The organism is Aurantimonas marianensis, from assembly GCF_024195285.1.
In the GTDB taxonomy this organism is placed as follows: Bacteria; Pseudomonadota; Alphaproteobacteria; order Rhizobiales; family Rhizobiaceae; genus Aurantimonas; species Aurantimonas marianensis.
The window spans coordinates 1-55,133 of record NZ_JALHBS010000001.1; the positions used below are offsets into that span (position 1 = coordinate 1).

Annotated in this window: 56 protein-coding genes, 1 tRNA gene and 1 pseudogene (1 of these 58 running past the window's edge); 35 read left to right on the plus strand and 23 right to left on the minus strand. The window is 65.9% G+C overall.

From position 1 onward, the window contains the following. Positions 1-117: 117 nt before the first annotated feature. From MJ956_RS00005 to MJ956_RS00050, 10 genes are all read left to right on the plus strand, one after another. Complete coding sequence (locus tag MJ956_RS00005) at positions 118-417, plus strand: STAS domain-containing protein (protein ID WP_253962429.1); 300 nt, start codon at positions 118-120, stop codon at positions 415-417. After that, entirely contained in the window at positions 414-785 is a 372-nt protein-coding gene (locus MJ956_RS00010; RefSeq protein WP_253962430.1) for a response regulator, read from the plus strand. Before MJ956_RS00005 ends, MJ956_RS00010 begins: the two co-directional genes overlap by 4 nt. A gap of 84 nt (positions 786-869) precedes the next feature. After that, the gene (locus MJ956_RS00015; protein ID WP_253962431.1) at positions 870-3,122 is read left to right on the plus strand and encodes a chemotaxis protein CheA; all 2,253 of its coding nucleotides are present in this window, start codon (positions 870-872) and stop codon (positions 3,120-3,122) included. Between the two features lie 5 nt (positions 3,123-3,127). After that, positions 3,128-3,613 (plus strand): chemotaxis protein CheW, encoded by a 486-nt coding sequence (locus MJ956_RS00020; protein ID WP_253962432.1) that lies wholly within the window; start codon positions 3,128-3,130, stop codon positions 3,611-3,613. Positions 3,614-3,803: 190 nt separating this feature from the next. Next, positions 3,804-4,649 (plus strand): CheR family methyltransferase, encoded by an 846-nt coding sequence (locus MJ956_RS00025; RefSeq protein ID WP_253962433.1) that lies wholly within the window; start codon positions 3,804-3,806, stop codon positions 4,647-4,649. A 141-nt stretch (positions 4,650-4,790) separates the two neighbouring features. Then, positions 4,791-5,816: a protein-glutamate methylesterase/protein-glutamine glutaminase gene (locus tag MJ956_RS00030; protein ID WP_253962434.1), complete on the plus strand. Its 1,026-nt coding sequence runs from the start codon at positions 4,791-4,793 to the stop codon at positions 5,814-5,816. A gap of 94 nt (positions 5,817-5,910) precedes the next feature. Then, positions 5,911-6,300, plus strand: coding sequence for a response regulator (locus MJ956_RS00035; RefSeq protein WP_253962435.1), 390 nt, complete (start codon positions 5,911-5,913; stop codon positions 6,298-6,300). After that, complete coding sequence (locus MJ956_RS00040; RefSeq protein WP_253962436.1) at positions 6,300-6,839, plus strand: chemotaxis protein CheD; 540 nt, start codon at positions 6,300-6,302, stop codon at positions 6,837-6,839. The genes MJ956_RS00035 and MJ956_RS00040 overlap by 1 nt, the downstream gene beginning before the upstream one ends. Before the next feature lie 75 nt (positions 6,840-6,914). Continuing rightward, the gene (locus tag MJ956_RS00045; RefSeq protein ID WP_253962437.1) at positions 6,915-7,271 is read left to right on the plus strand and encodes a hypothetical protein; all 357 of its coding nucleotides are present in this window, start codon (positions 6,915-6,917) and stop codon (positions 7,269-7,271) included. A 222-nt stretch (positions 7,272-7,493) separates the two neighbouring features. Beyond that, positions 7,494-8,597, plus strand: coding sequence for a YeeE/YedE family protein (locus MJ956_RS00050; RefSeq protein WP_253962438.1), 1,104 nt, complete (start codon positions 7,494-7,496; stop codon positions 8,595-8,597). Between the two features lie 37 nt (positions 8,598-8,634). On the opposite strand, the gene MJ956_RS00055 is transcribed toward MJ956_RS00050, so the two are convergent. Continuing rightward, the gene (locus MJ956_RS00055) at positions 8,635-9,603 is read right to left on the minus strand and encodes an NADPH:quinone oxidoreductase family protein (protein WP_253962439.1); all 969 of its coding nucleotides are present in this window, start codon (positions 9,601-9,603) and stop codon (positions 8,635-8,637) included. Positions 9,604-9,735: 132 nt separating this feature from the next. On the opposite strand from MJ956_RS00055, the gene MJ956_RS18955 reads away from it, so the two are divergent. Beyond that, positions 9,736-9,987, plus strand: coding sequence for a DUF4258 domain-containing protein (locus tag MJ956_RS18955; RefSeq protein ID WP_206453199.1), 252 nt, complete (start codon positions 9,736-9,738; stop codon positions 9,985-9,987). Next, positions 9,984-10,178 (plus strand): DUF2283 domain-containing protein, encoded by a 195-nt coding sequence (locus MJ956_RS00060; RefSeq protein ID WP_206453198.1) that lies wholly within the window; start codon positions 9,984-9,986, stop codon positions 10,176-10,178. The genes MJ956_RS18955 and MJ956_RS00060 overlap by 4 nt, the downstream gene beginning before the upstream one ends. Before the next feature lie 34 nt (positions 10,179-10,212). Here the strand turns inward: MJ956_RS00060 and MJ956_RS00065 are convergent, their stop codons facing one another. Further along, positions 10,213-11,451 (minus strand): acyl-CoA dehydrogenase family protein, encoded by a 1,239-nt coding sequence (locus MJ956_RS00065; protein ID WP_253962440.1) that lies wholly within the window; start codon positions 11,449-11,451, stop codon positions 10,213-10,215. Next, on the minus strand, positions 11,448-12,209 hold the full coding sequence (locus tag MJ956_RS00070; protein ID WP_253962441.1) for a TetR/AcrR family transcriptional regulator: 762 nt from the start codon (positions 12,207-12,209) through the stop codon (positions 11,448-11,450). The genes MJ956_RS00065 and MJ956_RS00070 overlap by 4 nt, the downstream gene beginning before the upstream one ends. 103 nt (positions 12,210-12,312) lie before the next feature. Here MJ956_RS00070 and MJ956_RS00075 point away from each other — a divergent pair, with 103 nt between their 5' ends. From MJ956_RS00075 to MJ956_RS00110, 8 genes are all read left to right on the plus strand, one after another. Continuing rightward, complete coding sequence (locus MJ956_RS00075; RefSeq protein ID WP_279327031.1) at positions 12,313-13,137, plus strand: SDR family oxidoreductase; 825 nt, start codon at positions 12,313-12,315, stop codon at positions 13,135-13,137. Continuing rightward, positions 13,137-13,649, plus strand: a complete 513-nt coding sequence (locus MJ956_RS00080; RefSeq protein WP_253962442.1) for a MaoC family dehydratase — start codon at positions 13,137-13,139, stop codon at positions 13,647-13,649. The genes MJ956_RS00075 and MJ956_RS00080 overlap by 1 nt, the downstream gene beginning before the upstream one ends. 45 nt (positions 13,650-13,694) lie before the next feature. Then, the gene (locus tag MJ956_RS00085; RefSeq protein ID WP_253962443.1) at positions 13,695-14,897 is read left to right on the plus strand and encodes an acetyl-CoA C-acyltransferase; all 1,203 of its coding nucleotides are present in this window, start codon (positions 13,695-13,697) and stop codon (positions 14,895-14,897) included. 10 nt (positions 14,898-14,907) lie between these two features. Continuing rightward, positions 14,908-15,954: a phosphotransferase family protein gene (locus MJ956_RS00090; protein ID WP_253962444.1), complete on the plus strand. Its 1,047-nt coding sequence runs from the start codon at positions 14,908-14,910 to the stop codon at positions 15,952-15,954. A 4-nt stretch (positions 15,955-15,958) separates the two neighbouring features. Beyond that, entirely contained in the window at positions 15,959-16,729 is a 771-nt protein-coding gene (locus MJ956_RS00095; protein WP_253962445.1) for an SDR family NAD(P)-dependent oxidoreductase, read from the plus strand. 82 nt (positions 16,730-16,811) lie between these two features. Continuing rightward, on the plus strand, positions 16,812-17,369 hold the full coding sequence (locus MJ956_RS00100) for a thioredoxin family protein (protein ID WP_253962446.1): 558 nt from the start codon (positions 16,812-16,814) through the stop codon (positions 17,367-17,369). Beyond that, positions 17,369-18,064, plus strand: coding sequence for a phosphoglycolate phosphatase (gene gph, locus MJ956_RS00105; protein ID WP_253962447.1), 696 nt, complete (start codon positions 17,369-17,371; stop codon positions 18,062-18,064). The genes MJ956_RS00100 and gph overlap by 1 nt, the downstream gene beginning before the upstream one ends. A 421-nt stretch (positions 18,065-18,485) precedes the next feature. Further along, positions 18,486-18,836 (plus strand): DUF2934 domain-containing protein, encoded by a 351-nt coding sequence (locus MJ956_RS00110; protein ID WP_253962448.1) that lies wholly within the window; start codon positions 18,486-18,488, stop codon positions 18,834-18,836. Positions 18,837-18,917: 81 nt separating this feature from the next. On the opposite strand, the gene MJ956_RS00115 is transcribed toward MJ956_RS00110, so the two are convergent. The 5 genes from MJ956_RS00115 to MJ956_RS00135 all read right to left on the minus strand — a co-directional run bounded on the left by MJ956_RS00115 (position 18,918) and on the right by MJ956_RS00135 (position 22,206). Beyond that, a complete protein-coding gene (locus tag MJ956_RS00115; RefSeq protein WP_253962449.1) occupies positions 18,918-19,271 on the minus strand; it encodes a YkgJ family cysteine cluster protein in 354 nt (117 codons plus the stop codon). 97 nt (positions 19,272-19,368) lie between these two features. Beyond that, positions 19,369-19,734, minus strand: a complete 366-nt coding sequence (locus tag MJ956_RS00120; protein ID WP_253962450.1) for a DUF1622 domain-containing protein — start codon at positions 19,732-19,734, stop codon at positions 19,369-19,371. A gap of 159 nt (positions 19,735-19,893) precedes the next feature. Beyond that, positions 19,894-20,823, minus strand: a complete 930-nt coding sequence (locus MJ956_RS00125; protein ID WP_253962451.1) for a DUF5655 domain-containing protein — start codon at positions 20,821-20,823, stop codon at positions 19,894-19,896. A 164-nt stretch (positions 20,824-20,987) separates the two neighbouring features. Next, a tRNA-Thr gene (locus MJ956_RS00130) sits at positions 20,988-21,063 on the minus strand. 183 nt (positions 21,064-21,246) lie between these two features. Further along, on the minus strand, positions 21,247-22,206 hold the full coding sequence (locus MJ956_RS00135) for an NAD(P)H-dependent flavin oxidoreductase (RefSeq protein ID WP_253962452.1): 960 nt from the start codon (positions 22,204-22,206) through the stop codon (positions 21,247-21,249). Between the two features lie 188 nt (positions 22,207-22,394). On the opposite strand from MJ956_RS00135, the gene MJ956_RS00140 reads away from it, so the two are divergent. The 3 genes from MJ956_RS00140 to MJ956_RS00150 all read left to right on the plus strand — a co-directional run bounded on the left by MJ956_RS00140 (position 22,395) and on the right by MJ956_RS00150 (position 25,338). Further along, a complete protein-coding gene (locus MJ956_RS00140) occupies positions 22,395-23,198 on the plus strand; it encodes an exonuclease domain-containing protein (protein ID WP_253962453.1) in 804 nt (267 codons plus the stop codon). An 85-nt stretch (positions 23,199-23,283) separates the two neighbouring features. Continuing rightward, positions 23,284-24,963, plus strand: a complete 1,680-nt coding sequence (locus MJ956_RS00145; RefSeq protein WP_253962454.1) for a cisplatin damage response ATP-dependent DNA ligase — start codon at positions 23,284-23,286, stop codon at positions 24,961-24,963. A 117-nt stretch (positions 24,964-25,080) separates the two neighbouring features. Then, on the plus strand, positions 25,081-25,338 hold the full coding sequence (locus tag MJ956_RS00150) for a DUF6460 domain-containing protein (protein WP_253962455.1): 258 nt from the start codon (positions 25,081-25,083) through the stop codon (positions 25,336-25,338). A 4-nt stretch (positions 25,339-25,342) separates the two neighbouring features. Here the strand turns inward: MJ956_RS00150 and MJ956_RS00155 are convergent, their stop codons facing one another. Next, positions 25,343-26,245, minus strand: coding sequence for a histone deacetylase family protein (locus tag MJ956_RS00155; protein WP_253962456.1), 903 nt, complete (start codon positions 26,243-26,245; stop codon positions 25,343-25,345). 87 nt (positions 26,246-26,332) lie between these two features. On the opposite strand from MJ956_RS00155, the gene MJ956_RS00160 reads away from it, so the two are divergent. After that, positions 26,333-27,727: an MATE family efflux transporter gene (locus MJ956_RS00160; RefSeq protein ID WP_253962457.1), complete on the plus strand. Its 1,395-nt coding sequence runs from the start codon at positions 26,333-26,335 to the stop codon at positions 27,725-27,727. A 6-nt stretch (positions 27,728-27,733) separates the two neighbouring features. Here the strand turns inward: MJ956_RS00160 and MJ956_RS00165 are convergent, their stop codons facing one another. Beyond that, positions 27,734-28,834 (minus strand): quinone-dependent dihydroorotate dehydrogenase, encoded by a 1,101-nt coding sequence (locus MJ956_RS00165; RefSeq protein WP_253962458.1) that lies wholly within the window; start codon positions 28,832-28,834, stop codon positions 27,734-27,736. Beyond that, positions 28,831-29,178 (minus strand): DUF952 domain-containing protein, encoded by a 348-nt coding sequence (locus MJ956_RS00170; RefSeq protein WP_253962494.1) that lies wholly within the window; start codon positions 29,176-29,178, stop codon positions 28,831-28,833. Before MJ956_RS00170 ends, MJ956_RS00165 begins: the two co-directional genes overlap by 4 nt. A gap of 135 nt (positions 29,179-29,313) precedes the next feature. Between MJ956_RS00170 and MJ956_RS00175 the strand changes: the two genes are divergently transcribed. Next, positions 29,314-29,742 carry a hypothetical protein gene (locus tag MJ956_RS00175; RefSeq protein WP_253962459.1) on the plus strand — a complete coding sequence of 143 codons (429 nt, stop codon included), beginning with the start codon at positions 29,314-29,316 and terminating at the stop codon, positions 29,740-29,742. A gap of 12 nt (positions 29,743-29,754) precedes the next feature. Here MJ956_RS00175 and MJ956_RS00180 read toward each other — a convergent pair whose 3' ends face one another. Continuing rightward, entirely contained in the window at positions 29,755-30,753 is a 999-nt protein-coding gene (locus tag MJ956_RS00180; RefSeq protein ID WP_253962460.1) for an alpha/beta hydrolase, read from the minus strand. Positions 30,754-30,859: 106 nt separating this feature from the next. Here MJ956_RS00180 and MJ956_RS00185 point away from each other — a divergent pair, with 106 nt between their 5' ends. Both MJ956_RS00185 and MJ956_RS00190 read left to right on the plus strand, forming a co-directional pair. Continuing rightward, positions 30,860-31,294: a secondary thiamine-phosphate synthase enzyme YjbQ gene (locus MJ956_RS00185; protein WP_253962461.1), complete on the plus strand. Its 435-nt coding sequence runs from the start codon at positions 30,860-30,862 to the stop codon at positions 31,292-31,294. A 155-nt stretch (positions 31,295-31,449) separates the two neighbouring features. Further along, positions 31,450-32,106, plus strand: a complete 657-nt coding sequence (locus tag MJ956_RS00190; protein ID WP_253962462.1) for a response regulator — start codon at positions 31,450-31,452, stop codon at positions 32,104-32,106. 28 nt (positions 32,107-32,134) lie between these two features. Here the strand turns inward: MJ956_RS00190 and MJ956_RS00195 are convergent, their stop codons facing one another. Beyond that, on the minus strand, positions 32,135-35,596 hold the full coding sequence (locus MJ956_RS00195) for a hybrid sensor histidine kinase/response regulator (RefSeq protein ID WP_253962463.1): 3,462 nt from the start codon (positions 35,594-35,596) through the stop codon (positions 32,135-32,137). Positions 35,597-35,775: 179 nt separating this feature from the next. On the opposite strand from MJ956_RS00195, the gene mscL reads away from it, so the two are divergent. From mscL to MJ956_RS00210, 3 genes are all read left to right on the plus strand, one after another. Beyond that, positions 35,776-36,213, plus strand: coding sequence for a large conductance mechanosensitive channel protein MscL (gene mscL / locus MJ956_RS00200; RefSeq protein WP_253962464.1), 438 nt, complete (start codon positions 35,776-35,778; stop codon positions 36,211-36,213). A 114-nt stretch (positions 36,214-36,327) separates the two neighbouring features. After that, positions 36,328-37,497 carry a pyridoxal phosphate-dependent aminotransferase gene (locus MJ956_RS00205; protein WP_253962465.1) on the plus strand — a complete coding sequence of 390 codons (1,170 nt, stop codon included), beginning with the start codon at positions 36,328-36,330 and terminating at the stop codon, positions 37,495-37,497. Then, complete coding sequence (locus MJ956_RS00210) at positions 37,494-38,606, plus strand: AbrB family transcriptional regulator (RefSeq protein WP_253962466.1); 1,113 nt, start codon at positions 37,494-37,496, stop codon at positions 38,604-38,606. The genes MJ956_RS00205 and MJ956_RS00210 overlap by 4 nt, the downstream gene beginning before the upstream one ends. Here the strand turns inward: MJ956_RS00210 and MJ956_RS00215 are convergent. The 3 genes from MJ956_RS00215 to MJ956_RS00225 all read right to left on the minus strand — a co-directional run bounded on the left by MJ956_RS00215 (position 38,574) and on the right by MJ956_RS00225 (position 40,631). Beyond that, positions 38,574-38,951, minus strand: coding sequence for a cupin domain-containing protein (locus tag MJ956_RS00215; protein WP_253962467.1), 378 nt, complete (start codon positions 38,949-38,951; stop codon positions 38,574-38,576). The two genes, MJ956_RS00210 and MJ956_RS00215, sit on opposite strands and share 33 nt — an antisense overlap. A gap of 47 nt (positions 38,952-38,998) precedes the next feature. After that, positions 38,999-40,276: a 5-aminolevulinate synthase gene (hemA, locus tag MJ956_RS00220; protein ID WP_253962495.1), complete on the minus strand. Its 1,278-nt coding sequence runs from the start codon at positions 40,274-40,276 to the stop codon at positions 38,999-39,001. Between the two features lie 157 nt (positions 40,277-40,433). After that, positions 40,434-40,631: a hypothetical protein gene (locus MJ956_RS00225; RefSeq protein WP_253962468.1), complete on the minus strand. Its 198-nt coding sequence runs from the start codon at positions 40,629-40,631 to the stop codon at positions 40,434-40,436. A 251-nt stretch (positions 40,632-40,882) separates the two neighbouring features. Between MJ956_RS00225 and MJ956_RS00230 the strand changes: the two genes are divergently transcribed. Next, the gene (locus MJ956_RS00230; RefSeq protein ID WP_253962469.1) at positions 40,883-42,199 is read left to right on the plus strand and encodes an NAD(P)H-dependent oxidoreductase; all 1,317 of its coding nucleotides are present in this window, start codon (positions 40,883-40,885) and stop codon (positions 42,197-42,199) included. Between the two features lie 9 nt (positions 42,200-42,208). Here the strand turns inward: MJ956_RS00230 and MJ956_RS00235 are convergent, their stop codons facing one another. From MJ956_RS00235 to MJ956_RS00250, 4 genes are all read right to left on the minus strand, one after another. Further along, on the minus strand, positions 42,209-42,649 hold the full coding sequence (locus MJ956_RS00235) for a MarR family winged helix-turn-helix transcriptional regulator (RefSeq protein WP_253962470.1): 441 nt from the start codon (positions 42,647-42,649) through the stop codon (positions 42,209-42,211). 198 nt (positions 42,650-42,847) lie between these two features. After that, the gene (locus MJ956_RS00240) at positions 42,848-44,248 is read right to left on the minus strand and encodes an amidase (protein ID WP_253962471.1); all 1,401 of its coding nucleotides are present in this window, start codon (positions 44,246-44,248) and stop codon (positions 42,848-42,850) included. A gap of 168 nt (positions 44,249-44,416) precedes the next feature. Beyond that, positions 44,417-45,130 carry a class I SAM-dependent methyltransferase gene (locus MJ956_RS00245; RefSeq protein WP_253962472.1) on the minus strand — a complete coding sequence of 238 codons (714 nt, stop codon included), beginning with the start codon at positions 45,128-45,130 and terminating at the stop codon, positions 44,417-44,419. A gap of 96 nt (positions 45,131-45,226) precedes the next feature. Beyond that, a complete protein-coding gene (locus MJ956_RS00250; RefSeq protein ID WP_253962473.1) occupies positions 45,227-45,907 on the minus strand; it encodes a glutathione S-transferase family protein in 681 nt (226 codons plus the stop codon). A 342-nt stretch (positions 45,908-46,249) separates the two neighbouring features. On the opposite strand from MJ956_RS00250, the gene pncB reads away from it, so the two are divergent. Beyond that, positions 46,250-47,554: a nicotinate phosphoribosyltransferase gene (gene pncB / locus MJ956_RS00255; protein ID WP_253962474.1), complete on the plus strand. Its 1,305-nt coding sequence runs from the start codon at positions 46,250-46,252 to the stop codon at positions 47,552-47,554. Positions 47,555-47,566: 12 nt separating this feature from the next. On the opposite strand, the gene ggt is transcribed toward pncB, so the two are convergent. Continuing rightward, positions 47,567-49,330, minus strand: a complete 1,764-nt coding sequence (gene ggt / locus MJ956_RS00260; protein WP_253962475.1) for a gamma-glutamyltransferase — start codon at positions 49,328-49,330, stop codon at positions 47,567-47,569. A gap of 157 nt (positions 49,331-49,487) precedes the next feature. Between ggt and MJ956_RS00265 the strand changes: the two genes are divergently transcribed. After that, on the plus strand, positions 49,488-49,964 hold the full coding sequence (locus tag MJ956_RS00265) for a pyridoxamine 5'-phosphate oxidase family protein (RefSeq protein WP_253962476.1): 477 nt from the start codon (positions 49,488-49,490) through the stop codon (positions 49,962-49,964). 26 nt (positions 49,965-49,990) lie between these two features. On the opposite strand, the pseudogene MJ956_RS00270 reads toward MJ956_RS00265, so the two are convergent. Beyond that, positions 49,991-51,140 (minus strand): annotated as a pseudogene (locus MJ956_RS00270) (acyl-CoA dehydrogenase family protein). 55 nt (positions 51,141-51,195) lie between these two features. Continuing rightward, positions 51,196-52,398: a pimeloyl-CoA dehydrogenase large subunit gene (pimC, locus tag MJ956_RS00275; RefSeq protein WP_253962477.1), complete on the minus strand. Its 1,203-nt coding sequence runs from the start codon at positions 52,396-52,398 to the stop codon at positions 51,196-51,198. 193 nt (positions 52,399-52,591) lie between these two features. Here pimC and MJ956_RS00280 point away from each other — a divergent pair, with 193 nt between their 5' ends. Both MJ956_RS00280 and MJ956_RS00285 read left to right on the plus strand, forming a co-directional pair. After that, on the plus strand, positions 52,592-54,667 hold the full coding sequence (locus MJ956_RS00280; RefSeq protein WP_253962478.1) for a 3-hydroxyacyl-CoA dehydrogenase NAD-binding domain-containing protein: 2,076 nt from the start codon (positions 52,592-52,594) through the stop codon (positions 54,665-54,667). Between the two features lie 286 nt (positions 54,668-54,953). Continuing rightward, positions 54,954-55,133 carry the 5' portion of a hypothetical protein gene (locus MJ956_RS00285; RefSeq protein WP_253962496.1) on the plus strand. Its footprint extends 132 nt past the window's final position, so only the first 180 of its 312 coding nucleotides appear in the window; its start codon is at positions 54,954-54,956; its stop codon lies off the right edge, out of view.

Below are 55,133 nucleotides of genomic sequence, written 5' to 3' on the forward strand. Positions count from 1 at the left end.
GACCAAAACCAGCCGTCCCGCCGCCCCCTCGCGCGGCGTGGCGCAGATGAAGACCACCGGCCGCGGCGGCGCCGCCCAGGCCGAACAGACCAACGCCGATAGCTGGGAAGAGTTCTGATGGCGAAGAAAGCAACACGTGCGGTGGCTGCGGTTGAACTCGCTGGCATCCTCGATCTGAAGGCGGCTGGTCCGCTCTTCGACCAACTCCTGACGCTGCGGGGCAAGCCGGTCACGGTCGACGCCGCCGGCGTGGAGAAGGTGGGCGCGCAGTGCATCCAGATTCTTCATTCGGCCGCGGCGACGTGGCACGCGGACGAGGTCGCATTCACCATCGTCGAACCGTCGGAGACGTTCCGCTCCGGACTCGACCTTCTCGGTCTTTCCGAAACCTTCAGCCAAAAGGACATCGCGGCATGAGCAGGACAATTCTGACGATCGACGATTCGCGAACCATGCGCGAGATGCTGCGAGCGACGCTGACATCGTCCGGCTTCGTCGTGGTCCAGGCCGAGGACGGCGCCCACGGCATCGAGGTCTTGCAGGGGATGGAGGTCGAGCCCGACGTCATCATCACCGACATCAACATGCCGCGCAAAGACGGGTTTCAGTTCATCGAGGAAGTGCGTGTCGATCCCAGTCGCCGGGCGATTCCGATCCTTGTCCTGACCACCGAAAGCGACGCGGAAAAGAAACAGCGTGCACGCCTCGCCGGAGCGACCGGCTGGATCGTCAAGCCGTTCGATCCGGTCAAACTGCTCGACGCGATCAACCGCGTCGCGGCGTAATCATCATTCGGAAAGCGCCTGGCAAGCTTGAGGCCGTACCAAGGGCCCGACTTTCCGGTTCGAAGGCGAGAATAGGGTAGCACAATGGATGCGATGGCTGAAATCCGGCAGACCTTTTTCGAGGAATGCGCCGAGCAGCTTGCCGAACTCGAAGCGGGTCTGCTCGCGATCGAGAATGGCGAGGCGGACTCCGACACGGTCAACGCCGTTTTCCGCGCCGTGCACTCGATCAAGGGTGGGGCCGGCGCCTTCAGCCTGGATGACCTCGTCCGGTTCGCCCACATCTTCGAGACGACGCTGGACGAACTGCGCTCGGACCGGCTGGAAGCAAGCGATGTCGTGGTCAAGGTCATGCTGCGGGCCGCCGATGCCCTGGCCGATCTGGTGACGGTCGCCCGTGACGGCGGTACCGCCGATGCGTCCCGCAACGAGGGCCTGGCGGCCGAACTGAAGGATCTGGTGGCGGCCGCCAAGGGCGAGAGCCCGGCGGAAGCTGCCGCGGAGGCGCCAGAGGCAGAGGCGGAAGACACCGCCGTTGGCGAGGAGGACGACTTCGGGTTCGTTCCCATTGCCGTCGACCTCGACGAGCTGATCGGGGGCGATGGCGATCAAGCCTATCGGATCACCTTCCGTCCGCACGCCGCCCTTTATGCCAAGGCGAACGACAGCGTTCGCGTCCTTCGGGACCTGCTGGAACTGGGTGAGGGTAACGTCCAGTGCGACACGAGCGAAATCCCGCTCTTGTCCGATCTCGATCCCGAGGGGGCCTATTTCACCTTTACCGTCGATCTGACGACGGCTGAGAGCGAAGAGAAGATTCGCGAGGTCTTCGAATTCGTCGAGGACGATTGCGACCTGTCGATCGAGCGAATCCTGGATTCCGACGGATCGGCGGACGCCCCCGTCAACGTCGATTCGGACCTGGCCGACCTCCTGGCCAGCCTGCGCGGCGAAGTGGCGGGCGATGCGGCTGCCGACCCCGCCCCGGCCGCCAAAGCCGGCAAGGCAGGCAAGCCGAAACCGCCCAAGCCGGCGACGGCTGAGCAGCCGGCCCCGACGCCGGCCGAATCGACGAAGCCGGCCGGCGGCCCGGAAGCCTCCGCCGAAGCGCCGGTGGAGAAACCGGCGAAGGTCGATGCGAACGAGGCCAAATCCGCCAATGTCGGTGGCAGCCCCACGCAGACGATCCGCGTCGACCTCGAACGCGTCGACCGGCTGATCGATCTGGTTGGCGAACTCGTCATCCATCAGGTCATGCTCTCCCAGAGAACCTATCAGGCGGGGCTTGCCCGCGCCTCGGAGGTCGCCGTCGGCCTTGACGAACTCGAACAGCTGACCCGGGAGATCCAGGACAGCGTCATGGCGATCCGCGCGCAGCCGGTGAAATCGGTGTTCCAGCGTCTGCCGCGACTGGCCCGCGAGGAGTGGACCGAGGTCGACAAGACCGTGATCGAGCGGCTGGCCGATCCCCTGACGCACATGCTCCGCAACGCCATCGACCACGGGTTGGAAAAGCCCGATGCGCGACTGGCGGCCGGCAAGCCGGAGGAAGGCACGGTCAAGGTCGCGGCGATGCACCGCTCGGGCCGCATCGTCATCGAAATCACCGATGATGGAGCCGGTATCAACCGCCCGAAAGTGCGCGAAATCGCCGTCTCCAAGGGTCTGGTTCCGGCGGAGGCCAATCTTTCGGACGAGGAGATCGACAACCTCATCTTCATGCCGGGCTTTTCGACGGCGAGCGAGATCTCCGAGTTGTCGGGCCGCGGCGTCGGCATGGATGTGGTGAAACGCTCGATCCAGGCGCTGGGCGGGCGGGTATCGATCACCTCCAAGCCGGGTAAGGGTTCCACCTTCACCATGAGTCTGCCGCTGACGCTGGCGGTGCTGGACGGAATGATCGTGACGGTCGGAGACCAGACGGCGGTCGTGCCCCTGACGGCGATCATCGAGACGCTGCAGCCGAAGCCGGAAGAGGTGAAGGGCTTCGGCGGCGATGCGCGGTTGATCAAGGTGCGCGACGCCTTCCTGCCGCTCGTCGATGTGGCCCGCGAACTGGCCTATACGTCGACACCGACCAATGCCACGACCGGTGTCGCGATCCTCGTGGAGGCCGAGAACGGCACCCGCTCGGCGCTTCTGGTGGATGCGATCCAGGGGCAGCGCCAGGTCGTCATCAAGAGCCTCGAAGCGAACTATCGCCGCGTGCCGGGCATCGCCGCCGCGACAATCCTCGGCGATGGGCGCGTCGCTCTCATTCTCGATGTCGACGTGATCGTGGCCACGTCGCGCACCGACGGTATTCACAGCAACGGACTTCAGCAGGCAGCGGAGTGAAATCGATGACGAACCAAATTGGCAATCCGGCCGAGAACGACAACAAGGGCGAGGGGAACGGCCGCGAGCTGATCGCCTTCCGGATCGGTGAACAGGAATTCTGCGTCGACATCATGTCGGTGCGCGAGATTCGCGGCTGGACGGCGGCAACGCCGCTCCCCCATGCGCCCTCCTATGTCAATGGCGTGATCAATCTGCGCGGCGCGGTGCTGCCGATCGTCGATCTCGCCGCACGGCTGGGCTTTGCCAGGACCGAGGCCAGCGCACGCAGCGTCATCATCGTGGTGCGCGCCGAGCACCAGCTATTCGGCCTGCTCGTCGACGCCGTCTCCGATATCCTGACGGTCACGGACGACGCGCTGCAGCCGACGCCAGATATCGCTTCGGAACTGGCGAAGCAGTTCGTCAGGGGCGTCATGGCGATCGAAGGGCGGATGATCTCGCTGATCGCAACAGACAATGTCTTGCCACAGCTTCAAGCCGCGGCGTGAGCTAGGGCTACTATAATCCCTCCGCAGGGAGGATCGCAATCGGGTGCTGCCCCGTCTGGGCCGGCGCAATAGCGTCGGACACCTACGGCTGGCCAGGGAGTAACACGCTGTGAGTCTTGATAGACAGCAAGAGAAGGCCGTAAGGCCGCGAGGCTCCGCGTCCGCTTCGATCGTCGCCGGCGAGTTCGCGATGACGGAAGCCGACTTCCTGAAGATCGCGGACATGCTCTACAAGGACGCCGGCATCCATCTGACGACGTCCAAGGCCACGCTGGTCTATTCGCGGCTGTCGAAGCGGCTGCGCAGTCTGGGCATGCGCAGCTTCAAAGATTACTGTGAAATGGTCAGCGACGCGGGTGGCGCGAGCGAGCGCATGACCATGCTCGCCTCGCTGACGACGAACGTCACGCAGTTCTTTCGCGAAAAGCATCATTTCGATCACCTGCGGGAGCACTTCCTTCCGCCGCTGCTGAGCGCCGCCAAGGGCGGTGGGCGCGTGCGCGTGTGGTCGGCGGGATGCTCCACCGGACACGAGCCCTATTCGATCGCGATGACGCTGCTGTCGCTCATGCCGGATGCGGCCGATCACGATATCCGCATCCTTGCTTCCGATATCGACCCCAATGTCGTGGCCACCGGACGGGCGGGGGTCTACGCGTCAAGCGAACTGGAAGCCGTACCGGCCGATATGCGTCGCCGCTGGTTTCGGTCGGCGAGTCCCGATAGCGGCGCGCCCTCATCCGGCGGGATCAACGAAATGGCGTTCGAGGTGGTCGACGCCATGCGTGATCTGGTGGCGTTCCGCGAATTGAACCTGATCGGCCAGTGGCCGATGAAAGGAAGGTTCGACGCGATCTTCTGCCGCAACGTCACGATCTATTTCGATCAGCAGACGCGGGAACGTGTATGGAGCCGCTTCGCCGAGCGCATCCAGCCGGGCGGGTTTCTCTATGTCGGCCACTCCGAACGGCTGGCGGGAGCTGCGACCAAGGTGATGACCTATGACACCAACACGTCCTATCGCAAGACGGGTTGAGGGCAGAGCGATGCATAGATCCCGTCTCCCCCTTCCAGGGACTCATCATGGTGGCGCGCATCGCATAGGCGAGAGCGATGGCGCGCCGATGCCTGGCCATTCGTCAGCCGGCCGCGTCCCGAGCGAGAGGAAATCGTGAGCATGTCCCCTGCAAGAGTCCTAGTGGTCGACGATTCCTTGACGATGCGCGCGCTTATTCGCCACGCGCTGAATAGCGATCCGGGTATCGAGGTGGTCGGCGAGGCGTCCGATCCCTTTGAAGCACGCAAGAAGATGAAGTCGCTCGATCCGGACGTCGTCACTCTGGACGTCGAGATGCCGAACATGAACGGCATCGAATTCCTGCAGAAGATCATGACGTTGCGCCCGACGCCGGTGATCATGGTCTCGAATCTGACCGCGCCGGGAGCCGCCGTCACGCTGGAGGCGCTGGAACTCGGCGCTTTCGACTGCATCGCCAAGCCTGGCGCCGGCAGCAACACCTTCGACATCCTGCCGGACCTGGTCAAGGAGGCCAATCACGCCAAGGCCGGCCTCGTCAAGCGACGCATGGCCGCCGTCGAGCACCGCGTCAACGGCACGGCTCAAACTTTGGCGCGTTCCCAATCCGGCCCGGATCTCATTGGCATCGGTTCGTCGACGGGCGGCGTCGAGGCGTTGATGCAGGTGCTCGCCGAATTCCCCGCCGATTGCCCCCCGACGCTGATCGTCCAGCATCTCCCAGCCGCCTTCACCGCCTCCTTTGCGGCCCGGCTCAACCGGACCTGTCCGGCACATGTCAGCGAGGCCAAGGACGGGGAAGCGATTCGCCAGGGTCACGTCTACCTCGCTCCAGGTGGCAGCCGTCATATGATGCTGCGAAAGGGAACCCAACCGACCATCGCGCTGGTGGCGGACGAGCCGGTCTGCGGACACCGGCCGTCGGTCGATGTGCTGTTCGCCTCGATCGCGAAGCATTTCAAGGACCGATCGACCGGCGTGATTCTCACCGGGATGGGCCGGGACGGCGCCCAGGGGCTTCTGCAAATGCGGAAGGCAGGGTCCCGCACGCTCGCTCAGGACGAGGAAACCTCGCTCGTCTACGGCATGCCGCGCGTCGCCCACGAGATCGGCGCCGCGCAGAAGCGGTTGCCGCTGTCGCGTGTGGCGCGGGAGATCTTCGTATGAACCGCTCGCCAAGCGAAATCCCCACAAAAAACGCAGCGAAATTGAGGATAGATTCATCAAATTCGCTTGTAATGCGGTCGAAAGGAACAACGCCATGGGCATTGTAGATAAACTCAAGGTTCTGATCGTCGACGATCACAGAACGAGCCGCATGCTCATTCGCGATGCGCTGGAACAACTTGGCATCAAGAATATCGTCTTCGCCGTCGATGGTGAGGAGGCGCTGCGGACAATGATGACGGCGCCCTGCCATATCATCATCTCTGACTTCAACATGCCGAAGCTCGACGGTATTCAGCTCCTGAAGGCCGTGCGTTCCCATGCGCCCACGAAGAAGACGCCGTTCATTATCCTCACCGGCGCGGGCGACCGGGAGCTGGTGCAAAAGGCCGCGCAGCTCGGCGTGAACAATTTCCTGGCGAAGCCCATTACCGTGCCCGTGCTCAAGAAGACGATGGAAGCCGTCGTCGGACGTCTGCAGTAATGACAGGGAGAAGCGAAGGACGACGCGTCCATGTCATGCAAGGCGAAGCCAAGGTCGACGAAGGTCCGGATACGATCCTGACCACGCTTCTGGGCTCTTGTGTCGCCGCCTGCATCCGGGATCCGGGTGCCGGTGTCGGTGGGATGAATCACTTTCTGCTGCCGGGAAGCAGCGGTCAGGAGGGCGCGCGGGCGGAAAGCTTCGGTCTTTATCTGATGGAGCTGTTGATCAACGGACTGCTGCAGCGTGGCGCGCGGCGGGGGCATCTCGAGGCGAAGCTGTTCGGCGGCGCGCGGGCGATGGACGGCCTGTCCGAAGTCGGCTCCAAGAACGCCGCCTTCGCGGAGCGTTTTCTGCAGATGGAGAACATCACCTATCTGGGCGGCAGTCTGGGCGGGACGACGGGCCGGCGCATCGAATACTGGCCTCATACGGGGCGGGCCCGACAGATCTTCTTCGAGAAAGCCGTAATGCCGCCCATCAAGGTTGCGCCGCCGATCAGGAAGCCCCAGGCGATCGGGGAAGTCGAACTGTTCTGACACGACCATGAGCCAGCGCGGACAAATCCTTCGCGATCCACCGAGCGTCGATTTCAACAAACAAAGCGTAGCGTCATGACCACGAGCCCCCTGCCCGATCTGCTGAAAATCCTTTCCGACGAGCTGAACGCTTTGGCGGAGATGACCGAAGCGATGCACGATCTGATCTGCACCGACCATCCGCGGCAGGACGCGCCCTACGTGCGTGCCGTGCAGAGTATCGATCGCACCCAGCAGACGCTCGAAAATCTCGCGACGTTTCTCGCTGTGGCCGGCGATCACGCACCGGCCGAATACGAGGTCGCCCTGCAATCGGCGCTGGAGACGGTCCGTCTCGGCGATCTGAAGCACCGACTGGCGATATCGCGTCAGGCGGTCAATGGCCTGGCCCGGCCGTCCGACCCCGGTGGCGAGTTCGAGCTGTTCGCCTAAAACATCCCGTCAGACTGTTTTCCGCCACCGTCTCGCGAAGAGCGCGCCGGAAAGATGCGACGCGTCGGCCTGTTCCCTGCGGTCGACGACGCGCCGGCAATCCCGTCCTCGCGAACGCCGGGGCCAAGCCTTCGCCACCACTTGACGTAGATCAAGGCGCGGACGCCAAATTCATTCAAATATCCAAATGTATCGTTTGGAATGACGAATGGAGGGCAGAGGATGGACCTCGCCTCATTGATGGACCGGTTTGGCGAGACGAACGTGCTGGTGGCGGGCGGTGTCGTCATCGGCTTCATGTTCGGCGCCTTCGCCCAGCGCAGCCGCTTTTGCCTGCGTTCGGCGGTGATCGAATTCCGCCGCCGTGAACCCGGCGCCAAACTCGTCGTCTGGCTGCTGGGTTTTTCGGCGGCGCTGGTCGGCGTGCAGGCCGCGATTCTGGCGGGTTGGCTGGATGTCTCGCAAAGCCGGATGCTGGCGGTCACCGGCAGCATGTCCGGCGCGGCGATCGGCGGTCTCCTGTTCGGTGTCGGGATGATCGCTTCGCGCGGCTGCGCCACCCGGCTGCTCGTGCTTTCGGCCACCGGCAATCTGCGCGCGCTGCTATCGGGCCTGGTTTTCGCGGTGTCCGCCCAGGCCGCCTATCGCGGCGTGCTGGCGCCCCTGCGCAGCGAACTGTCGGGCTGGTGGCTGATCGACGGCGGTCCGGACCGCGACATTCTCGCCTGGCTCGGCGGTGGGAACGAGGTCGGCCTCGGTATCGGCCTCGTCTGGTTGGCCGCCGGCATCGTCGTGGCGCTCCACAAGCGGGTTAGATCACAAATCTGGATCGGCGCGCTCGGCGTGGGCCTCGCCATCCCGGCCGGCTGGCTGTTCACCTACGCCGCCTCGCAGACCGCGTTCGGGATCGTGCCGACGGAATCGCTGACCTTTTCCGGCCCGTCCGCCGACCTCCTCATGCTCACCCTGAATTGGCCCGACCACGCGGTCGATTTCGCCATCGGCATCATGCCGGGCGTCTTCCTCGGCTCGTTCACCGCCGCGTTGCTGACCGGCGAGCTCAAGATCGAGAATTTCGACGGCGGGCACACCATGCCGCGTTATATCTTCGGCGCGGTGCTGATGGGCTTCGGCGCGATGCTGGCGGGCGGTTGCGCGGTCGGCGCCGGCGTCACCGGCGGTTCCATCCTCGCGATTACCGCCTGGACGGCGCTGATCGGTATGTGGATGGGCGCGATGCTGACCGACTGGGTCTTCGTTCGCCTCGGCGAGGAGGCGGGATCGGTCTCCAGCCCGACGCTTTCCGGCGCGGCTCCGGTGTCCTGAGACGTGACCGCCGCCCCGGCGGCGGAAATGTTTCAGTCTATGGAACGAGGACGATCTTGCCGGTCGTCTGCCGGGCGTGGATGCGCTTGAGGACGTCGGCGGCGTCGGCGAGCGGCGCGCGCTCCGATACGTGCGGCTCGATTTGTCCGCTTGTCGCCCACGCCATCAGTTCGCGCATGTTGTCGGCAAAGACCTCCGGCTCCTTGCGGGTGAAGGCGCCCCAGAACACGCCGACGACGCTGTAGCCTTTGACCAGGGCAAGGTTCACCGGAAATTGCGGGATCGTGCCCGACGCGAAGCCGATGACGAGGAGGCGGCCGTTCCACGCCATCGATCGGGATACCGCGTCGAAGGCTTCGCCGCCGACCGGATCGAAGGCGACGTCGACACCCTTGCCATCGGTCAGCCGCTTGATGTCGCCGCGCAGGTCGTCATAGCCGATGGCAATCTCGGCGCCCTCGGACACGGCGAGCGCTCGCTTGTCCTCGGAGGAGGCGACGGCGATGACCCTTGCCCCCATCGCGTTGCCGATCTGAACCGCCGCAAGCCCGGTCGCGCCGGCGGCGCCGAGAACCAGCAGCGTCTCGCCGGGCCGCAGGGTCGCGCGCTGTTTCAGCGCGTGGTGCGCCGTGCCGTAGCCGCAGACGAGCGCGCAGGCCACGCCGGCGTCCAGTTCGCGTGGAAGCGCCGTGCAGGCGGCCTCCTCGACCAGGACGCGCTCGGCATAGGCGCCGTTCTGAATATAGGCGACAACCCGGTCGCCGAGCTTGAATCGCTGGGCGTCCGGCCCAACCGCCACGATCTCACCCGCCGCCTCCATGCCCGGAACGAAGGGCAGGTCCGGCTTGGCCTGATAGAGACCCTGGACCAGCAGACCGTCCGGATAGTTGACGCCGATCGCCTCCGGCTGGACGACGACCTGGCTGCCGGTGGGCGCGGGGTCGTCGATGTCCTTGTAGGCAAGGTTTTCGATCGGACCGTAGCTCTCGCAGACAATGGCTTTCATGAAGCGGGCTCTTTCATTTCTTATTCGGTCAACCGACAAACATGCCGTCGCCCCTGCATTCTGCATGTTTCCGTATCCATACTGATCCGGCAGTCTCAACCCCGGTGCAAGGGTACGATCGGAGCGGCAACGATGAAGCGACTCGAATACTCACGGCACGCGGTTGAAGCACTCAGAGAACGGGAACTTGACGTCACTTGGATCGAACGGACCATTCGTGAAGCTGAGTGGACGATCCCTGACCCGCGCCGGGAGGGCGTCGAACGGCGCTTTCTTCGGATTCCCGAGCACGGGAATCGTGTACTTCGCGTCGCTCTGGTGGAATCTCCAGACAAAATCCGCATATTAACCGCATTCTTCGATCGAAGGGCGCGCCGGCTATGAGACCAACTGTCCACTACGACCGCGAATCGGATGCCGCCTATATCCGCTTTTCGCCGGAGCCCGTCATCGAGAGCGAGGAAGTCTCGGACGGCGTCGTTCTCGATTACGACACCGACGGCCGCATCGTCGGCATGGAGGTCATGGAGGCGAGCCGCCACCTTTCTCCCACAATTCTGACCGAAGCGGCATAAGCCTGCCGCCACGGAGCGCGCGAGAGGCAGCCGCTCACACCTTCTCCTGCGTGTGCTTCCTGAGCTCCCAGCGCGCCACCTGACGGCGATGCACGGCGTCCGGCCCGTCGGCGAGCCGCAGCGTCCTGAGATGCGTCCACATGCGTGCCAGCGGCACGTCCTGGCTGATGCCGCCGCCGCCATGCATCTGCACCGCCTCGTCGACGACCTTCAGCGCCATGTTCGGCGCCACGACCTTGATCTGGCTGATCCACGGCGCGGCGGCCTTGGCGTCGCCCTGGTCCATCATCCAGGCTGCCTTGAGGCACAGCAGCCGCGCCATTTCGATATCCATGCGGCATTCGGCGATGATGTCGAAATTGGCACCCAGCTGGGCCAGCTTCTTGCCGAAGGCCTCACGCCGCATCGCCCGCTTGCACATCAGCTCCAGCGCCGCCTCGGCGTGGCCGATCGCGCGCATGCAATGGTGGATACGGCCGGGTCCGAGGCGCCCCTGGGCGATCTCGAAGCCGCGGCCCTCGCCGAGAATCAGGTTCGCCTTCGGCACCCGAACGTCGGTGAATCGGATGTGCATGTGGCCGTGCGGGGCGTCGTCCTCGCCATAGACCGTCAGCGCCCGCATGACCTCGACGCCCGGCGTGTCGGCGGGCACCAGAATCATCGAATGGCGCTGGTGCTTGGGTTGGTCGTCGCCGCCGGTCTTGACCATCACGATATAGATCTTGCAGCGCGGGTCGCCGGCGCCCGTCGCCCACCATTTCTCGCCGTTGAGCACGTAATCGTCGCCATCGGCGACGCAGGACATGGCGATGTTGGTGGCATCCGACGACGCGACGTCCGGCTCGGTCATCAGATAGGCGGAGCGGATTTCGCCGTCGAGCAGCGGTTGCAGCCAGGGCTTCTGCTGCTCCGGCGTGCAATAGCGCTCGAATACCTCCATGTTGCCGGTGTCCGGCGCCGAGCAGTTGAAGGTCTCCGCGCCGAGATGCGTCTTGCCCATCTCCTCGGCGAGATAGGCGTATTCGACGATCGTCAGGCCGGAGCCGCGCTCGGAATCGGTCAGCCAGAAGTTCCACAGGCCACGGCTTTTCGCCTTGGCCTTGAGACCCTCGAGAATATCCCGCTGGCGGTCGGTATAGACCCAGCGCTCGCCCTTCGAAACTTCGGCGAGAAATTCCTCGCTCGCCGGGGCGATCTCGTCGCGGATCATGTCGCGGACGGCCGCATGGATCGGCTTCAGACGTTCGGTCATGCCGAGGGCCATATTGTTCATTGGTCGAACTCCTCCTCAAGAACGGCGCTGTCCGCGCCGGCGCCGCGCAGGGCGAAAAGGGCAAGATCACGGGCGATGGCCCGCCGGTCGCTGGCGGTCTCGCCGTCGCGCTCGCGATACCAGAAGACCGGTGAATTGATCACCGAAAGAAACGCCTTGCCGGCGATCGACGCATCGCGGACGGCACCGAGATCGCCTTCTCGTTCGGCATCGGCGATGACGCATCGGAACAGCATCTCGTAGCGGTCACGCTCGGCGATGAGCCGCTCTAGCGTCGCGCGATCCTCGGGTGTCGACGGGCCGTTCACGTGCTGCGAGACACCCTGCAGGATGACGTGCTGGAAATCGATGCGCTCCATCATCGTGAGCACATGGGCCTCGGCCATGGCGCGCAGCCGAGTGATGGCGCGGTCCCGTGAGGCGGCGTGGGGTTCGATCGCGGCGAAGTCGAGCGCCATGCCGTGCTGGCAGACGTCGAAGAACAGGTCGTTCTTGGAACGGTAATAATGGTAGACGAGGCCCTTGGTGGCCCCCATGCGTCGCGCGATATCGTCGATAGACGTCGCGGCGAGCCCCTTTTCGCCAAAGGCGCGTGCGGCCGCAGCCAGAAGCGCCGCAAGTGTCCCGTCGCACTCCGCCGCACTGCCGCGCGCGGCGGAAAAGTCGCGGTCGCGGCGCGAACGCGAGGAAGCGCCGGGAGGCCTACGCGTATCCTGTTCCTGCTTGCCGTCGTCGGCGTCGTGTTTTTCACTGACCATCGCCTCGCCACTGGACATACTCTTGGGTATGATGTCAATTGCGAGCGTTGAAAGTCCCTTGCAGGGGCTCGGCGCGCGGCCGGTCGACAGGAGAGGAATGCCGATGACGACGCCGATTCTGGACCGCCTGTTCGCGTTGAACGGCAAGACCGCGCTGGTGACGGGTGGGGCCACCGGCATCGGGCGGATGATCGCGACCGCGCTGGCCGGCGCCGGGGCGCGGGTCCTGATCGCCTCGCGCAAGGCCGAGGCTTGCGAGGCGACCGCCGCCGAGATCAACGCGGAGGGGCATCCCGGCACGGTCGAGGGATTTGCCGGCGACGTGTCGAGCGAGGCGGGCGTCAAGGCGCTTGCCGCCGCAGTCCGGGAGCGCACCGACCGGCTGGAGATCCTGTTCAACAATGCCGGCGTGTCCTGGGGCGCGCCCCTGGAGGAATTTCCCTACGATGCCTGGCAGAAGGTGCTGGGGGTCAATGTCGCGGGCCTGTTCACCGTGACTCAGCAGCTCCTGCCTTTGCTGGAAAAATCCGCGAGCGCCGACGATCCGGCCCGGATCATCAATCTGGGCTCGGTGATGGGCGCGGCGCCGCTCAGCGAGAACGTCTATTCCTACGCCGCGTCCAAGGCGGCGGTGCATCATCTGACGCGGTGTCTCGCCAAGGAGTTCGCCGGGCGGCACATCACCGTCAACGCCTTCGCGCCAGGGCCTTTCCAGTCCAGGATGACGGCGTTTGCCACCGGCACCGACGAAAAGGCCGCGGCGGTCGGGCGCGGCGTTCCCATGGGCCGGATCGGCTCGCCCGACGATATAGCGGGGGCCGCGCTGTTTCTTTGCGGGCGCGGCGGTGCATATACCACGGGCGCGATCCTGCCGCTCGATGGCGGCATCGGGGTCGAAACCGGACACGAACTGTTCCAGGAGGGCTGATGGGACTGGACTCGGTCGCCGCAACCGAAGCGGCGCTCAGGGCGCGCCTCGTGCCGCTCGATGCCTATCGCGCGCATCTCGACGGTGAGGCGTTCGTCTCCGACTGGGTCACCGTCGATCAGGCGATGATCGACACTTTCGCGACGGCGACCCACGATCACCAGTTCATCCATGTCGATCCCGAGCGCGCCAGGGCCGAGACGCCGTTCGGCGGGACGATCGCCCATGGCTTCCTGACACTGTCGCTGTTGTCGCCGCTCGCCTATGATGCGCTGCCGGGCGTCGAGACGACGAAGATGGGCATCAATTACGGCTTCGAGCGCGTCCGCTTTCTCAATCCGGTGAAAGCAGGACAACGCGTGCGCGGCCGTTTCAAGATGATCGGGCTGACCGAGCGCGCCGTGAGCCTCCAGACCGCGTGGGACGCGACGGTCGAGATCGAGGGCGCGACCAAGCCGGCGCTGACCGCCCACTGGATCACGCTCGCCGTGCTGGAGCCGCCGGCGGACTGATTTCAGCCCGCAACCGAACGATAGTTGAAAAGAAAGGGCCCCGCCATGAGAGAAGCGGTCATCGTCTCGACGGCGCGTACGCCGATCGGCAAAGCCTATCGTGGCGCCTTCAACGACACGCAGGCGCAGGCCCTCGGCGCGCATGCCATCCGCCACGCGGTCGAGCGGGCCGGCGTCGATCCCGCCGAGATCGAGGATGTGGTGATGGGCGCCGCTTTGCAGCAGGGCTCGACCGGCACCAACATCGCCCGCCAATGCGCGCTCCGCGCCGGACTGCCGACAAGCGTTGCCGGCATGTCGCTGGACCGGCAATGCGCGTCCGGCCTGATGGGGATCGCCGTCGCGGCGAAGCAGATCGTTCTCGACAACATGACCGTCGCCGTCGGCGGCGGGCTGGAATCGGTCTCGCTGGTCCAGAACGACAAGATGAACCTGTTTCGCGGCGTCGACCCCTGGCTGCGCGAACACCGGCCGGATCTTTACATGTCGATGCTGGAGACCGCCGAGATCGTCGCCGCGCGTTATGGGGTCTCCCGCGAGGCGCAGGACGAATTCGCCCTGCAGTCGCAGCAGCGGACAGCCGAAGCCCAGGCCGCCGGGCGTTTCGACGACGAGATCGTGCCGATGACGGCCACGATGAAGGTCAAGGACAGGGAAACCGGTGAAATCTCGGACCGGGAGATGACGCTCGACCGGGACGAGGGCAACCGTCCGCAGACGACGCTTGCCGATCTTCAGAAGCTGCAACCGGTCTTCAAGGGCGGGCAGGAGGTCAAGGAAGGCCAATTCATTACCGCCGGCAATGCGTCGCAGCTTTCCGACGGCGCCTCGGCCGCGGTGCTGATGGAGGCCAGAGACGCCGAAAAGCGCGGTCTTCACCCCTTGGGCCGCTATGCCGGCATCGCGGTCGCCGGCTGCGACCCGGACGAGATGGGCATCGGGCCGGTCTTCGCCGTGCCGAAGCTCCTGGAGAAGAACGGCCTCAAGGTCGGCGACATCGGCCTTTGGGAGTTGAACGAGGCCTTCGCCAGCCAGGCGCTCTACTGTCGCGACACGCTCGGTATTCCCAATGAAATCCTCAATGTCGACGGCGGCGCGATCTCGATCGGCCATCCCTATGGCATGTCCGGCGCCCGGATGACAGGCCATGCGCTGATCGAAGGCAAGCGTCGGGGTGTGCGCTGGGTCGTGGTGACCATGTGCGTCGGCGGCGGCATGGGCGCGGCCGGCCTGTTCGAAGTCCTGTGAGCGGCCGGTTATGAGCGAGGAAGCGGACGATCAGACCATCGACGAAGCGGCGCTCGGCAGCTATCTTGAGGATCATATCGAAGGCTTCGCGGGCCTCGAGCAGGTCGTCAAGTTCCAGGCCGGCCAGTCGAACCCGACCTTTCGTCTCGACGCGACAAGCGGCACCTATGTGCTCCGCGCCAAGCCGCCCGGGGAACTCCTGAAATCCGCCCATCAGGTGGATCGGGAATTCAAGGTGATGAGGGCGCTCGCCGGGACCGCGGTGCCGGTGCCGAAGATGCTGCATCTGGCCGACCGGGCCGATTCCCCGCTGGGACGCACCTTCTTCGTCATGGAATATCTCGACGGTCGGATCTTTTGGGATCCGATGCTTCCCGAGATCGACACCGACGACGAACGCGGCGCCATCTACGACGCGATGAACGCGGCCCTCGCCGCATTGCATTCGGTCGATGTCGAGGCCGTGGGGCTGGCGGATTTCGGCCGGCCTGGCAATTATTTCGGCCGGCAATTGTCGCGCTGGTCGGAGCAGTATCGCCAGTCCAAGACCGATGAGATCGAGGACATGGACACCCTGTCCGCCTGGCTGGAGGAGAACTTGCCGAAGGACGACGGCGCGGCCGGCCTCGTGCATGGCGACTACCGGCTCGACAACATCATGTTTCACAAGGACAAACCGGAGATTCTCGCGATCCTCGACTGGGAGCTCTCGACCCTCGGCCATCCGCTCGCCGATCTCGCCTATCAGTGCATGCAGTGGCGGCTGCCGCATGTCGGCGCGTTCAAGGGGCTCGGCGATGCCGACCGGCCGTCGCTGGGCATCCCGACCGAAGCGCAATATGTCGCCCGCTATTGCGAGCGGCGCGGTCTCAAGGGCATCGACAACTGGCCGTTCTATCTCGCCTTCTCGTTCTTCCGTCTGGCGGCGATTCTGCAAGGCGTCTTCAAGCGCTATACCCAGGGCAACGCCTCCAACCCGCAAAAGGCGAAATCCTACGGCCGCAGCGTCCCGGTGATCGCAAGCCTCGCCGTCGAGCTCATCCGGGACGAGGGCTGATCGGATGCGCCGGTTCGAAGGCCTGAGCGTGCTCGTCTCCGGCGCGGCCGGCGGTTTCGGGCGTTCCATCGCCAGGGCGTTTGCCGCCGAAGGGGCAAAACTGCTCCTGACCGATCTCGATGAAGCGGCGCTTGAAGCCGCCGCCAAGGATATTCCGGATACCGAGATCGCGACGCTTGCCGGCGACGTCTCGCGCGAGGCGACGGCGAAAACCCTGGTCGAAACCGCGATCGCGCGCTTCGGCAAGCTCGACATCGCCATCAACAATGCCGGCGTCGTCCACGCCTACGAGCGTCTCTCGGCCATCGACGCCGCCGAGGCGGAACGGGTGATCGCGATCGACCTGATGGGCGTCTTCTATGCCATGAAGCACCAATTGGCCGCGATGGAAGCCCGGTTTGCACGCGAGGGCAGGGGCGGCACCATCGTCAATGTCGCCTCGGTCGCCGGGCTGAAGGGCGCGCCGCTCCTGTCGGTCTATGCCGCCGCCAAGCACGGCGTCGTCGGCCTGACCCGTTCGGCCGCCGCCGAGACCGCCCGGCGCGGCATCAGGGTCAACGCCGTCTGCCCGTCCTTCGCCCGCACCGCGATGGTGCTCGGCGACGACGCGGACGCCGATTCGGAAGACGAAAAGCGCATCGTGCGCGGCATCCCGATGCGCCGCCTCGCCGAAGTCGAGGAGGTGGTCGCTGCCGTGCTCTTCGCTGCCGATCCCGCCAACGGTTTCATGACCGGGACGGTGCTGCCCGTCGATGGCGGGCTGTCGGCGATTTGAGAAGCCTGTCGCCCCCCAGCTCGATTTTCGTGCGGTTTGCCCTTAATCGAAGGACGGTACTTGAGCGAGGAGGAGTCTCACCATGGCGGCACAACCCCCGATCTGCGATTTCGGCTGGAAGGCGGTGGACGCGGAACTGCCCGGCGTCGACGGCAATGCCCACCGGATCTTCGACCACAAGGGTCCGAACGGCCTCCTGGTCGCCTTCATCTGCAATCACTGCCCCTATGTGAAAGCAGTGATCGACCGGCTGGTGCGCGACGCCAAGGATCTCGCGGAGCTCGGCATCGGTACGGTCGCCATCTCGTCGAACGATGCCTCCGCCTATCCGGAGGATTCCTTCGAGAACATGAAGCGCTTCGCCGAAGAGCACGGCTTTCCGTTCGCCTATCTCCATGATGAGGACCAGAGCGTGGCGCGGGCCTATGGCGCAGTCTGCACGCCGGATTTCTTTGGATTCGACGGCGATCTCGGCCTGCAATATCGCGGCCGCATCGACGCCTCACGCAAGCAGGCGGCGCCCGACGATACCGAGCGCGATCTGTTCAACGCCATGAAGCAGATCGCCGAGACCGGTGAAGGTCCCACTGAACAGGTTCCCTCGATCGGCTGTTCGATCAAATGGAAGGACGCCGCCTGATGACCGGTTCCGATTGGCCGAAAGCGGTCCTGTTCGATCTCGACGGAACGCTGGTCGATTCGGCGCCCGACATCCATGCCGCGCTCAACCAGACGTTGGCGAGCTATGGCGAGCCGCCCTTCACCCTGGAGGCGGTGACACGCATGATCGGCGGCGGCGTGCCGAAGCTGATCGAGCGGGCCTATGCCGCGCTCGGCAAACAGATCGATCCGGCGACCCGCGACAAGGCGGCAGAGCGGTTCATCGCGATCTACGAGCCGCGCGCGACCGAACTGACGACGCTGACCGCCGGGGCTAGCGAGGCGACGCGAGCCTTCAAGGAGGCCGGCGTGCCGATCGGCGTCGTCACCAACAAGCCGGAAGCGGCGACGCGCGAGATCCTGGCGCATTTCGGCCTGCTGGAGCTTCTCGATGTGGTCGTCGGCGGCGACGCCGGGCCCGACAAGAAGCCGGCGCCCGGCCTCCTGCTGCTGGCCTGCGAGCGGCTCGGTCTCGGCGTCGCGGATGTCGTCTTCGTCGGCGACAGCGAGAACGACGTCGAGGCGGCGGTGGCGGCGAGGATGACCGTCATCGCGGTGCGCGGCGGCTACACGGCGATCGCGCCGGAAGAGCTTGGCGCCGATGCGCTTGTCGATCGCATCGACGCCGTCCCGACCGTCCTGGCATCAGTGCGCGCGCTTGCGACGACGAGGTGATCGTTAGCCGCCGGCCAATTTCGACTTTCGACAACACCCGCCCCGGCTCTAAGTAAGGCGAAGATACGGCGTTTCGCCGGCACCGATCGGGGCCGGGGAGGGGGTCAGAGGTATGAGTTACAAGAGTGCCGAAATGACCATGCTGTGGGCGGCCATCGCGATGTGGACGGCGGTTGTTGTCGTGGCGCTGCTGGCGTCGCGCCTCGGCGGCTGATCGCGAACGGACTGCATCCGGATTACCCATTGACCTGGAGCCGGATCAGGCGTGATGATGTGGGCAGGGCCGGCGTCGAGTCTCGCGGGCACAAGCGGTGGGCACGCCGCAGCCGTTTCCCGGCTGCGCATTTCGTTTAATCACGCGTCCTTACGGCCGGTTCCTGCCGCCCTATATATCTGCCGAACTCACATCGGAGACGGGACGATGGTGAAGCTGGATAATGCCGAGGCGATCCGCAGGCTCGCCTACGAGATATGGGAACGCGAGGGTCGTCCGAGCGGCCGCGAGCACGAGCATTGGGCGGAGGCCAACCGGGAGTTCGCCAAGCTTAATCCGCCGCGGCCCGTGCTGGTGAAAGCGCAGCCGCGGTGGAACCGCGTCGATGCCGAACGGCACGAGGCGGAGATCCTGCGCAGGGCGCTGTGGACCCCGGAGCCGTTTTCCGCGGAGTTGTTCGGCCGCGAACCGTCCCGGTTCGGACGGGCGAGAAGGGCGGCGCCGCCATTTCCGGCCGTAGCCGAGAGCGCGCCGGTGGCCAAGGACGTCCGCTCTTAGGAGCGGGTCGACGCCGCTGACCCCCTGCGCCGGGCGGACCGGCCATTCGAACAGGCGATCGTCCCTACCTGGCTGACGCCACTATCCTCGTTCCGACGCTGTCCGGGTCGGTGCGGCGCTCGCCGACGCGACAACGCCGTCAAGCCCGAGGCCTCGCCGCGCCATCAGGCAGTCGTCTCCGCCCGGAACGCAGGCGCGGCAAACCTCGGGCCGCAGCGCGTAGACCGCGCAGGCAGTGGCGATGCCGACGTAGCCGACAAGCGCCGAACAGCGGGCGCCATCGCAGCGCATGCCGCTGAGATCGGCGGCGACAAATTTTTCGGGAATCCTGTCGAGATCGGCATCGACCTCGGTCGAAAACCGCGGCCATTCCGGCGAATAGGAGCAGCAGGCTCCGCAGGCCTGGCAGTCGAAATCATGGTTGGTGGGTGTCATGGGGCTGTCTAGCATGGATGACGGGCGTTGGTCGCCGTCCAACGCTGTCGCATGACCTGGTGTTCGAGCCCCTGTGGAGGGCGCGTCGCGTGGGACGTCAGTTTGGATGCCGGGGCGCCTGCGCCCGGCGCCAGGGCCAGCGCCCTTCGATCTCGACTTCCAGCGAAAAGCTGAGGAATGTGCGGATCAGGACGATTCCGCCCAACACCAGGACGCTTTCCATTGTTGGCTCGATGGCGACCGTGTTGATGATGTCGGCCGCAACGAGGAATTCCAGCCCAAGCAGGATAGCGCGGCCGAGCCCGGACCGAAAACGGTGAAAGCTGTCGGAAACATTGCCTGCGGTGCGGTCGCGCAGGAACGTCACGGTCGCGACGATCGTACCGATCACGATGACAATAATGCCGACAACCTCGATGCTTCGTGTCGTCCAGTGCAGTAACTGGGTAAGCCCTTCTTCCATAGATGGTCCTTTTCGCTCTCAACGCTTTCGCCCCGTCCCGGCGCTCGCCGTTCCTAGGCAGGCTCGATCAAGAATGCGGCCTGCCGCACGGCATCGGATCTGAAAGACATTGCTCGAGGGTGCGCGTCGGAAAAGGGCTCGGCGAGTGGATGGCTACAATTAAGCTCCGTCATAGCTGCGATCCATCAACGGCTTGGCTTTGTCTAACGTCGCGCCATCGGTGATAATGATTTCAAGGTCACCGGTTCCGAAGTGGCCGATGTTGCGCACGTCGCGCGTAAAGCCCGGTTCGAGTTGCAAACTGTCCGGATTGACCTTTACGAACACTTTGACGTGTCGAATCTGCGGTTTCACTTCGACGCAGGCGAAATTCTTGAGCCGACGGAAGGCAACGTAGTTGTCGAGAGTTTTTAGCTGCACGTCGTCGCCGAGCGCCAATAGATACGCCTTGATCGCCTCATAAAGATCGAGCAGCCCTTGGTCGGCATCGGCGAGATATTGGGTAATGGTCTTTTGACGAGAGCGCGGGCGGTTGGAAACGGATTCCCCCGGTCCATCACTTTCGCTGGTAATTTCCCGTGCCGGGCGCTCGGTCGTCGAGGTCAGCAACTCGAACAACAACAGCTCGTCCCCAAAGCGTCGGTAGCGAACGAGTTCAATGTTGCGGTTCATCTGGTTGACTGCGTGCGCATCATACTTGGTGAAGTCGCCGGCGATGCAGATCAGCCGAGGCGAGCCCCACTCCACTGCCTTCGCCTGATCCTCCCCGTAGCGTTCGAGCACCAACCATTCGAAGTCGCGCCGATGATCCATGAGCCAGTCGAGGTAAAAAAGCCCTTGGTTGATGACATTCTCATTGCTGGCTCGCTTATACTCGATAATGACCGGTGAGCCGTTCTCATCGATGCCGAGAGAATCCATTCTCCCGCCGTTCGTGGTGATAAACTCGGACGCAAGAAATCGGACGCCGAGAAAAGCCTCCATGTTCCGTTCGATGAGAGTTTGCAGCGACTTTTCCAACGCGACCGCGCTGCCGCGAAGCTCGGTCACCGATATGCCGGTCGTGCGAAAAAGTTTGATGTCGCTCAAAGTATCTCCCGGCGTAGCTGAACGCAGTTGTAGCAGACGAATTGCGCCTGAACAGCGATCCGAGCATTTCCATCAATTGGGAGCGCATCATCGGCCTATGCGCTGGACGACAACCCGTCTGCAACGCGCGAGCCTGAGCCATGACGGTCGAAATTTCGTGGAAGTGGTGCCGCTTAGGTGACTCGAACACCTGACCCCGTCATTACGAATGACGTGCTCTACCAACTGAGCTAAAGCGGCCTTGGCCGGCGGGCGGATCACCCACGGACGGCGTCCTGATAGCCTTAAACGCGGCCGGGTTCAAGCCGCAATCAGCGCGGCACGGTTCCGCGTCGGCGCGACCGGTGACGGCAATGGGCCCAAGGGAAGTGCAGGATCGTCGCGGAGCGCCGCGCTTCGCGGCGGCAGGCGCCAAGCATCCGGTCAGCCGCAGATCTGGCGTTTGGCCGCCGCGTATTCCTCGGCCAGGCGGCCGACCAGCGCGGCGGCCGGGCCGACGGACCGCACCGCGCCGATGCCCTGGCCCGAGCCCCAGATTTCCTTCCAGGCTTTTGGCTTGGCGCTGGCGCCGCCGAAATCCATCAGCGTTGCGTCGCTCTCCGGCAGATTGTCCGGATCGAGGCCCGACGCTTCGATCGAAGCGCGCAGATAATTGCCGTGAACGCCGGTGAAGAGGTTGGTGTAGATGATGTCGCCGGCGCGGCCCGTCACGATGCCGTTCTTGTAGTCCTCGGCCGCGCGCGCCTCGTCGGTGGCGATGAAGGCCGAGCCGACATAGGCCCCGTCGGCGCCCATCGCTTCGGCCGCCAGCACCGCCCGGCCATTGGCGATCGCGCCGGACAGGAACAGCGGCCCGTCGAACCATTCGCGGATTTCCTGGACCAGCGCGAAGGGCGACAGCGTGCCGGCATGGCCGCCGGCGCCGGCCGCGACGGCGATCAGGCCGTCGGCGCCCTTTTCGATCGCCTTGCGGGCGAAGCGGTCGTTGATGATGTCGTGCAAGACGATGCCGCCATAGGAATGCACGGCGTCGTTGAGTTCGGGACGGGCCCCGAGCGAGGTGATGACGATCGGCACCTTGTGCTTCACGCAGGCCGCCAGATCGTGCTCCAGCCTCGTGTTGGACTTGTGGACGATCTGGTTGACCGCGAAGGGCGCCGCCGGCCGCTCGGGATGATCCCGGTCGTGGGCGGCCAAAGCTTCCTCGATCTCGCATAGCCATTCGTCGAGCTGCTCCGCCGGCCGCGCGTTGAGCGCCGGAAACGAGCCGACGACGCCCGCCTTGGCTTGGGCGATCACCAGCGGCGGATGCGAGATGATGAACAGCGGCGCCGCGATCACCGGGAGTTTGAGCCGGCCGTCGAGGATCGGGGGAAGGGCCATGAGCGCATCTCGCGAGTGATTGACGTAAACGTAAGGCCGGGCGACGGGTAGCAGATCGCGTCCGATGACGCAAAGGACGTCCGATCTCTATGCGAGGCGGATCGCACTGTCGCGATGAGCTACGAGGGCGGTGGCGAAGCGCCGCACCGACTTGCGTCCCGTCTCGGAGCGGGCGATTTTGTCGACCGATGTCCGACCTGTTCCCGCCCGTCGCCTCGACGCCCTCGTTGTTCGCCGATCCGCTCGTGCCGCTCGTCCGGGTGATCGACACCGAAACGGCGGGCCAGCGGCTGGAAGAAGACGCTGTGATCGAGATCGGCTCGGTCGACCTGGATCTTTCGACCGGCGATATCGGCAACCCGATGCAGAGTTTCTGCGACCCGGCCGGCGTGGCGATCAACCCGCATGCCCGAAGGGTCCACCAGATCACCGATGAAATGCTCGACGGGGCGCCGCCCTTCGCCGAAGCGGTAAAGCCATTCGCGGGTGCGCCCTGGTTCGCCGCCCAGCGCGCCAGCTTCGACCAGGCGCGCCTGCGCCTGACCGGCCGATGGCTGTGCACGCACAAACTGGCGCTGAGGGCATTCCCGCATGTGAAGGCGCACGGCCTGCAGAGCCTTATCAAATACGTGCCGCTCGATTTGTCGCCGGTCGCGCCGCTGCTCAAGGATCTGCACCCGCATCGGGCGCTCCACGACGCGGTCTGCACCGCGGTGCTCATGCGGCGGATCACCGACGTGCTGCTGCCGCGCTGCGTCGATCTTACGGATTTTCTCGAGCGGGCGGAGAAGGTCTCCAACGAACCGGCGCTGCTGGCGCGCTTCCGCTTCGGTCGCCACAAGGGCGTCGAGATCGCCAAGGTACCCGACGATTACCTGGAATGGCTGATCCGCGAGCCCGGCATGGACGCCGACGCCGTCTTTACCGCGCGCCATCATCTGCGGTTGCGCGGCATGCGCGGCGCCCGGCCGCTGCCTGCCCCCGCCGTTTAGGCCATTGCCGACCGGAGCTTCGCCCCCTGAAGCAGCCGCGCGGACGCCCTATCTATCCCCGTCGACCACCTGTCTCCGGAGCCCGATGCAGCAATTCGCCGAACTCCTCGATCGCCTGGTGCTGACGCCGTCGCGCAACGGCAAGCTCAAGCTGCTGGTTGATTTCTTCGGCGCAGTGCCGGACCCCGAGCGCGGCCATGCGCTGGCCGCGATCACCGGCGATCTCGACATCAAAAGCGTCAAGCCGGCGATGCTCCGGGCGCTGATGGCGAGCCGGATGGATTCGGTGCTGTTCGGCTATTCCTACGACTATGTCGGCGATCTCGCCGAGACCATCGCCCTGGTCTGGCCGTCTTCCCATGATGGCGCGCAGCGCGCGGCGGCCCCGCCGCCGACGCTGGCCGACGTGGTCGAAACACTGGACCGCGCCGCGCGAAAGGATGGCCCCGCCCTGATCGAGGCATGGCTGGACCGGCTGGATTCCTCCGGCCGCTACGCCTTGCTCAAGCTCGTCACCGGCGGGCTGCGTGTCGGCGTGTCGTCGCGTCTCGCCAAGCAGGCGCTGGCCGATTTCGGCGGCAAGGCCATCGCCGAGATCGAGGAACTCTGGCACGGGCTGGAGCCGCCCTATGAGCCGCTTTTCGCGTGGCTGGAAGGCCGGGCGGAGAAGCCGGTCTCGGCCGCCGCGGCGCCATTCCGCCCGGTGATGCTGTCGCAGGCGCTGGAAGTCCCGGATCACGAGCGCATCGACCCGGAAAGCTACGCCGCCGAGTGGAAATGGGACGGCATCCGCGTCCAGGCGACGGCCGAGCGGGGCACGCGGCGGCTTTATTCGCGCACCGGCGACGACATTTCCGCCGCTTTTCCCGACCTCATCGATTTCATGACCTATGACGGGGTGCTCGATGGCGAGTTGCTGGTGGCGGCGTCGAAGGACGCCCGGTCAGCCACGCCCGAGGTCGAGGAGCATGACGGTCCACCGCAAGACGACATCGTCGTCGGCACCTTCTCCGACCTGCAGCAGCGGCTGAACCGCAAGACCGTCTCGGCCGCCATGCTGAAGCGCTATCCGGTGTTCCTGCGCGCCTACGACCTCCTTCAGGAGGGTACCAGCGATCTCCGCGGGGTCACCTTCGCCGAGCGCCGGCAACGGCTCGATGCCTTCGTCGCCGGGCTCGAACCCTCGCGCTTCGACATCTCGCCCTTCGTGCCGTTCCAACGCTTCGCGGATCTGGAACGCCTGCGCGCCGCGCCGCCGCATCCGGTGATCGAGGGGCTGATGCTGAAGCGCTGGGATTCGCCCTATGTGCCGGGGCGTCCGAAGGGTCCGTGGTTCAAATGGAAGCAGGACCCCTATCTGGTCGATGCCGTCCTGATGTACGCCCAGCGCGGCCATGGCAAGCGGTCGAGCTTTTATTCCGACTACACTTTTGGGGTCTGGACCGGGCCGATGGACGATCCCGAACTCGTACCGGTCGGCAAGGCCTATTTCGGCTTCACTGATACCGAACTGAAGCAGCTCGACAAATATGTCCGCGACAACACGGTCGAGCGCTTCGGGCCGGTGCGCTCGGTGCGGGCCGAGCCCGACCACGGCCTGGTCATCGAAGTGGCGTTCGAGGGGCTGGCCCGGTCGAGCCGGCACAAATCCGGCGTCGCGATGCGGTTTCCGCGGGTTTCGCGGCTTCGCTGGGACAAGCCGGCCTTCGAGGCGGACCGGCTGGAGACGCTGCAGGCGATGCTGCCGGGCGGGCCGACGGGGTGATACGGAGAGAGCCGGTCTCCCGCATTCGCGCTGTCCCTCGACCTTGCGTCATGGCGCGGCTCCGCTTACCTCCGACGCCAGACACGAGGAGTGGAGAGAGCAATCATGTCGGAACGGGTGAACAGATTCCTGGGCGGCTCGCCACTGGGCGTCATTGTCAAGCTCGTGCTCCTGTCGATCGTCGTCGGCGTGATCCTGTCCTGGCTGTCCTGGAGCCCGGCGGACATCGTCGACTGGGTGGTGGGCCTGTTCGACTGGTTGTGGGTCAGCGTTTTCGGCTCGCTGGAGCGGGCGGTCGACTATTTCATCCTCGGCGCCGCGATCGTCGTGCCGATCTTCATCATCTCGCGCCTGCTGGCGATCGGGCGGCGCTGATCCGTCATTCGAATTCCCGTGCCACCCGGTGCAGGATGGTGTGACGGCGCGAAAGCGCCTCGATGTCGCGCGAATAGCCGCCGCCGACGACACAGGCGACCGGAATGTTTCGGTCGCGGAAAAAGCCGATGACCGCGCGGTCGCGCTCGGCAAGCCCCGAATCCGATAACGCCAGACGTCCAAGCCGGTCCTCGGCGTGCGGGTCGACGCCGGCATTGTAGAAGACGATCTCCGGCCGACCTTGCCGCGTCGCCTCGGTCAGCGCCGCTCCGAGTGATTCGAGATAGGCGATGTCGCCGGTGCCATCGGCGAGCGGCACGTCGAGGTCGGATTGCGCCTTGTCGGTCGGGTAGTTCCTCGCCGCGTGGATCGACAGGGTGAAGACGCGCGGGTTCTCGGCGAAGATCCGTGCCGTGCCGTCACCCTGATGCACGTCGCAGTCGACGACCAGCACCTGGCCCACGTCGCCGTCGGCCAAGAGCACCGAGGCGGCGACGGCGACGTCGTTGAACACGGAGAAACCCGCGCCGCCGGCCCGACCGGCATGGTGGCTGCCGCCGGCGGTGTTGCAAGCAAGGCCCTCGGCGAGCGCCAGCTTGGCGGCGAGCACCGTTCCGCCGGTGGCGCAGCGTGAGCGCATGGCCACCCGCTCGTCCACCTTGAAGCCGATTGCCTTCTCGATCGCCGGCGGCACGGCGGTAAACAGCACCTGATCGACATAGAGCGGATCATGGGCGAGCCGCAGCCAGCCGGGCAGCGCCGGCGCCGGAATGTGGAAGCCGTCCGGCGCGACGATGCCGTCTTCGACGAGAATCTGGACCAGCCGCGTGAATTTCGACATCGGGAAGCGATGATGAGCGTCGAATTCGGCGTCGAAGGCGGGGTGGTGGATCATCGGAACCGGCATGATCCGGCAAGATAGGGCGGTTCGGGCTCGTGACACCGCGACAAGGTTTCGCTTGCCCGAGTTCGAGCGGAATGCGAATTCGCGTCGATGCGACGTGACGGTGACGAACAGATCGAGCGTGCGACAGCGTCCGGCCCGGTAGCGGGGCCAGGGCACTCGCGACCCTTTACGGTCAGCCATCGCGAGGTCTGGGCCATCACGCTGCCGATGACGCTGGCGTTCCTGACGACACCGCTCATCGGCCTGACCGACACGGCCATCGTCGGACGCGTCGGCGACGCGACGGCGCTGGGCGGGCTCGTCGTCGGCGCGCTGATCTTCGATTTCGCTTTCGCCACCTGCAACTTTCTGCGATCGGGCACGACCGGCCTCACCGCCCAGGCGGTGGGCGAGGCGAATGGCTGCGAGGTGCAGGCGGTGTTCTGGCGCGCCATGGTCCTCGCGCTGGGGATCGGCCTTTTGCTGATCCTCGCCGAGCCGCTGGTGACGTCGCTCGGACTGCTGGCGATCGCGCCGGGACCGGGGGTTGCCGACACGACCCGGCTCTACGTCTTCCTGCGGATGTTTTCGGCGCCCTTCGCGCTGGCGAATTACGCGATCCTCGGCCATGTGCTCGGCCGGGGTCGCGGCGGGCTTGGTCTTGCGCTGCAGATCGTCGTTAACGGCACCAATATCGCGTTGTCGATCCTGTTCGGCCTCGTCATGGAATACGGCATCGCCGGGGTCGCGGTCGGGACGGTTTGCGGCGAGGCGGTGGGCGCATTGGTCGGCTTCGCGGTGGTCGCACGCGGCTTCGATCGCGCCGAGCGACCGTCGCCGGCCCGCGTCTTCGAGCGGCGGGGCATCGCGCGGATGATCGCGGTCAATCGCGATATCATGATCCGCACCTTCTGCCTGCTCGGCGCCTTCGTGCTGTTTACCCGCCTCGGCGCCCGCACCGGCGCGTTGACGCTGGCCGCCAACGGCATCTTGATGAACTTTTTCCTCGTCGGCGGCTATTTCCTCGACGGCATGGCGACGGCGTCCGAGCAGCTCGTCGGACGTTCGGTCGGGGCGCGATTCCGGCCGGCCTTCGATCGGGCGGTCAAGCTGACGCTCGCCTGGGGGCTGGGGCTGTCGCTGGCCCTGTCGGCGCTGTTCCTGATTTCGGGTGAAGCGCTGATCGCTGTTTTGACGACGGACCTGACCGTTCGCGCGGCCGCCGGCGATTATCTTTTCTGGGCCGCGCTGACGCCGCTTGCCGGGGCGCTCGCCTTCATCATGGACGGCATCTTCATCGGCGCGACATGGTCGCGGACGATGCGCGACATGATGATTGCCTCCTTCGTCATCTTCGCCATTAGCGCCTACGCGCTATCGCCGGTCTTCGGCAATGACGGGCTGTGGGCCGCGCTGCTGGTCTTCCTCGGCTTTCGCGGCGTCAGCCTCATGGCTTTGCTGCCGCGCCGCCGGGCCGAAACCTTCGGGACGGCCGCTACCTGAATCCACTCAGTCGAGCGGCGGCGGCGAGGCGAGGATCTCGTCGGTCCGGCTGCCGCGCAACTCGGCGATATGATCCAGCCCGGCCCTGTCGAGATAGCGGACCATCTCCTTGAGAATCCGGTTCGGCAATTCGGGCCCGCCATAGACGAGGCCGGTATAGAGCTGCACGAGATTGGCGCCCGCCTCGATCTTGCGCAGCGCCGTGCGGGCGTCTTCCACGCCGCCGACGCCGATCAGCGGAAATTTCGGCCCGAGCGCCTGCCTAAATTGCGCCAGCACATAGGTCGAGCGGTCCATCAGCGGTCGGCCCGACAGGCCGCCGGCTTCGAGCGCGTGCGGCTCGCCGACAACGCCCGCCCGCGACAGCGTCGTGTTCGACACGATCAACCCGTCGATCCGCCGCTTGCGGACGGCGGTGACGATCTCCTCGATCTGCTCGGAGGCCAGATCCGGAGCGAGCTTGAGGAAGAGCGGCTTGGCCGGACCGCCCGACAGCGCGGCATAGCCGTCGCGGGCGGCCACCACCGCCTTGAGCAGCCGATCGAGGTCCGAGCCGGTCTGAAAGGCGCGCAGCCCCGGCGTGTTCGGCGAGGAGATATTGATCGTCAAATAGCTCGCGACGGCCTCGAAGCGGTTGACGCCTTCCACATAGTCGGCGACCCGATCCTTGGAATCCTTGTTGGCACCGATGTTGACGCCGACGATCCCGGCCTTGCGGATGCGCGCTTCCAGCCGCTCGAACGCTTCGGCGTGGCCGTCATTGTTGAAACCGAGCCGGTTGATGATCGCGTGCGCCTTTTCGAGGCGGAAGATGCGGGGCTTCGGATTGCCCTCCTGCGGCTGCGGCGTCACCGTGCCGACTTCGACGAAGCCGAAGCCGAGCCGCAGCGCCGCGTCCGGAACCTCGGCGTTCTTGTCGTAGCCGGCGGCGAGGCCGAGCGGATTGGGAAAGGCGATGCCGGCGACGACGGTCCGCAGCCGGTTGTCGACGGGGGTGTTGACCCGCGGCATCAGCCCGCGCTTCAAGGCGGCGATCGACAGGGCGTGGGCGCGTTCGGGGTCGAGGCGAAACAGGGCCGGACGGGCCAGCCGGTAGAGGCGATTCATCTGACCGAGCCGGGAAACTGGTGACCGCCGTCGACGCCCAGCGGCAGATCCTCGACCCAGACCACAGCATCGAGAGGAAGCGGGCCGTAAAGATGCGGGAACAGCGCGCCGCCGCGTGATGTTTCGAAGCGCAGCGCGTCGCCCAGTCTGTCCGGGTCGACCGCGATCAGCACCAGATCGTCCTGACCGGTGAAATGCCGGGCCGCGGTTTCGCGGACCTGCCCGCCGGAGGAGAAGTGAATGAAGCCGTCGGCTTCGTCGACGGGCGCCCCGTCGAAGCGACCTTTCGCCTTGGCGGCTTCCCAGAGCGGTCGAGGCGCGATCTTGTAGATGGTTTGATCCATGACGAACCGGTGCCAGAGCGGCGCGGCAAGGTCAATCACCGGCTGCCTTGAGACGGTCACGCGGTGGGTTTACGCTTCCGGTTGCCTGCGACGCCTCGCAAGGGCGGCATGGCCGCATTGATGGAGCCAGCGATAATGTCCCGAATCGTCTCAGCCCTCTTCGTCGCCGGCATGGTTGCTGCCGTGCCGGCTTCCGCCCAGTCGATCCTCGACAGCGGCGGCGGCCGTTATCAGATGCAGCCGGTCGAGGGCGGTATCGCGCGGCTCGATACACAGACCGGAGCGGTCGAGCTGTGCCGGATCGAGGGCGAGGCTCTGGTCTGCAAGGGCTCGAGCGACGGCCAGCAGCGCGATGCCGACCGGATCGCCGATCTCGAAGCGCGGGTGGAGGCGCTCGAGGGCGGCAAACGCGTCCTGAAGGGTGCGGACGAAACGGCCGACCAGGCGATCAAGACGATGCGGCAGGTCTTTCGCGGCTTCGCCGATATCGTCCGTGAACTGGAGCGCGATCTGGGCTCCGATCCGGACAAGACGGAAGGCGGGGCCGAGCCGGGCCGCACCTGACGAGCATCCGGGTCACGCCGGGATGTCGAATACCGGAAACTCCATCCGGCGCTTCAGAAAGTCCTCCATCTCGTCGAGGGAGCGTTCCGTCGCCTTGGTCGAGAAGGCCTGAAAGACATGTGCCCCGCCATTGGTCAGCGCCAGTTCCGCTTCGATGCCGCTGGAAACCCAGCGCGCCGCCATGAACAGCGTATCGTCGATGAGGAGATCGCGGGTTCCGCAACTGAACAGAGCGGGCGGCAGGCCGTTCAGATCGGCGTAAAGCGGCGAGACGGCGGGATCTTTGAGGGAATAGTTCTCCGGCACGAACCGCAGGACGAACTCCTTCACGTCGTCAGTGTTGAGGATGAGGCGTTCGTCGCCAAAATTGCGCACGCTGGGAGTCAGCGACAGATCGTAGCAACCGGCGACGAGATTGGCGGCCTTGAACGGTGTTATGCCGTATTCGTCGCGCAACCGGAGCAGGGTCAGCACCGAGTGGTGCGCGCCGGCCGACTCGCCGCCGATCGCCAGATAGCCGCGCGGAAGGTCGGCCAGATGGCCGTTCGCCAGTGCCAGCGCGATATCGGCGCAGTCATGCAAAGCGGCCGGGAAGGGATCTTCCGGCGCCAGCCGGTATTCGACCGAGGCGACGGTGAGCCCGGTGTTGTCGGCAAGCCGCCGCAGCCGCGGGTCGGCTTCCTCGGACCCGCCGAACACCCAGCCGCCGCCGTGAATGTGCAGAAAGGTGCCGCGCGTCGCGCCGTCCGTGGGCCTCAGCACCCGAACCGCGATCTCGCGTCCGGCGCTGCCGATATGGACGATCGTCTCGGCGGCCTTGTCCTTCGGCGCGGCAGGGAACACGCCGCGCCCTTCCTTGCGCAGCTCCCGAACCCGCTCGACCGGCATCGACCAGGGGCTGGGCAGAACTTTCTGTTCGGCGATGATCCTGTCATTCAGTTCGACGATCTCCGGATCCGTCTCAGCCGGGTCGAAGACTGTTGGATCGATCGTCACGCGCGCTTGTGTCATTGCCATTTCCCTGTTGCCGGGGAAAGAAGCTAGGACGTTTGAGGACGGGTTGTAGGGTCGAGGTGGCCGGTGCGATCGAACGGACGTCAGATGCAGGGAGCCCGCCATGCGCCAACATATCGAAACCTTGCGAATTTCGACGCCTGGCCGGTCGATGGTCGAGATCAGTCGTCAGATCGCCGAGCGTCTCACGGCGGCGGGAGTGCGCGACGGCCTCGTCACGGTGTTCATCCGGCATACCTCCGCGTCCTTGACGATCCAGGAGAATGCCGATCCGGACGTCAAGCACGACCTTATCGGCGCGCTCGACCGGCTGGCGCCCGAAGATGCGCCTTATACACACACCATCGAGGGGCCTGACGACATGCCCGCCCATATCAAGTCGGCGCTGACCGCGACCAGCCTGGCGGTGCCGGTCTCGGCGGGACGCATGATGCTCGGAACCTGGCAGGGCATCTATGTCGTCGAGCACCGCGCGCGGCCGCATTCGCGCGAAATCGTCCTCCATTACGCCGGAAGCCTGGATCGAATCGGCTGCTGACGACGCCTGGCCTTGATCCCGGACCGTAAGGCGGTCAAGAACGTGGGAACGAGGTGCGGTCGTCTCCTTGGGGGCGCGCGTTGCCTGAACGGCGGGAGGACCTGCCGCGGCATGGTCATGGCGGCTGCGGGAAGACGACGGGAGGAACAACGGACATGAGCCATGTCTTCATCGTGGCCGACGACCATCCACTGTTTCGCGGCGCCCTGCGGGAAATCCTGTCGGCGCTGCCGGACCCGGCCGATATTGTCGAGGCGGCGGATTTCGACCAGGCCGCGGCGGCGCTCACGGCCAATCCGGAGGCCGATCTCTTGCTGCTCGACTTGAATATGCCGGGCACTAGCGGCCTGTCCGGTCTGGCGCTGCTCAGGGCCGATCATCCCGCCGTGCCGATCGCGATCGTCTCCGGCAGCGAAGACGCGCCGATCGTGGCGCGGGCCCTCGACCTAGGCGCCTCGGGATTCATCCCGAAATCGTCTAGCCTCGACACGATCCGTCAGGCGATCCTGTCGCTTCTCGCCGGCGCGGTCTTTTTGCCGCCGGACATTTCACTCGACGCCGAGCGCGACCCCGAAGTCACGCAGTTGATCCGGCGAATCCGGACGCTGACGCCGCAGCAGACGCGGGTGCTGACGATGCTCGGCCGGGGTCTCCTCAACAAGCAGATCGCCTATGAACTCGGCATATCGGAGGCGACGATCAAAGCGCATGTCTCCGCCGTCCTCCTGAAGCTCGGCGTCGACAGTCGCACACAGGCGGTCATCCGCCTCTCCAAGCTCGGCATCGATCTGGAAGGCGGCTTCGCGGCCTGAGAACGCCGGGGCCGGGCGTCGGGCTCGGCTATTCGGCCGCTTCGCGGCGCCTGCTCTTGCGGCCCATCGCGGCCCTGAGCGAGGCGGGCTTCAGCGGCTTCGTCAGCACATCGACGTCCATGGCGAGGGCCTGTTCACGCAGGTCCGGCGACCGATCCGCCGTGACGAGGATCACCGGAAGCTGCGGATCGAGCGCCCTGCGCAGCAAGCCGATGGCGTCGAGCCCGTTGCCGTCGTCGAGATGGTAATCGACAAGCGCGATATCGGGCACAAGGCTGCGGTTGCCGAGCGCGTTGACGGCTTCCTCCGGCGAGCCGAAGGCGTCGACCCGGCAACCCCAGCCGGTGAGAAGGACCCGCATTCCCTCTCGGATGGCGACCTCGTTGTCGATGCAAAGCACCCGCGTGCCGGCCAGCGCCAGACCCGATCGGGCCGGCAACAGCGGCGTTTCCGTCAGCAGCACAGGCCTGGCCTCGGCAACCGGCAGCGTGATGCGGAAGCGTGTTCCCCGTCCATGTTCCGAAGTGGCCTCCACCGAATGGTCGAGTACCCGCGCGATGCGGTCGACGATGGACAGGCCGAGGCCAAGCCCGCGTGCGGTTCTGCTCCCTTCATCCAGACGCACGAACTCCTGATAGATCGTTTCCAACTGGTCGGCGGGAATGCCGATGCCGCTGTCGGCGATCTCGACGTCGAGGCTGCCGCCGACGCGATGTCGGACCCCGACGACGACCTTGCCCGCCCTTGTGTATTTGATGGCGTTCGAGACGAGGTTCTGGATCAGGCGTCGGAGCAGGTTACGGTCCGAGCGGACGGCGGCGCTGGTGCGCACGAAGCGCAGCACGATGGCCTTTTCCTCGGCCAGCGGACGCATGTCCGTCTCGATCTGGCGCAGCAGCCGGTCGAGCGGGAATTCCTCGACCTTGGCCTGCATTCCGCCGGCCTCGAGACGGGAAATGTCGAGGACCGCGCTGATGATCGCCTCGACGGCCTCCAGCGATGAGCCGATATTGGCGGCGATCTCCCTGCCGGCACCGGTGTCCTGACGCTCCTGAAGCGCGGCCGCATAGAGCCGCGCGGCGTTGAGCGGCTGCAGGATGTCGTGCCCGGCGGCGGCGAGAAACCGCGTCTTGCCGAGATTGGCCGCGTCGGCGACCTGACGGGCCTTGGCGAGTTCGTTGTTGGCGGTCAGAAGTTCGCCGGTGCGCACACGAACCCGTTCCTCCAGGCTTTCATTCATCTCGCGCAATGCCGCGGCCTGCATGACGCGCTCCGTCATGTCGGAGACGGTCGCCACCAGCCCGCCCTCCGGCATCCGGTTGGCGCGGAACTCCAGGACGCGTCCGGAGCGCTTCAGGCCGATCTGGCGCAAGGCCGGGGCGCGTGTCAGGCTCTGGAAGCTCGCCTCGTATTCCTCGCGATCGATCTCGCCGGCGTCGAGAAGTTCGTCGAGAACGACGGTGAAGGGCGTGCCGATCTGGCCGAAATCCGGTGATAGACCGACAAGGTCGCGGAACTGGCGGTTCCAGAAGGTCAGCCGATAGTCGGAATCGAAGATCGCCAACCCCTGGTCGACCTGATCGAGAGCGATCCGGAGGAGGTCGCGATTGTATTGCAGCGCTTCGGAGGCGTCGTCGAGAAGCCGCAGCGCCGACCGGCTGGAATCGGCGTGCCGCTGGAACAGCAGCGACAGGACCAGGCGGGACGAGGCCGAGCCGATCGCTGAGGCCAGAAGCTGTTCGGAAAAGCGGATCGTCGCGCTGTCGGCGGTCGCGTCGGCGTCGAGAATGCGGCCTTCCTCCTCGGCGAAGCGCGCCAGCGATCGTTCGGTGCGTTCGGCGCCGAGATAGCGCGCGATGGTCGCCGTCAACTCGCCGACGCTGACACCGGAGCGGGTGCGGCGTGATCCGGCGGTCGGGCCGGCGTCCTTTGCCGCGAAGATCGCCGCCTGAATCCGCTCCAGTGGTGTTGCTGGGCGGCTGAGCGAGCCGATGACCAGACAAGCGGTGTTGGCAAGAAGGCTGACGAGGCAACCGAACAGCAGCGGATCGATGTCCGGCGTGGCCGCTGCGGCCGCCGCAAGCGAGCCGGTCGCCGTCGGCGTCTGGATCGCCGGCAGGAGCAGCGTATAGGCCCAGACGAGGATGCCGGCGACGAGCCCGGCCATGGCGCCGCGCGCATTCGCCCGCTTCCAGAACAGGCCGGCGAGGAAGGGCGGGGCGAGCTGTGCGATGGCGGCGAAGGACAGTAGCCCGATCGAGGCAAGACCGCTGCCGGTCCCCGCGAAGCGGTAATAGCCGTATCCCAGAAACACCACGACGAGAATCGCCGAACGGCGCACATTGAGGATCAGCCGGGTTTCGTCCTGGCGGGTGTCGATGCCCGGGCCGCGGCGCTTGAGCAGCCATGGCAGGACGAGATCGTTGGAGATCATGATCGACAGCGCGACACTGGCGACGATGACCATGGCGGTCGCGGCCGAGAGGCCGCCGATGAAGGCAACGAGCGACAGCGTGTCCTGGCCCTGTGAAAGGGGCAGCGACAGCACGTAGAGGTCGGCGTCGACCGTGCCGCCGAGCTTGATCAGGCCGGCGGCGGCGATCGGGGCGACGAAGATGTTGATCAGAACGAGATAGAGCGGAAACAGCCAACGGGCGCGGCGGATTTCCTCGCGCGTGCGGTTTTCCACGACGGTCATGTGGAACTGGCGTGGCAGCAGCAGGATGGCTAGCGCGCTCAGGCCCATCGAGGCGAGGAAGCGGCCGCCGATTTCGGAGCTGAAGGCGCTGGTCACGCCGGGGCTCGCCAGTGCGGCGCTCCAGAGTTCGCCGGGCTCGAACAGCACGAACGTGGCCCAGATCCCGATCGCCAGGAAGGCGGCGAGCTTGACGATCGATTCCATCGCGACGGCGAGGACGAGACCGTCCTGGTGCTCGGTGGCGTCGGCGTGCCGGGTGCCGAACAGGATCGCGAAAATGCCGAGAACGCTGGCGACCAGCAGGGCGAGGTCGCTGAACAGCGGCGGCATCTCGGGGGTTGCGCGGTAATGGGCGACCAGCGCGGCGACGCTGGTGGAGATCGCCTTGAGCTGCAGTGCGATATAGGGGACCGTGCCGATGATCGCGATCAGCGTGGCCAGCGCCGCGACCGAGGGGTTCTTGCCGTAGCGCGAACCGATGAAGTCGGCGACGGTGGTGATGCGTTCGGCCTTGGCGTGGCGGATCAGCCGCTCGATGAAGGCTGGCGCGAGCAGGAACACGAGAATCGGACCGAGATAGATCGCCAGGAAGGATAGGCCGTCCCGCGCGGCGACGCCGACCGATCCGAAGAAGGTCCAGGAGGTGCAATAGACGGCGAGACTGAGCGCGTAGACGCCAGGCCGACTCGGGCTCGCATGGCCGTCCGCGGCCCGCCGGTCGCCCCACCAGGCGACGGCGAACAGCAACAGCAGATAGGCGATCGCCGTGACGACGATGATGCCGCTGTTCACATCCAGCCTCCCACGGCGGATGAGGTCCGCCGTCTGTCGGCGAACAGAACCACCGGCACCGCCGCAAGTCCAGATATGGCGGGGAGAATGCCGCCGACCGTGCCGATTGTGCCGGCGCGGCGAGTTTGTATGATCGCGCGCAACCGGCCGAATCCACGCTATCGATACTGGGACGAAGAATGCTTCAGGAATTCAAGGAATTCGCCCTCAAGGGCAATATGGTCGATCTGGCGATCGGCATCATCATCGGGGCGGCGTTTTCCGGCCTCGTCAACTCGCTTGTCAGCGACCTGTTCATGCCGCTGGTCGCGGTCCTCACAGGCGGTGTCGATTTCACCAACAAGTTCGTCGCCCTGTCCTCCGTCGTGACCGCGACGAGCCTTGAGGCCGCCCGCGAACAGGGTCCGGTCTTCGCCTATGGCAAGTTCGTGACGCTGACGATCAACTTCCTGATCGTCGCCTTCATCCTGTTTCTCGTGGTCAAGGGCATGAACCGGATGCAGCGCAAGGAAGAGGCCAAGCCTGTCGAAGTCTCCAAGGTGCCGCGCCAGGAAAAGCTGCTCGAGGAGATCCGCGACCTGATGGCGGTCGCTACCGACCGGGCGCCGCGCGCCTGAGACGCGTGCAAACATCGGTAAGTGGTGCGGAGGGATTGACGCGGCGCGCGCAAGGCGCGATGGCGAAATCCGCGAACCCATCGCGCCGCGATCCCCTTCCTGGAAGGCCAAGTCATGAGCAATTTGACCCAGTTGCGCCGCGAAGCGGTCGCGGCGCCGGAAAGCGGCATTGTCGCCGTGATCAACTACGCGCGGGGGCGCGAGGGGTTGATCCCGATGTGGGCGGGCGAGGGAGACCTCGCGACGCCCGATTTCATCTCCGAGGCGGCTTCGGCGAGCCTTAAGGCCGGCGAGACCTTTTATACCTGGCAGCGCGGCTTGCCGGAATTGCGCCACGCGCTCGCCGACTACACCGCGCGGCTCTACGGACGGCCGTCCTCGCCGGAACGCTTCTTCGTGACCGGTTCGGGCATGCAGGCGATCCAGATCACGCTGGCGGCGCTCGTCGGCGCCGGCGACGAAGTCGTCTTCATCGGTCCGGCCTGGCCGAATTTCGCGGCGGCGGCCGAGCTTCAGGGCGCGGCCGCGCGCGAGGTCGCGCTCGGCTGGACCGAGGCTGGCTGGCGGCTGGATCTGCAAAAGTTGAAGGACGCGATCGGTCCGAAAACCCGCGCGGTCTTCGTCAACACGCCGGCCAATCCGACCGGCTGGACGGCCGACGAGGCGACATTGCGAACCATCCTCGACATCGCCCGCGATGCCGGCGTCTTCATCATCGCCGACGAGATCTACAGCCGCTTCTTTTATGCCGGCAGTCGGGCGCCGTCGTTCCACGATGTGATGGAGGCGGACGACCGGATCTTCTTCGTCAATTCCTTCTCCAAGAACTGGGCGATGACGGGCTGGCGGGTCGGCTGGATCGAGACCAACGCGGCCTACGGCGACATCATCGAGAACCTGATCCAATATTCGACCTCGGGCGTCGCGGCCTTCATGCAGCGCGGAGCGCTCGCGGCACTGGAACAAGGCGAGGCGTTCGTGGAACGCCAGATCGCGCGCGCGGGTGCGGCCCGCGACATCTTCACCGCGCGCCTCCTCGTCCCGAACCGGGTGTCGATGACACCGCCGGACGGGGCTTTCTACGCCTTTTTCGCGATCGACGGCGTCGAGGATACCAAGGCTGCCGCGTTCCGCATCGTCGACGAAGCGGGGGTGGTGCTCGCGCCCGGAACGGCCTTCGGCCAATCCGGCCGGCGCTTCCTCAGGGCCTGTTTCCACCGGCGGCTCGACGCGGTGGAAGCCGCCGCCGATCGTCTCGTCGACTGGATCGGCCGGGCGGCGTGAGAGCCGTCGACGGTCGCACCCTCTCACATCGCTTCGCAACGCTCGCCCTCGCCGGGCTCGGCGGCCTTGCCGCCTCGGCGCTCGGTCTGCCGGTCGCCTGGCTGCTGGGACCGGTGCTCGCGGTGTCGGCGGCGAGCATCGCCGGGCTCGATACGGAACTGCCGCAGTTATTGCGCACGCTGGCGTTCTTCGTTCTCGGCGTCCAGGCCGGTTCCGGGGTGACGCCGGACGTGCTGGAGCAGATCGCCATCTGGCCGCTGTCCTTCGCCGTGCAGATGCTCGGCGTCGGGGTCGTCATCGTGCTGACCCACGCCTTCCTGCATCGCATGCTGCGCTGGGACAAGGACACCGCGCTGTTCGCCTCGCTTCCCGGCGCGCTTTCGTTCGTCCTCGCGGCAGCATCCGAAACCCGGGCCGATCTTACCCGGATCACCATCGTCCAGAGCGTCCGACTGCTCTTTCTGATCGGTGCCCTGACGCCGATCCTCGCCTGGCTGGAAGGGGGCGCCGACGTGGTCGCAATGGCGCGCGGCACGCAAGGAACTCTCGCGGACTACGCCTTGCTCTTCGGCTTGTGCGCATTGGTTGCGTTCGCCGGCCATCTGATCCGGCTGCCCGGCGGGATGATGCTGGGCGCTCTGATCGGCAGCGGGGCGTTGCACGTCGGCGGTGTCTCGACCGTGGCGATTCCACCGGTGCTCGCGATCCCGAGCCTCGTCCTTCTCGGCACGCTCATCGGTTCGCGGCTCAAGGGGATCGATATCGCCGCGTTTTCGCGGCTGCTTCCTGCCGCCATCGGGTCCTTTGCCATCGGTCTGGTCGTCTCCGCGGCGGCGGCGGCGGTGGCCGTGGTGGCGCTCGGAATCGGATTCGGGAAGGTCGCGCTCGCCTATGCGCCTGGCGCTCTGGAGGCGCTGACCGTGCTGGCATTCCAGTTCGACGTCGATCCCGCCTATGTGGCGGCCCATCATGTCGTGCGTTTCGTCAGCATCGCGATGGTGGTTCCCCTGCTCGCGAAGCGCCGCGCGCGACCGGGCGACACGGTCGCGCCGCCGATCGACGAGAAAGAACGCCTGTCAGGCGTCGACGGAAGCGAAGACCGAGGGTGAGGGCGCCGGCTCCTCGCCGCCATCAGGCCCCCAGAAGACCACCCATGTGACGAAGTTGTCGGACATGCCCTCGAAGCGATGCTCCGTGCCGGCCCGCACGAACAGCGCGTCGCCGGCCCTGACATGCTCGCGCTTATCCTCCCTGACGACATCCGACTGGCCCGCCGCGACGATGTAGAGTTCATCCTGGCCGTGCGGCCGCTGCCGATCCTCGCCACGCGGCGCGAAGATCTCCAGCGTCATGGTGCCGTGGGACAGCGCCTCGACATGGAAGACGCCGTCCGGCCATTCGGCGGTCGCCGGTCGCGGCAGCATGGCCTGAAAATGATCGAGCGAGACTTTCATCGAGATACCCCGCAGCGATGGTGGGACGATGCCTGTTTCGCCGGAGCTCAGCCGCCGGCTTGCGAGACGACCAGGGGGGTGACCTTGGAAGAGCGTTCGGCATGGGTCGGCCGCTCGGTCGCGAAGGGAATGCCGACGGCATTCCAAGTCTCGACGAGGGCGTCCTTCAGCGTCTCGATCAGGGCGTCGGAATGCAGCGGCGTCGGGGTAATGCGCAGCCGCTCGGTGCCGCGCGGCACCGTAGGGTAATTGATCGGCTGGATGTAGATGCCGTGCCGCTGCAAGAGATGATCGCTGGCCTTCTTGCACAGGTCGGGATCGCCGACGGCCAGCGGCACGATATGGGTGTCGGACTCCATGACCGGCAGATGGGCGCCGCGCAGCACGCTCTTGGCCCGGACCGCCTGGCGCTGTTGCGCCTCACGCTCCACCTGGCTGGCCTTCAGGTGGCGGATCGAGGCGGTCGCGGCGGCCGCCAGCGCCGGCGGCAGGGCCGTGGTGAAGATGAAGCCCGGCGCGTAGGAACGCACGGCATCGATGACCGCTTTCGTGCCAGCAATGTAGCCGCCGAGGACGCCGAAGGCCTTGGCCAGGGTTCCCTCGATCACGTCGATGCGCTGGGCAAGCGCGTCGCGCTCCGAAATGCCGCCGCCGCGCGGGCCGTACATGCCGACCGCATGGACCTCGTCGATATAGGTCATGGCGTTGTAATATTCCGCGAGTTCGACAATCTTCTCGATTGGCGCGATGTCGCCGTCCATCGAATAGACGCTCTCGAAGACGATGAGCTTCGGCTGCGCCGGATCGGCGGCTTTCAGAAGCTCTTCCAGATGCTCCAGATCGTTGTGGCGGAAGATCTGTTTCTTGGTGCCGGCTCTGCGCACCCCCTCGATCATCGAGGCGTGGTTCAGTTCGTCGGAAAGAATCAGGCAGTTCGGCAGGAGCTTGGCGATGGTCGAGATCGAGGCTTCGTTGGAGACGAAGCCGGAAGTGAAGACGAGCGCCGCCTCCTTGCCGTGCAGATCGGCGAGCTCGCGCTCCAGCTCGACCAGCGGATGGTTGGTGCCGGAGATGTTGCGTGTGCCGCCGGCGCCCGATCCCATCGCCGAGACGGTCGCCGTCATCGCCGCGATGACATCGTCATGTTGGCCCATCCCGAGATAGTCGTTGGAGCACCAGACCGTGATCTCGCGAGCCTTGCCGTCATGCCGCCAGATCGCCTTCGGAAATTGCCCGGCGATCCGTTCGAGATCGGCAAACACCCGATAGCGTTTTTCGGCATGCAACGCCTCGATCGCCGACTCGAACTGGCTCTGGTAATCGATCATCGCGAACTCCTTATCAGAACCGTTCTAAATGCGGCATCGCGCAAAGTCCACGTCCCCGCCAGTATGATGCGGGAGTCTCCCGGTGGTGACATTGACCAAGGTCAAGTGCCTCGGACCAAGGTCAAGCGACCGGGCGGCTCGCCCCGCGCCGTCACTATTTCGGCTCATCCGCTGGCGCGGAGGACGAGTTGAAGCCGGTTTCCGTTGCATCGTCCGCGCGGTGTTCCGCGTTCTCGTCACGGCGCGCGCGGGCCTGGTCCTTGCGCCGGCGGAGATTTTGCCGCAATTGCGCCTCCAGCCGCTGCTGCCGCCTTGATTTTTGCTTGTCGCCCGCGGTACCGCCGTCGCTCATGATCCACCTCCTGGCCGCCTTTTGGATAGTGTCAGGAACGGCACGCCGTCAATTTCCTCGGCGGCAGGCAGGGCACGTCCTGCGGTCCCGGCATGACCGACGATCGGCTCTCCCGGCGAGGGAACGTGCGCACCACGGCGCTGTTTTTCCGCCTCGCGCCACGTCATTCCATCGGAGCGCGTGTTGCTCTAGAAGGCGCGAAGCCGCTCAGGCCGACTCACGCTTCCGCCATCCTTAGGACCGTCCGACCCATGATCGAACGCATCGGTTTCGCCGCCGAGCTCGCCGCCTACACAGACCGGAACGGACCGGTGACGATCGGCCTGGCCGGTGCCGGGCAGATGGGAACGGACATCGTCGTCCAGATCGCACTGATGACCGGCATCCGCATCGGCGCCGTCGCCGCGAACAGCGCCCGCCGGCCGATGCAGGCGATCGCCATGGCGGGTTATAGCGAGGATCATGGCGTCGTCGCCGCCGGCCCGTCGGCGATCGACCGGGCGATCGAGGCCGGCCACATCGCCGTGACCGACGATCTCGGCGCGTTGTGCGCCGCCGGTCGCATCGATGTCGTCGTCGATGCGACGGGTAGCCCGGAGGTCGGGACCTTCCTGGCGATGGAGGCGATCCGCAACGGCAAGCACATCGTGATGCTGAATGTCGAGGCCGACATCACGGTCGGCCGGCTGCTCGCCCGCAAGGCGCGCGAGGCCGGCGTGGTCTATACCGGATCGGCCGGCGACGAGCCCGCCTCGACGCTGGAGCTGATCTCGTTTGCCCAGAGTCTTGGCATGGAGGTGGTCGCCGCCGGCAAGGGCAAGAACAATCCGCTGCGCCATTCGGCCATTCCCGAGGAATACGAGGAGGAGGCGCGACAGCGGGATATGAACGCCCGCATGCTGGTCGAGTTCATCGACGGGTCGAAGACGATGGTGGAAATGACCGCCATCGCCAATTGCACCGGCCTCAGGCCGGACGTGCCGGGCATGCACGGTCCCGAAGCGACGGGCGACAATCTTGGCCAGGTGCTGTGCACGGCCGAGGACGGCGGCATCCTGTCGAAGACCGGCTGCGTCGACTATACGATCGGCAAGGGCGTGGCGCCCGGCGTCTTCTGCGTGGTCAAGCCGCGCCATCCCCGCGCGATCGAGCGGATGGCGGATCTGAAGGTCGGCCCCGGCCCGTGCTTCGCGTTGATCCGGCCGTTTCATCTGACCAGCCTGGAGACGCCGCTGTCGGCGGCCCGCGCCGTGATGTATCGGCGCCCGGACATGGTGCCCGTGGATCGGCCGGTGGCCGAATGCGGCGCCATCGCCAAGCGCGATCTGAAACCGGGCGAGATGCTGGGGCGGATCGGCGAGGCGGACTATCGCGGCTATGCGATGACCTGGGACGACGCGCGCGCCCGGCGCGCCCTACCGCTCGGCCTGGTGGAGAAGTCCCGGGTGGTGCGGCCGGTGAAAGCGGGAGAGCTCGTCACCCACGACAATTGCGCGTCCGACGACAGCCTGCTCGTCACCAAAATGCGGGCCGAACTCGACGCGGTCGACGGCCGCTTCGCCGACTGAATATCCTGGTCAGGAGGCGTCCGGCCGGTCCCCCGCCATCGTCGAGCGGATCGCCATATCGAGACCCTTCGCCAGGATCTGGCGCTCGGTCTCGCTCAGGGGCTCGAGTGCGGCCGCGATGGACTGCAGCGGGTCCTTCTTCAAAAGGGTCACACCCCGATCGGTCAGATCCAGCTGCTCGGCGCGACCGCGTCCGATCGTGCCCAGCTTGGCGAGATAGCCCTTGGTGATCAGCGTGCGGACCGTGCGCGCGACGGCGCCCGACGCAAGGCCCTGGAAGCGCGCGAGATCGATCGCCGTGCGCATGTGCGGCGGCGCCGACTGGACGTAGCGCAGCGCCGCCCATTGGGCCGGAAACAGCTGCGAGGCATAGCCCTGCGAATGCAGTCGGCGCGCGATCTGTTCGAGCAGTCCGGCCAGATCGGCCGTGGATACCGGGTTCGTGTCCAAAAAGTCGCGCCATCGTCGTTGTATCAAGCCTTGCCTCTTATCGCGGAAGCGCGGGGATGTTCAATCGGATGCCGTCCGGAAGGGGCGGGCGTCGGCGCGACGCTCGCCGGAAACGCCCGAAAACCCGCCGGGGCGATGAACGATCCTTTAACCTTTACAATTTTAGGCGTTCGAAACGGCAATGCGGGGCACAGACGGTCATGCGCCGGGCGGACGCAGGTCTGACCAACGCGGCTCGGCGTCGACAATCTTCGCCAGCAACGCGGCCAGCTTGAGAACAAAGCCGTCGGCATAGCGCGGTCCGACGATCTGCACGCCGATCGGCAGCCCGGCTCCGGTAAACCCGCCATTGACGCTGATCGCCGGCTGCTCTCCGACATTCCAGGGCAGGGTGAAGGCGATGTGCTCGAACGGCCGCGCCGGATCGTCGAGCGGCGAGGCCGATTCGGCCGGCCATGACGGTTGCGGATTGACCGGGGAGAGGATGGCATCGAAGCGGGCGAAGGGGGCGGCCGCCGCCGTCTTGATCGCATGAAACTCATCGCAGGCCTCGGCAACATCGGTGCCGGTAAGCGTTGCCGCACCCTTCGCCCACTCGCGGATATAGGGCAGCACCATCGCGCTCTTGCCATCCGGCAGGGCCGACATCGTCGCCCAGAACCGGGCTCGAAAGAAGCGATCGAATCCGTCCAGCATGGCGCGGGTGAGGATTCCCGACGTCGGCTCTACAACAGCCCCGGCGTCCTTCAGGGCGCGCGCGCAATCGGCGAGCGCCGTCGCGACATCCGGGTCAACAGGCAGGCCACATCCGGCCTCCTCCATGACCCCGATCATCAGCCCTCTCGGCTCGAGCGTGAGGTCGTTCCAGTCGATCATCGATGGCGGCAGGCCGGTCGGATCGCGCGCGTCGGGCCGCGACAGCGTCGCCATCATCAGCGCCGCGTCGGCGACGGTCCGGGTCATCGGTCCGGCGACGCGGCCGATAAAGGTCGGATCAATCGGGACGCGGCCGTAGCTCGGCTTGAAGCCCACCGTTCCGGTGAGGCCGGCGGGAATACGGATCGAGCCGCCAATGTCGGTGCCCAGATGCAATGGCCCGAGGCCGGCGGCGGCGGCCGCGGCGGCGCCGGCGCTGGAACCGCCGGGATTGAGCCGGATGTCCCAAGGGTTGCGTGATAGCTTGTGGAAGCTCGACAGTCCCGACGACAGCATGCCGTAATCGGGGCAGGTGGTCTTGGCGAAGATGATCGCACCATCCTCGCGCAGCCGTGCGACCGGCGGTGCATCCTGAGAAGCGGCGACGAGCGTCGTCGCGGCGGTGCCGTTGGGCACCGGCATGCCCTTCGTCGCGATCAGTTCCTTGACGGTGACCGGGACACCGTCGAGCGGCCCTTTCGGCGCGCCCTCGGCCCAGCGTGCCGTGGCGGCCGCCGCTTCCGCCCTGGCGCTCTCTGGATCGTAGGCCCAGAGCGCCGCAATCGCCGGTTCCCAAGTCGCGATGCGGCATTCGACGTCGGCCCAGACCTCCGCCGGGGAGGTTTCGCGGCTGCGGAACATCGCCAGAAGGCGCGTGGCGGGAAGGTCGCTGAGATCCGTCATGAGGAAACGCTCACGGGTTTCGCGAAGGGCGGCTCGGCAGATGAAACCGGTTCAGCAAAGGATTGCCGGCCCGGCGCCGAGTCGTCTTGTGGGCCCTTGCCGCCGGCGTTGCCATTGCGGTCGGCAATTCGGCAGGCGCGAGCGCGCTTGGCAATGTGTGGTTGTTTCTCACGCGGGCACGCGCAACCAGTAGATCCGGAGCGGCTGGACGAGGATCCGGGCGCCGTCCTGCCTTGTGGCATTCGTCTCGAACAGGCGCTCGACCTCACCGCGCCTGGCCTCGATGCTCGCCGCGCGGGCCGGGTCGACGGACACCACGCGGCTGATGAACGTATCCACGTCGGCGAAGCGTTCCTTTCGCTCGAAGACGACGTTGCCGCGTAGCGCGAACCGGCCGGACCGCACGGCATCCGCCACCGCCCGGTTGGCGGCGTTGCGGATCGCGGTCTCATCATCGATCGGGCGCACCCCCTCGAAGAACGGGCCTTCGGCAAGCGGCTCGATGACGAGAACGGTGCCGCGTGCCCGCGTCACCCGCGCGGCCTCGCCGAGCGCGTCGGGCATGCGGGCCTCGGGCACATGATGCAGGGAATTGAGAAACACGGCCGCGTCGAAGCTGCGGTCCGCGAAGGGCAGTTTTTCACCGGGGGCCACCGCGAAGTCGGCTTCCGGCGCAGCGGCGCGGGCGGCATCGATCGCCGCCTCGCCGGGGTCGACGCCGGTGATCTGGAAGCCGCGCGCCGTCAGAGCTTTCGCAAGGCCGCCGTGGCCGCAGCCGACGTCGAGGACAGTCGTCGCGCCGTCCATGGCCAGCGTCTCGGCGATGACGGCCGCTGTATCGCCCGCGGCAAGTGCGGTGTTGAGGGCGGTGGGTGGTTGCATGGCGAATCCCCTCATCATGGCTGAGAGCGCTGCCCGTTTCCCAGCCATTCGTATGGACCGCCGCCCCCGGGCAGTGCGAGGGCGGCGGGTGTCAGATCAGGCGGTTTCGGCGTAGTTCGACGGAAACAGCGCGCGCAGGGCCGCTTCGTCGCGCTCCGACTTGAAGGCGACGTCCTTGGCGATCTGCCGCGCCTCGGCGACGGCCGGGCGTGCGTTGACGCCGTCGAACCAGCGCTTGAGATTCGGATACGCGTCGAGAGCGCCTTCGCCGAGCACGTTGGCCACCCGGTCGATCCAGCCCCAGGCCGCGATGTCGACGATGCTGTAGCTGTCGCCGACGAAAAACTCGCGGCCGGCGAGATGATCGTCGAGGACCTTGTAGTGGCGCTGCGCCTCGCGCAGATAGCGGTTCGCGGCGTAATCGGATTTGTCCTTGGCGACCGTGCGGAAATGCACGGACTGACCCGAATACGGACCAAGGCCGGTGGCGACGAACATCAGCCACGACAACAGCTCGCCCCGGTCCTCCGGCTTGCCGAGGAACTTGCCGTGTTTCTCGGCGAGGTAGAGCAGGATGGCGTTGGAATCGAACACCCGCTTGCCGTCGTCCTCGATCGCCGGCAGCTTGCCGTTCGGATTGATCGCGCGGAAGGCCGGCTGGTGCTGCTCGCCCTTCAGGGTGTCGACCGGCGCCAGCTCGTAATCGAGCCCGGACTCTTTGAGAAACAGCGCGACCTTCATGGAGTTCGGCGTCGGGTGGAAGTAGAATGTCAGCATGAAATCTCCTGTGGCGCGATCCGCACGAACGTCATTAGGTGAGGGCGTTTCGACACCATCCGGGGCGGTGAGGCAAGTGGATCGGTCAAGATCCCGGAGGCGGCTGGGCGGCTTGACGACGGCGTGGCGCCGTATTCAGCCTCTGCCAGTATGGGTTGGCGGAGCCACACGACAAGGACGACGATCCGTTCACGATGATCGCACCGCTTCGGCAGAGGTCGCTTTATCCATGCCGCTTTCTCCTGTAACGGCTGGAGTTTGGACGTTCGCGACGGCAGACCTTCTTTGAGGGCGTAGCGCAGCCTATCCGCCTCGACGCGGCGCGAATGAGAGGAGCCGAAGATGATTGCGACCGACATCGCGACGCGCGTCTGGAACCATACCTTCAAGCTCGATCCGATCGTGCGCAGCCTGCTCGATACCGATTTCTACAAGCTCCTCATGCTGCAGATGATCCACGGCCTTCATCCGGACGTGGCGGCGAGTTTCGCGCTGAACAACCGCTCAAGGCATGTGCGCCTCGCCGAGGTGATCGACGAGGGGGAACTGCGCGAGCATCTCGATCACACCCGCTCGCTGGCGTTCACCAAACGCGAGATGATCTGGCTGGCCGGTAACACCTTTTATGGCACACGCCAGATCTTCCGCCCGAAATTCCTCGAATGGCTGGAGGATTTCCGGCTGCCGGAATACGAACTGCGCCGGGTCGACGGCCAGTTCGAGCTCTATTTTCACGGCCCCTGGACCCACACGATGATGTGGGAGATTCCGGCGCTGGCGATCATCAACGAACTGCGCTCGCGCGCCGCGATGAAGAATTTCAAGCGCTTCGAGCTAGACGTTCTCTACGCCCGCGCCAAAGCCAAGATGTGGCAGAAGGTCGAGCGACTGCAGGCGCTTCCTGATCTGCGTATCTCCGATTTCGGCACCCGCCGCCGGCATTCGTTCCTGTGGCAGCGCTGGTGCGTGGAAGCGCTGAAGGAAGGCCTCGGCGACCGGCTGATCGGCTCGTCCAACGTGCTTCTCGCCATGGAGACCGATCTGGAAGCGATCGGCACCAATGCCCACGAACTGCCGATGGTGCTCGCGGCCCTTGCGGACAGCGACGCGGAGCTGCGCCGGGCGCCGTATGACGTGCTCAAGCAATGGCAGAGCTATTACGGCGGCAACCTTCTGATCGTTCTGCCCGACACCTACGGTACCTCGGCATTCCTGAAGAAAGCGCCGGCATGGCTCGCCGAATGGACCGGCTTCCGGCCCGACTCGGCTCCGCCGATCGAGGGCGGCGAGGAGATCATCGCCTGGTGGAAGAAGATGGGCGAGGATCCGCGCGAGAAGCTGCTGGTGTTTTCCGACGGCATGGATTCCGACACCATCGAGCGGACCTACCGGCATTTCGAGGGCAGGGTGCGCATGAGCTTCGGCTGGGGCACCAATCTGACCAACGACTTTCGCGGCACTGCGCCGGAGCCGATGAGCGGCCTCGACCCGATCTCGCTGGTCTGCAAGGTCGCTTCGGCGAACGGCCGGCCAGCGGTGAAGCTTTCCGACAACCCCGCCAAGGCCAGTGGCGAGCCCGCCGCGATCGACCGTTATCGCCGGGTGTTCGGCGAGGCCGCCTATGCCGAGCGCGCATTGGCGGTCTGAGGGATTCACCCGTCAATCGCCGACGGCGACACCCTCACGGCGCGGGTCCGCGCCACCTTGAAGGCCGTCCGGCCCGATGACGATGCCGTGCAGGCCGGATGTCAGTTCCCGCGCCTCGACCTCAAAGCCGAGATCGCGCAGTGGCTGGGCGAGCGCCTCGGCCTCGGTTCCTTCCTCGACGTCGAAGGTGCCGAAGCGGTTGACCAGATGCGGCATCGCAATCGCTTCCTGAACATCCATCTTCCAGTCGATCAGGCCGATCAGCGCTTGCGCGACATAGCCGATGATGCGGCTGCCGCCGGGCGAGCCGATCGCGATGACCGGCTTGCCGTCCTTGAGGACGATGGTCGGCGCCATCGACGAGCGCGGCCGCTTGCCGGGCGCGACGACATTGGCGATCGGCCGGCCGTCGTCGTCATGAGTCTCGAAGGAGAAGTCGGTGAGCTCGTTGTTGAGCAGAAACCCGCCGCTCATCAGCCGCGAGCCGAAGCCGTTCTCGATCGTCGTTGTCATCGAGACGACGTTGCCGGCGGCATCGACGATGGAGAAGTGACTGGTCGAGGGCAGTTCGAGCGCCGCGTCGTCGCCCATCAGCATCGCGTGATCCCAGGGCGGCGAGCCCGGTTCCACGGCATCCTTCGTCAACGCGCTTTCGCCCGCCAGCAAGTCGGATCGGCTCTTGAGATAGGCCGCGTCCAGAAGCCCCTCAAGCGGCATCGGCACATAGTCGATGTCGGCCATGTAACGGCCACGGTCGGCGAAGGCGAGGCGCGAGGCGTCGCCGATGAGGCGCAAGGCCTCGGGGCTGTCGGGACCGAGCGCGGCGATGTCGAACGGTTCGATCAGGCCGAGAATCTGCCCGACAGTGAGTGCGCCGGAGGAGGGCGGCCCCATGCCGCAGACCGCCAACTGGCGATAGTCGACGCAGACCGGCGCGCGCTCGACCACACGGTAGGCCGCCAGATCCGGCAGGGCGAGCCGGCCGGGGTTGTCCGTCGCGTTCTGCACGGTCTCGACGATGGCTTGCGCGACCGGACCGCCATAGAAGCCGTCCGCGCCCTTCTCGGCGATGGTCTCGAGCGTCTTGGCATAGGCCTCGTTCTTCAAAAGCGTGCCGACCGGCAGCGCCTCGCCGTCGGCGTCAAAAAAGTAGTCGCGCGTCGATGCATGGCGGCCGAGGCGCTCCTTGTCCTCGGCGACGAGTTCGTTGAGGCGTTGCGAGACCGCAAAGCCGTTGCGGGCGAGATCGATTGCCGGCTGGACCACGTCCTTCCACGGCAGTTTTCCGTAGCGCTCATGGGTCTTGGCGATCAGCTTCACGGTTCCCGGTGTGCCGACCGAGCGACCGCCGACGACGGCATCGTAAAATTTTAGCGGCTGTCCGTCGGCGTCGAGAAACAGCGTCGGTGTCGCGGCGGCGGGCGCGGTCTCGCGACCGTCGAACGTGGTGAGCCTGCTGGCCCCGGCGTCGAAATAGACGAGAAACGCGCCGCCGCCGAGGCCCGATGATTGCGGCTCGACCAGCCCGAGGACGAGCTGGACCGTCACCATCGCGTCGATGGCGCTGCCGCCCTGGCGCAGGATGGCGAGGCCCGCCTCGGCGGCGAGCGGGTTGGCGGCCGCCACCATCTGCCGGTCGGCCTCGACCAGTGTCCTTGCGCTCGCCTCGGACGCGATTTCCGGCTGGATCGCGTCGGTCGCCTGCTCCTGGGCAAGGGCGAACGGCGGGAAAAGCAGAGAAAACGCGAGAAGGGCGACAAGTTTCCTGGCGGACATCGTGGCATCCTCTCCTGGCTGACCGGGGACGAGCCTAGGGCAGTCGGGCGCCGGCGGAAAGCCCGGCCAGGCGTTGGGTAGCGAGTGGCCCTTCACCGGGCGGAACCGATCCGCCCGCCAGCCGTCTTCATGGCAAAGCAAAGCCAAGGAGATTGTTATGCCCGACAACGGTATCGATCATGTCTGGGATCTGATGGAGAAAATCGGGTTCTGCATGCTGGTCACGCAGGAGGGCGAGGATTTGCGCTCGCGCCCGATGGCCGCCTATCTCGATCGCGACGCGAACAGGGTGTTTTTCCTCACCGACGCGGCGAGCCACAAGGACCAGGAAATCGCCGCCAATCCGCGCGTGAACCTGGCGTTCGCCGACAATAGCGGGATGGACTACGTGTCGCTCAGCGGCACCGCCACGATCAGCAACGACCGCCAGAAAATCAAGGAGTTGTGGGCGACGCCGGCGAAGGCCTGGTGGGACAGCCCCGACGATCCCTCGATCCGGGTTCTGACGATCACGCCGCAGGACGCCCATTACTGGGACAGCCCCGGCAAGGTCGTGGCCTATCTGAAGATGGCCGCGGCAGCCGTCTCGGACGCGCGGCCCGACATGGGAGAGGACAAGACGGTTCGCCTGTAAAAGGGGCGGGGCGGGGCGGCGGCGCCCTACGAGCCGCTTAACCCGCCCTTTTCCGCCAGCATCTCCAAGTAATGATCCGCGTCTCCAAACGCCAAATCGATCATCGCGGTGCGCTTGAAGTGGTGGGCGACCTCGTAGTCCATCGTCACGCCGACGCCGCCGTGGAGCTGCACCGCGCTTTGGCCGATGAATGTCGCTGAGCGGCCGATCTGTACCTTGGCCGCGGACATGGCCTCGCGTCGTGTCGCCGCGTCCGGTTCGGCGGCGTTCATGGTGGCGTAGAGCATCATCGAACGGGCCTGTTCGAGCGCCATATACATCTCGGCGCCGCGATGCTGGAGCACCTGGAAATCGCCGATCGGCACGCCGAATTGCTTGCGTTCCTTGAGATAGGCGATGGTCAGTTCGTGCATGCGCGCCATCGAGCCGACCGCTTCGGCTGAGAGCGCGGCGATGGCCTCGTCGACGACCCGCGCGATCGCCGGAAAGGCGCCCGCCGGATCGCCAAGGACATGAGAGGCCGGGACCGACACGGCCTCGAAGGTCAGCTCCGCCGCGCGCATGCCGTCCTGGGTCGGATAGCCTCGGCGCGACAGGCCGCTCGCCCCGGCCGGAACGTAAAAGAGGCCGATGCCGGCCTCATCGCCCGGCGCGCCGCTGGTGCGGGCGGTGACGATGAAGCCGTCGGCGCTGTCGCCGGAGAGCACCAGCGTCTTTTCGCCGGTGAGCCTGAGGCCGTCGCCGTCCGGCTCGGCCTTCAGCGCGACGAAGGCGGGATCGTAGCGCGAATTCCGCTCGGCGAAGGCGAAGGCCAGGCGCATCGAGCCGTCGGCAAGGCCCGGCACCCATTCGGCGCGCTGTTCGGCGCTGGCGGCATGGCGGATGGCGCCGCCGGCCATGACGATCGAGGCCAGATAGGGCTCGACGACGAGGCCGCGCCCGAAGGCCTCCATGACGATCATCGTCTCGACCGGCCCGCCCACCGAGGCCGCCGTCGTCTTCCGCGAAGGGCACCGCCGTTAGGCCAAGTTCGGCGAAGGCCGCCCACATGTCCCGGCTGAAACCGGGCTCCTCGGCGCGGTATTTGTTGCGCTGATCGAAGCCGTAGCGATCCAGGATCAGCCGCTCGACCGAGTCCTTGATCATGGCCTGTTCGTCGGAGAGGTCGAAATCCATGCGTGTGTGTCCTGCGTGAAAGGCTGGGGCGCGGCCGGTCGTGCCGGGGGCGAGTTCAGAGGCCTAGGATCGCCTTGGCGATGATGTTCTTCTGGATCTCGTTGGAGCCGCCGTAGATCGACACCTTGCGGAAGTTGAAATAGCCGGGCGCCAGCGGCGCGGCGTAGTCCGGCCCGACCGGCGGCTCGTTTCGCCCCTCTTCGCGCGATGGCTCATAGGGCAGGGCGTAGGGGCCGATCGCCTCCATCAGCAACTCGGTGGTCGCCTGTTGCAGCTCCGATCCCTTGATCTTGAGGATCGAGGAGGCCGGATCGGGCTTGCCATGGGCGCGTTTCGCCTCGGCCGAAAGCACCCGCAGCTGGGTCATCTCCAGCGCCTTCAACTCGACCTCCACGGCCGCGACCTTCTCGCGGAAGCGGCGGTTCTCCCAGACCGGCACGGAGCCGGCGAACTCCATCCTGGCGATCTCCTTGAGGCGGCGGATGCGCTCTTTGGATGCGCCGACCCGGGCGATCCCGACCCGCTCGTGGCCGAGCAGGAATTTCGCGTAGTCCCAGCCCCTGTTTTCCTCGCCGACCAGATTTTCGACCGGCACGCGCACGTCGTCGAAGAATACCTCGTTGACCTCGCGGCCGCCGTCGATGGTCTGGATCGGGCGGACGGTGACGCCCGGCGTCGTCATGTCGATCAACAGGAAGGAGATGCCCATCTGCTTCTTCGGCGCGGCCGGGTCGGTGCGCACCAGGCAGAAGATCCAGTCGGCATATTGGCCGAGCGTCGTCCAGGTTTTCTGGCCGTTGACCACATAGTGGTCGCCGTTCTTCTCCGCCTTCGTGGTCAGGCCGGCGAGATCGGAGCCGGCGCCGGGCTCGGAAAAGCCTTGGCACCACCAGTCGTCGAGATTGGCGATGCGCGGCAGGAATTTCGCCTTCTGCGCGTCGTTGCCGAAGGTGTAGATGACCGGTCCGACCATGTTGTGGCCGAAGGGCAGCATCTGCGGCGCCGGTGCCTGCTGAAGCTCGTCCTGGAAGATGTACTGCTGGACCGGTGACCAGCCTGTGCCGCCGAATTCGACGGGCCAGTGCGGCACCGACCAGCCCTTGGCGTTGAGGATGCGGGTCCAGCGCACCATGGCGTCCTTGCCGACGGAGCGGCCGTCGCGCAGGGCGGCGGTGACGTCTTCGGGCGCGTGATCGCGGATGAAGGCGCGGACCTCGTCGCGGAACGCCGTCTCTTCCTCGGTGAAGCGCAGATCCATGGCTCGATCCTTCGTTCCGGCCTCTACGGCGCGTGGACGATGCGCGGAGCGCGAAAAAGCCGGTCCGCCATTTGCCTCAGATGTGACGCCGCCCTAGCGTGGTGTCAACGCGATCGGGCGTCCCTTGCCGACCGAATCCGCGCCGGCCTTTTCTGCGCCGAGATAGCTTCAATCGCGGATGGACACGCTTCCCATGATCCTCATCAACGACGCGGCGACGCTGGACAATGACGGCGCCACCGCCGTTCTGACGCTGCACAATCCGCCGGTGAACGCGTTGTCGCGCGTGCTGCGCGAGGGCATCGCGGCGGGCATCGAAGCGGCCGCGGCCGACGGCGCGGTCGAAGCGATCGTCATGATCTGCGAGGGCCGGACCTTCATCGCCGGCGCCGATATCAAGGAGTTCGGCAAGCCGATCGAAGGCCCGTCGCTGCGCGAACTGGAGGATATCGTCGAGAGCTGCCCCAAGCCGGTGATCGCGGCGCTGCACGGCACGGCGCTCGGCGGCGGGCTGGAACTGGCGCTCGCCTGCCATTACCGCATCGCGGTGCCATCGGCGAGGCTCGGCCTGCCGGAGATCAAGCTCGGTCTCATTCCGGGCGCCGGCGGCACCCAGCGGCTGCCGCGGATGATCGGCCTGAAACGGGCGCTGGACATGATTTTCACCGGCGCGCCGGTGGGCGCGGCAACGGCGCATACGCTCGGCATCATCGACGAGCTGGCGGCCGGCGACCTTCGCGCCGAGGCGGTGCGCTTTGCGAGCGACATCGTCCGCGAGGGACGGCCGCAGCGGAAAATCAGCGAGGAGGACGGGCGTCTCGCCGGCGAGGACGTCGAGGCCGCCATCGAAGAGGCGCGGGCGACGCATGGACGCAAGATGAAGGGCTTCGACAGTTTCGAGAAGGCGCTGGAAGCGATCGCCAACGCGGCGCGTCTGCCCTTCGCGGAAGGGATGGCGCGCGAGGGCGAAATCTTTGCCGAGCTGCTCGCCGGCGCTCAGTCGAAGGCGCAGCGTTATGTCTTCGGCGCGACCCGGGCGGCCGCCAAGGTCCCCGATATGGCGGCCGACACGCCGACCCGCTCCGTGACGACGGTCGGGATCATCGGCGCCGGGACGATGGGCGGCGGCATCGCCATGAACTTCCTTTCGGCTGGTATTCCGGTGACGATCGTCGAGGCCAAGCCCGAGGCGCTGGAGCGCGGCACCGGCATCATGCGGACAAACTACGAGGCCTCCGCGAAAAGGGGCCGCATCCGCCCGGAGGATGTCGACAGGGCGATGGGGCTGCTGTCGCCGTCGCTCGACATGGCCGATCTGGCCGATCGCGACCTGATCATCGAGGCGGCGTTCGAGGAAATGGCGGTGAAAAAGGACATTTTCGCCAGGCTCGACGGCATCGCCAAGGCCGGGGCGATTCTCGCCTCCAACACCTCCTATCTCGATATCGACGATATCGCGGCGACGACGAAGCGACCCGAGGACGTTCTCGGCCTGCATTTCTTCTCGCCGGCCAATGTCATGAAGCTGCTCGAGGTGGTGCGCGGCGAAAAGACGGCGACGGACGTGGTCGCCACGGCGATGAAGCTCGGCCGCGACATCGGCAAGACGGCCGTCCTCGTCGGCGTCTGCCACGGCTTTGTCGGCAACCGCATGCTCAGCGCGCGCCAGCGCGAGGCGAACAAGCTGATCCTGGAAGGCGCGATGCCCTGGGAGGTCGACCGGGTGCTGACCGATTTCGGCCTGCCGATGGGGCCGTTCCAGATGGCCGATCTCGCTGGCCTCGATCTCGGCTGGAATCGTGAAACATCCAAGGGCGAGACCATTCGCGAGCAGCTGTGCGAGGCGGATCGACGCGGCCAGAAGTCCGGCGCCGGCTTCTACGACTACGACGACAAGCGCAAAGCCTCGCCATCGAAGCTGGTGGAAAAGATGATCCGCGCCAGGTCGAAGGCCGATGGCATCAAGCGCCGGCAGATTTCCGACGAGGAAATCCTCGAACGGCTGATCTATCCGATGATCAACGAGGGCGCCAAGATCCTCGACGAGGGTGTCGCGCTGAGGGCATCGGACATCGATGTCGTGTGGATCAACGGCTATGGCTGGCCGGTCTATCGCGGCGGCCCGATGTTTTTCGCCGACACGATCGGACCGGCGGTGGTGCTGACGACGATGCGCGAACTGGAAGAGCGGATGGGCGCGGATTTCAAGCCCGCGCCGCTGCTGGTGCGCATCGTCGAAGAGGGCCGGAATTTTACCGGCGCGGTCTGACCATCGGCGGACGATCGCGGGATTTTTTCCCGTATCCGCCCGGCGCGGCGCCCGATGTCCATCGGCCGCTTCCCTCCATTCCGGATGCCGTCATACTCATTGAGGAAGGCAAGGAGGGGGAAATGAAGGGGGCGGCCGGAGGAAGGACATGATGACCAACAGCTGCTCAGGCACAAGGCGGATCGCCGCGATCGTCGCGTCCGCGCTGCTTCTGGCCGGCGGAAACGCAGGCGCTCAGGCGCCCTTGCCGCTCGAACGCACGACCGGTGCCGCTGGCGCCATCAAGATGCCGACCACCGGCAGCGTGACGAACGCGGCCACCGCCGACTATCCGACCGTCGTGACGGCCGACTACGTCTTCGGCTGCATGGCCGGCAACGGCAACACCCGCACCGCGCTGGAGCAATGCGCCTGCTCCTTCGACGTCGTCGCCTCGCTGCTTCCCTACGAGCGCTACATCGAAGCC

Excerpts from the sequence above, each read along its gene's own strand:
- MJ956_RS00005 (WP_253962429.1), top strand. The coding sequence starts at position 118 with ATGGCGAAGAAAGCAACACGTGCGGTGGCTGCGGTTGAACTCGCTGGC.
- MJ956_RS00010 (WP_253962430.1), top strand. The coding sequence starts at position 414 with ATGAGCAGGACAATTCTGACGATCGACGATTCGCGAACCATGCGCGAG.
- MJ956_RS00015 (WP_253962431.1), top strand. The coding sequence starts at position 870 with ATGGATGCGATGGCTGAAATCCGGCAGACCTTTTTCGAGGAATGCGCC.
- MJ956_RS00020 (WP_253962432.1), top strand. The coding sequence starts at position 3,128 with ATGACGAACCAAATTGGCAATCCGGCCGAGAACGACAACAAGGGCGAG.
- MJ956_RS00025 (WP_253962433.1), top strand. The coding sequence starts at position 3,804 with ATGACGGAAGCCGACTTCCTGAAGATCGCGGACATGCTCTACAAGGAC.
- MJ956_RS00030 (WP_253962434.1), top strand. The coding sequence starts at position 4,791 with ATGTCCCCTGCAAGAGTCCTAGTGGTCGACGATTCCTTGACGATGCGC.
- MJ956_RS00035 (WP_253962435.1), top strand. The coding sequence starts at position 5,911 with ATGGGCATTGTAGATAAACTCAAGGTTCTGATCGTCGACGATCACAGA.
- MJ956_RS00040 (WP_253962436.1), top strand. The coding sequence starts at position 6,300 with ATGACAGGGAGAAGCGAAGGACGACGCGTCCATGTCATGCAAGGCGAA.
- MJ956_RS00045 (WP_253962437.1), top strand. The coding sequence starts at position 6,915 with ATGACCACGAGCCCCCTGCCCGATCTGCTGAAAATCCTTTCCGACGAG.
- MJ956_RS00050 (WP_253962438.1), top strand. The coding sequence starts at position 7,494 with ATGGACCTCGCCTCATTGATGGACCGGTTTGGCGAGACGAACGTGCTG.
- MJ956_RS00055 (WP_253962439.1), bottom strand. The coding sequence starts at position 9,603 with ATGAAAGCCATTGTCTGCGAGAGCTACGGTCCGATCGAAAACCTTGCC.
- MJ956_RS18955 (WP_206453199.1), top strand. The coding sequence starts at position 9,736 with ATGAAGCGACTCGAATACTCACGGCACGCGGTTGAAGCACTCAGAGAA.
- MJ956_RS00060 (WP_206453198.1), top strand. The coding sequence starts at position 9,984 with ATGAGACCAACTGTCCACTACGACCGCGAATCGGATGCCGCCTATATC.
- MJ956_RS00065 (WP_253962440.1), bottom strand. The coding sequence starts at position 11,451 with ATGAACAATATGGCCCTCGGCATGACCGAACGTCTGAAGCCGATCCAT.
- MJ956_RS00070 (WP_253962441.1), bottom strand. The coding sequence starts at position 12,209 with ATGGTCAGTGAAAAACACGACGCCGACGACGGCAAGCAGGAACAGGAT.
- MJ956_RS00075 (WP_279327031.1), top strand. The coding sequence starts at position 12,313 with ATGACGACGCCGATTCTGGACCGCCTGTTCGCGTTGAACGGCAAGACC.
- MJ956_RS00080 (WP_253962442.1), top strand. The coding sequence starts at position 13,137 with ATGGGACTGGACTCGGTCGCCGCAACCGAAGCGGCGCTCAGGGCGCGC.
- MJ956_RS00085 (WP_253962443.1), top strand. The coding sequence starts at position 13,695 with ATGAGAGAAGCGGTCATCGTCTCGACGGCGCGTACGCCGATCGGCAAA.
- MJ956_RS00090 (WP_253962444.1), top strand. The coding sequence starts at position 14,908 with ATGAGCGAGGAAGCGGACGATCAGACCATCGACGAAGCGGCGCTCGGC.
- MJ956_RS00095 (WP_253962445.1), top strand. The coding sequence starts at position 15,959 with ATGCGCCGGTTCGAAGGCCTGAGCGTGCTCGTCTCCGGCGCGGCCGGC.
- MJ956_RS00100 (WP_253962446.1), top strand. The coding sequence starts at position 16,812 with ATGGCGGCACAACCCCCGATCTGCGATTTCGGCTGGAAGGCGGTGGAC.
- gph (WP_253962447.1), top strand. The coding sequence starts at position 17,369 with ATGACCGGTTCCGATTGGCCGAAAGCGGTCCTGTTCGATCTCGACGGA.
- MJ956_RS00110 (WP_253962448.1), top strand. The coding sequence starts at position 18,486 with ATGGTGAAGCTGGATAATGCCGAGGCGATCCGCAGGCTCGCCTACGAG.
- MJ956_RS00115 (WP_253962449.1), bottom strand. The coding sequence starts at position 19,271 with ATGACACCCACCAACCATGATTTCGACTGCCAGGCCTGCGGAGCCTGC.
- MJ956_RS00120 (WP_253962450.1), bottom strand. The coding sequence starts at position 19,734 with ATGGAAGAAGGGCTTACCCAGTTACTGCACTGGACGACACGAAGCATC.
- MJ956_RS00135 (WP_253962452.1), bottom strand. The coding sequence starts at position 22,206 with ATGGCCCTTCCCCCGATCCTCGACGGCCGGCTCAAACTCCCGGTGATC.
- MJ956_RS00140 (WP_253962453.1), top strand. The coding sequence starts at position 22,395 with ATGTCCGACCTGTTCCCGCCCGTCGCCTCGACGCCCTCGTTGTTCGCC.
- MJ956_RS00145 (WP_253962454.1), top strand. The coding sequence starts at position 23,284 with ATGCAGCAATTCGCCGAACTCCTCGATCGCCTGGTGCTGACGCCGTCG.
- MJ956_RS00155 (WP_253962456.1), bottom strand. The coding sequence starts at position 26,245 with ATGCCGGTTCCGATGATCCACCACCCCGCCTTCGACGCCGAATTCGAC.
- MJ956_RS00160 (WP_253962457.1), top strand. The coding sequence starts at position 26,333 with ATGCGACGTGACGGTGACGAACAGATCGAGCGTGCGACAGCGTCCGGC.
- MJ956_RS00165 (WP_253962458.1), bottom strand. The coding sequence starts at position 28,834 with ATGAATCGCCTCTACCGGCTGGCCCGTCCGGCCCTGTTTCGCCTCGAC.
- MJ956_RS00170 (WP_253962494.1), bottom strand. The coding sequence starts at position 29,178 with ATGGATCAAACCATCTACAAGATCGCGCCTCGACCGCTCTGGGAAGCC.
- MJ956_RS00175 (WP_253962459.1), top strand. The coding sequence starts at position 29,314 with ATGTCCCGAATCGTCTCAGCCCTCTTCGTCGCCGGCATGGTTGCTGCC.
- MJ956_RS00180 (WP_253962460.1), bottom strand. The coding sequence starts at position 30,753 with ATGACACAAGCGCGCGTGACGATCGATCCAACAGTCTTCGACCCGGCT.
- MJ956_RS00185 (WP_253962461.1), top strand. The coding sequence starts at position 30,860 with ATGCGCCAACATATCGAAACCTTGCGAATTTCGACGCCTGGCCGGTCG.
- MJ956_RS00190 (WP_253962462.1), top strand. The coding sequence starts at position 31,450 with ATGAGCCATGTCTTCATCGTGGCCGACGACCATCCACTGTTTCGCGGC.
- mscL (WP_253962464.1), top strand. The coding sequence starts at position 35,776 with ATGCTTCAGGAATTCAAGGAATTCGCCCTCAAGGGCAATATGGTCGAT.
- MJ956_RS00205 (WP_253962465.1), top strand. The coding sequence starts at position 36,328 with ATGAGCAATTTGACCCAGTTGCGCCGCGAAGCGGTCGCGGCGCCGGAA.
- MJ956_RS00215 (WP_253962467.1), bottom strand. The coding sequence starts at position 38,951 with ATGAAAGTCTCGCTCGATCATTTTCAGGCCATGCTGCCGCGACCGGCG.
- MJ956_RS00225 (WP_253962468.1), bottom strand. The coding sequence starts at position 40,631 with ATGAGCGACGGCGGTACCGCGGGCGACAAGCAAAAATCAAGGCGGCAG.
- MJ956_RS00230 (WP_253962469.1), top strand. The coding sequence starts at position 40,883 with ATGATCGAACGCATCGGTTTCGCCGCCGAGCTCGCCGCCTACACAGAC.
- MJ956_RS00240 (WP_253962471.1), bottom strand. The coding sequence starts at position 44,248 with ATGACGGATCTCAGCGACCTTCCCGCCACGCGCCTTCTGGCGATGTTC.
- MJ956_RS00245 (WP_253962472.1), bottom strand. The coding sequence starts at position 45,130 with ATGCAACCACCCACCGCCCTCAACACCGCACTTGCCGCGGGCGATACA.
- MJ956_RS00250 (WP_253962473.1), bottom strand. The coding sequence starts at position 45,907 with ATGCTGACATTCTACTTCCACCCGACGCCGAACTCCATGAAGGTCGCG.
- pncB (WP_253962474.1), top strand. The coding sequence starts at position 46,250 with ATGATTGCGACCGACATCGCGACGCGCGTCTGGAACCATACCTTCAAG.
- ggt (WP_253962475.1), bottom strand. The coding sequence starts at position 49,330 with ATGTCCGCCAGGAAACTTGTCGCCCTTCTCGCGTTTTCTCTGCTTTTC.
- MJ956_RS00265 (WP_253962476.1), top strand. The coding sequence starts at position 49,488 with ATGCCCGACAACGGTATCGATCATGTCTGGGATCTGATGGAGAAAATC.
- pimC (WP_253962477.1), bottom strand. The coding sequence starts at position 52,398 with ATGGATCTGCGCTTCACCGAGGAAGAGACGGCGTTCCGCGACGAGGTC.
- MJ956_RS00280 (WP_253962478.1), top strand. The coding sequence starts at position 52,592 with ATGATCCTCATCAACGACGCGGCGACGCTGGACAATGACGGCGCCACC.